49 protein-coding genes and 4 pseudogenes are annotated in these 57671 nt (G+C 51.1%); 32 read left to right on the top strand and 21 right to left on the bottom strand.

Features of this window, described 5'->3' with window-relative positions; genetic code table 11:
* Window positions 1-349 precede the first annotated feature (349 nt).
* Together lapB and DBY90_RS01475 are read right to left on the bottom strand one after the other, a co-directional pair.
* A complete protein-coding gene (gene lapB, locus DBY90_RS01480; RefSeq protein ID WP_039410768.1) occupies window positions 350-1519 on the bottom strand; it encodes a lipopolysaccharide assembly protein LapB in 1170 nt (389 codons plus the stop codon).
* A 12-nt stretch (window positions 1520-1531) separates the two neighbouring features.
* Complete coding sequence (locus DBY90_RS01475) at window positions 1532-1876, bottom strand: LapA family protein (protein ID WP_070491771.1); 345 nt, start codon at window positions 1874-1876, stop codon at window positions 1532-1534.
* 389 nt (window positions 1877-2265) lie between these two features.
* Here DBY90_RS01475 and ilvE point away from each other — a divergent pair, with 389 nt between their 5' ends.
* From ilvE to DBY90_RS01460, 3 genes are all read left to right on the top strand, one after another.
* Window positions 2266-3264, top strand: coding sequence for a branched-chain-amino-acid transaminase (ilvE, locus tag DBY90_RS01470; protein ID WP_070491772.1), 999 nt, complete (start codon window positions 2266-2268; stop codon window positions 3262-3264).
* 261 nt (window positions 3265-3525) lie between these two features.
* Window positions 3526-4404 (top strand): YoaK family protein, encoded by an 879-nt coding sequence (locus DBY90_RS01465; RefSeq protein WP_070491774.1) that lies wholly within the window; start codon window positions 3526-3528, stop codon window positions 4402-4404.
* Between the two features lie 258 nt (window positions 4405-4662).
* A complete protein-coding gene (locus tag DBY90_RS01460; RefSeq protein ID WP_049228496.1) occupies window positions 4663-5343 on the top strand; it encodes an OmpA family protein in 681 nt (226 codons plus the stop codon).
* Between the two features lie 962 nt (window positions 5344-6305).
* Here DBY90_RS01460 and DBY90_RS01440 read toward each other — a convergent pair.
* Window positions 6306-7175, bottom strand: coding sequence for a lipid A biosynthesis lauroyl acyltransferase (locus tag DBY90_RS01440; protein WP_070491270.1), 870 nt, complete (start codon window positions 7173-7175; stop codon window positions 6306-6308).
* A gap of 129 nt (window positions 7176-7304) precedes the next feature.
* A complete protein-coding gene (gene ruvC, locus DBY90_RS01435) occupies window positions 7305-7853 on the bottom strand; it encodes a crossover junction endodeoxyribonuclease RuvC (protein WP_070491268.1) in 549 nt (182 codons plus the stop codon).
* A gap of 192 nt (window positions 7854-8045) precedes the next feature.
* On the opposite strand from ruvC, the gene DBY90_RS01430 reads away from it, so the two are divergent.
* Window positions 8046-8381: a porin family protein gene (locus tag DBY90_RS01430; protein WP_070491266.1), complete on the top strand. Its 336-nt coding sequence runs from the start codon at window positions 8046-8048 to the stop codon at window positions 8379-8381.
* A 79-nt stretch (window positions 8382-8460) separates the two neighbouring features.
* On the opposite strand, the gene rfaQ is transcribed toward DBY90_RS01430, so the two are convergent.
* Window positions 8461-9546, bottom strand: a complete 1086-nt coding sequence (gene rfaQ / locus DBY90_RS01425) for a putative lipopolysaccharide heptosyltransferase III (protein WP_070491264.1) — start codon at window positions 9544-9546, stop codon at window positions 8461-8463.
* 209 nt (window positions 9547-9755) lie between these two features.
* On the opposite strand from rfaQ, the gene DBY90_RS01420 reads away from it, so the two are divergent.
* From DBY90_RS01420 to DBY90_RS01410, 3 genes are all read left to right on the top strand, one after another.
* Entirely contained in the window at window positions 9756-10628 is an 873-nt protein-coding gene (locus tag DBY90_RS01420) for a prephenate dehydrogenase (protein WP_070491261.1), read from the top strand.
* Between the two features lie 162 nt (window positions 10629-10790).
* Window positions 10791-12704, top strand: a complete 1914-nt coding sequence (gene dxs, locus DBY90_RS01415) for a 1-deoxy-D-xylulose-5-phosphate synthase (RefSeq protein WP_070491259.1) — start codon at window positions 10791-10793, stop codon at window positions 12702-12704.
* A gap of 311 nt (window positions 12705-13015) precedes the next feature.
* Window positions 13016-13846 carry a carbon-nitrogen hydrolase family protein gene (locus DBY90_RS01410; RefSeq protein ID WP_070492598.1) on the top strand — a complete coding sequence of 277 codons (831 nt, stop codon included), beginning with the start codon at window positions 13016-13018 and terminating at the stop codon, window positions 13844-13846.
* A gap of 142 nt (window positions 13847-13988) precedes the next feature.
* On the opposite strand, the gene DBY90_RS01405 is transcribed toward DBY90_RS01410, so the two are convergent.
* The gene (locus DBY90_RS01405; RefSeq protein ID WP_070492597.1) at window positions 13989-14429 is read right to left on the bottom strand and encodes a TIGR01244 family sulfur transferase; all 441 of its coding nucleotides are present in this window, start codon (window positions 14427-14429) and stop codon (window positions 13989-13991) included.
* Between the two features lie 64 nt (window positions 14430-14493).
* Window positions 14494-16257, bottom strand: coding sequence for a M61 family metallopeptidase (locus tag DBY90_RS01400; RefSeq protein WP_070492596.1), 1764 nt, complete (start codon window positions 16255-16257; stop codon window positions 14494-14496).
* A gap of 329 nt (window positions 16258-16586) precedes the next feature.
* Here DBY90_RS01400 and ccoN point away from each other — a divergent pair, with 329 nt between their 5' ends.
* From ccoN to ccoP, 4 genes are read left to right on the top strand one after another with little or no spacing between them, the layout of a single operon-like run.
* Window positions 16587-18020 (top strand): cytochrome-c oxidase, cbb3-type subunit I, encoded by a 1434-nt coding sequence (ccoN, locus tag DBY90_RS01395; protein ID WP_186805879.1) that lies wholly within the window; start codon window positions 16587-16589, stop codon window positions 18018-18020.
* A gap of 23 nt (window positions 18021-18043) precedes the next feature.
* Complete coding sequence (ccoO, locus tag DBY90_RS01390) at window positions 18044-18655, top strand: cytochrome-c oxidase, cbb3-type subunit II (protein WP_003741675.1); 612 nt, start codon at window positions 18044-18046, stop codon at window positions 18653-18655.
* Between the two features lie 4 nt (window positions 18656-18659).
* Window positions 18660-18827, top strand: coding sequence for a cbb3-type cytochrome oxidase subunit 3 (locus tag DBY90_RS01385; RefSeq protein ID WP_003741673.1), 168 nt, complete (start codon window positions 18660-18662; stop codon window positions 18825-18827).
* Between the two features lie 30 nt (window positions 18828-18857).
* The gene (gene ccoP / locus DBY90_RS01380; protein WP_083286746.1) at window positions 18858-20222 is read left to right on the top strand and encodes a cytochrome-c oxidase, cbb3-type subunit III; all 1365 of its coding nucleotides are present in this window, start codon (window positions 18858-18860) and stop codon (window positions 20220-20222) included.
* Window positions 20223-20398: 176 nt separating this feature from the next.
* Here the strand turns inward: ccoP and DBY90_RS01375 are convergent, their stop codons facing one another.
* A complete protein-coding gene (locus tag DBY90_RS01375) occupies window positions 20399-21499 on the bottom strand; it encodes an anhydro-N-acetylmuramic acid kinase (RefSeq protein WP_070492595.1) in 1101 nt (366 codons plus the stop codon).
* A gap of 172 nt (window positions 21500-21671) precedes the next feature.
* Between DBY90_RS01375 and DBY90_RS01370 the strand changes: the two genes are divergently transcribed.
* Window positions 21672-23246 (top strand): inorganic phosphate transporter, encoded by a 1575-nt coding sequence (locus tag DBY90_RS01370; protein ID WP_070492594.1) that lies wholly within the window; start codon window positions 21672-21674, stop codon window positions 23244-23246.
* Window positions 23247-23798: 552 nt separating this feature from the next.
* A pseudogene (locus tag DBY90_RS01360) lies at window positions 23799-24805 on the top strand (IS5 family transposase).
* 462 nt (window positions 24806-25267) lie between these two features.
* Here DBY90_RS01360 and DBY90_RS01345 read toward each other — a convergent pair.
* On the bottom strand, window positions 25268-25837 hold the full coding sequence (locus tag DBY90_RS01345) for a hypothetical protein (protein ID WP_003741664.1): 570 nt from the start codon (window positions 25835-25837) through the stop codon (window positions 25268-25270).
* A 154-nt stretch (window positions 25838-25991) separates the two neighbouring features.
* On the opposite strand from DBY90_RS01345, the gene DBY90_RS01340 reads away from it, so the two are divergent.
* The 11 genes from DBY90_RS01340 (at window position 25992) to DBY90_RS01290 (ending at window position 35180) form a co-directional block, all read left to right on the top strand.
* Entirely contained in the window at window positions 25992-26849 is an 858-nt protein-coding gene (locus DBY90_RS01340; protein ID WP_049228631.1) for a ParB/RepB/Spo0J family partition protein, read from the top strand.
* Between the two features lie 266 nt (window positions 26850-27115).
* Window positions 27116-27469 (top strand): ATP synthase subunit I, encoded by a 354-nt coding sequence (locus DBY90_RS01335; protein WP_003741662.1) that lies wholly within the window; start codon window positions 27116-27118, stop codon window positions 27467-27469.
* Complete coding sequence (atpB, locus tag DBY90_RS01330) at window positions 27459-28325, top strand: F0F1 ATP synthase subunit A (protein WP_003741661.1); 867 nt, start codon at window positions 27459-27461, stop codon at window positions 28323-28325. The genes DBY90_RS01335 and atpB overlap by 11 nt, the downstream gene beginning before the upstream one ends.
* Window positions 28326-28386: 61 nt before the next feature.
* Window positions 28387-28623, top strand: a complete 237-nt coding sequence (gene atpE, locus DBY90_RS01325; RefSeq protein ID WP_002214801.1) for a F0F1 ATP synthase subunit C — start codon at window positions 28387-28389, stop codon at window positions 28621-28623.
* Between the two features lie 71 nt (window positions 28624-28694).
* Window positions 28695-29165, top strand: coding sequence for a F0F1 ATP synthase subunit B (locus DBY90_RS01320; RefSeq protein WP_019270018.1), 471 nt, complete (start codon window positions 28695-28697; stop codon window positions 29163-29165).
* Between the two features lie 4 nt (window positions 29166-29169).
* Window positions 29170-29703 carry a F0F1 ATP synthase subunit delta gene (locus DBY90_RS01315; RefSeq protein WP_003741657.1) on the top strand — a complete coding sequence of 178 codons (534 nt, stop codon included), beginning with the start codon at window positions 29170-29172 and terminating at the stop codon, window positions 29701-29703.
* Window positions 29704-29713: 10 nt separating this feature from the next.
* Complete coding sequence (gene atpA, locus DBY90_RS01310; protein WP_070492106.1) at window positions 29714-31261, top strand: F0F1 ATP synthase subunit alpha; 1548 nt, start codon at window positions 29714-29716, stop codon at window positions 31259-31261.
* A 24-nt stretch (window positions 31262-31285) separates the two neighbouring features.
* Complete coding sequence (gene atpG, locus DBY90_RS01305; protein WP_003741654.1) at window positions 31286-32161, top strand: F0F1 ATP synthase subunit gamma; 876 nt, start codon at window positions 31286-31288, stop codon at window positions 32159-32161.
* A gap of 38 nt (window positions 32162-32199) precedes the next feature.
* Entirely contained in the window at window positions 32200-33597 is a 1398-nt protein-coding gene (gene atpD / locus DBY90_RS01300) for a F0F1 ATP synthase subunit beta (protein WP_070492103.1), read from the top strand.
* Window positions 33598-33607: 10 nt separating this feature from the next.
* Window positions 33608-34033, top strand: coding sequence for a F0F1 ATP synthase subunit epsilon (locus DBY90_RS01295; protein ID WP_070492099.1), 426 nt, complete (start codon window positions 33608-33610; stop codon window positions 34031-34033).
* Between the two features lie 523 nt (window positions 34034-34556).
* Window positions 34557-35180 (top strand): nuclease-related domain-containing protein, encoded by a 624-nt coding sequence (locus DBY90_RS01290; RefSeq protein WP_107986417.1) that lies wholly within the window; start codon window positions 34557-34559, stop codon window positions 35178-35180.
* Between the two features lie 121 nt (window positions 35181-35301).
* Here the strand turns inward: DBY90_RS01290 and prmA are convergent, their stop codons facing one another.
* The 5 genes and pseudogenes from prmA to DBY90_RS01260 all read right to left on the bottom strand — a co-directional run bounded on the left by prmA (window position 35302) and on the right by DBY90_RS01260 (window position 39921).
* Entirely contained in the window at window positions 35302-36189 is an 888-nt protein-coding gene (gene prmA / locus DBY90_RS01285) for a 50S ribosomal protein L11 methyltransferase (protein WP_070492093.1), read from the bottom strand.
* A gap of 311 nt (window positions 36190-36500) precedes the next feature.
* Window positions 36501-37862 carry an acetyl-CoA carboxylase biotin carboxylase subunit gene (accC, locus tag DBY90_RS01280; RefSeq protein WP_070492089.1) on the bottom strand — a complete coding sequence of 454 codons (1362 nt, stop codon included), beginning with the start codon at window positions 37860-37862 and terminating at the stop codon, window positions 36501-36503.
* A 35-nt stretch (window positions 37863-37897) separates the two neighbouring features.
* Window positions 37898-38088, bottom strand: a pseudogene (locus DBY90_RS01275) (YqaE/Pmp3 family membrane protein).
* 70 nt (window positions 38089-38158) lie between these two features.
* Window positions 38159-38620 carry an acetyl-CoA carboxylase biotin carboxyl carrier protein gene (gene accB, locus DBY90_RS01270; RefSeq protein WP_049224360.1) on the bottom strand — a complete coding sequence of 154 codons (462 nt, stop codon included), beginning with the start codon at window positions 38618-38620 and terminating at the stop codon, window positions 38159-38161.
* Window positions 38621-39165: 545 nt separating this feature from the next.
* Entirely contained in the window at window positions 39166-39921 is a 756-nt protein-coding gene (locus tag DBY90_RS01260; protein ID WP_107986477.1) for a class I SAM-dependent methyltransferase, read from the bottom strand.
* A gap of 228 nt (window positions 39922-40149) precedes the next feature.
* Here DBY90_RS01260 and DBY90_RS01255 point away from each other — a divergent pair, with 228 nt between their 5' ends.
* Together DBY90_RS01255 and ppk1 are read left to right on the top strand one after the other, a co-directional pair.
* Window positions 40150-41826, top strand: a complete 1677-nt coding sequence (locus DBY90_RS01255) for a formate--tetrahydrofolate ligase (protein WP_070492083.1) — start codon at window positions 40150-40152, stop codon at window positions 41824-41826.
* Window positions 41827-42410: 584 nt separating this feature from the next.
* Complete coding sequence (gene ppk1 / locus DBY90_RS01250) at window positions 42411-44468, top strand: polyphosphate kinase 1 (RefSeq protein ID WP_070490919.1); 2058 nt, start codon at window positions 42411-42413, stop codon at window positions 44466-44468.
* Between the two features lie 467 nt (window positions 44469-44935).
* Here ppk1 and mgtE read toward each other — a convergent pair whose 3' ends face one another.
* Window positions 44936-46390 carry a magnesium transporter gene (mgtE, locus tag DBY90_RS01245; protein ID WP_070490921.1) on the bottom strand — a complete coding sequence of 485 codons (1455 nt, stop codon included), beginning with the start codon at window positions 46388-46390 and terminating at the stop codon, window positions 44936-44938.
* Between the two features lie 592 nt (window positions 46391-46982).
* Here mgtE and DBY90_RS01240 point away from each other — a divergent pair.
* From DBY90_RS01240 to DBY90_RS12560, 4 genes and pseudogenes are all read left to right on the top strand, one after another.
* Window positions 46983-48335: an SLC45 family MFS transporter gene (locus DBY90_RS01240; RefSeq protein ID WP_070490924.1), complete on the top strand. Its 1353-nt coding sequence runs from the start codon at window positions 46983-46985 to the stop codon at window positions 48333-48335.
* Between the two features lie 121 nt (window positions 48336-48456).
* Window positions 48457-50715, top strand: coding sequence for a glycoside hydrolase family 65 protein (locus tag DBY90_RS01235; protein ID WP_070490926.1), 2259 nt, complete (start codon window positions 48457-48459; stop codon window positions 50713-50715).
* A gap of 12 nt (window positions 50716-50727) precedes the next feature.
* Window positions 50728-51393: a beta-phosphoglucomutase gene (pgmB, locus tag DBY90_RS01230; RefSeq protein WP_070490929.1), complete on the top strand. Its 666-nt coding sequence runs from the start codon at window positions 50728-50730 to the stop codon at window positions 51391-51393.
* An 81-nt stretch (window positions 51394-51474) separates the two neighbouring features.
* Window positions 51475-51588, top strand: a pseudogene (locus DBY90_RS12560) (IS5/IS1182 family transposase); the annotation flags it as partial.
* Window positions 51589-51590: 2 nt separating this feature from the next.
* Here the strand turns inward: DBY90_RS12560 and DBY90_RS01225 are convergent.
* The 6 genes and pseudogenes from DBY90_RS01225 to DBY90_RS01200 all read right to left on the bottom strand — a co-directional run bounded on the left by DBY90_RS01225 (window position 51591) and on the right by DBY90_RS01200 (window position 55302).
* Window positions 51591-52022, bottom strand: a complete 432-nt coding sequence (locus DBY90_RS01225) for an EamA family transporter (RefSeq protein WP_016687139.1) — start codon at window positions 52020-52022, stop codon at window positions 51591-51593.
* Between the two features lie 53 nt (window positions 52023-52075).
* Window positions 52076-52183 (bottom strand): annotated as a pseudogene (locus DBY90_RS13525) (IS5/IS1182 family transposase); the annotation flags it as partial.
* Between the two features lie 184 nt (window positions 52184-52367).
* A complete protein-coding gene (locus tag DBY90_RS01220; RefSeq protein WP_070492437.1) occupies window positions 52368-53180 on the bottom strand; it encodes a fimb protein in 813 nt (270 codons plus the stop codon).
* A 295-nt stretch (window positions 53181-53475) separates the two neighbouring features.
* Window positions 53476-54096 (bottom strand): L-threonylcarbamoyladenylate synthase, encoded by a 621-nt coding sequence (locus DBY90_RS01210; RefSeq protein ID WP_070493237.1) that lies wholly within the window; start codon window positions 54094-54096, stop codon window positions 53476-53478.
* 237 nt (window positions 54097-54333) lie between these two features.
* Entirely contained in the window at window positions 54334-54693 is a 360-nt protein-coding gene (locus DBY90_RS01205; RefSeq protein WP_049228609.1) for a YbaN family protein, read from the bottom strand.
* A 21-nt stretch (window positions 54694-54714) separates the two neighbouring features.
* Window positions 54715-55302 (bottom strand): DUF1415 domain-containing protein, encoded by a 588-nt coding sequence (locus tag DBY90_RS01200; protein WP_070493296.1) that lies wholly within the window; start codon window positions 55300-55302, stop codon window positions 54715-54717.
* A 366-nt stretch (window positions 55303-55668) separates the two neighbouring features.
* On the opposite strand from DBY90_RS01200, the gene DBY90_RS01195 reads away from it, so the two are divergent.
* Window positions 55669-56805: a polyamine ABC transporter substrate-binding protein gene (locus DBY90_RS01195; protein ID WP_070493298.1), complete on the top strand. Its 1137-nt coding sequence runs from the start codon at window positions 55669-55671 to the stop codon at window positions 56803-56805.
* Window positions 56806-57224: 419 nt separating this feature from the next.
* The gene (locus tag DBY90_RS01185) at window positions 57225-57575 is read left to right on the top strand and encodes a helix-turn-helix domain-containing protein (protein WP_107986413.1); all 351 of its coding nucleotides are present in this window, start codon (window positions 57225-57227) and stop codon (window positions 57573-57575) included.
* Window positions 57576-57671: the final 96 nt, after the last annotated feature.

Below are 57671 nucleotides of genomic sequence, written 5' to 3'. Positions count from 1 at the left end.
TTTGTTGTTTTTTATACCGTTGAGTGAAATAAATCACCGTTTAGTTCTAATGAAAGTCTGCTAAAAATATTTCAGCAGACTTCTATATTTGTTGAGGTTGGATTTCTTGATTGAAGTGTATAAATTTTCACTATCTAGGTCTGTAATTTTGTATAACGAGTGGTAGTAATGATATTGCTTGAGGTACATAAGAGATGATTACTCGTGTGCAGAATTACAACTATAGGTTATTTTGTTTGGAGGTGTTAATAAGGAGCTGCTGGTAAGTAATTGGCAGTTGGTAGCAGGGTGAGAGAAGATGCTAAAAGGTCGTCTGAAACTTTTCAGACGACCTTTTTGTTGGTTTGGTTTACACCTCGATCTTATTGGGTGTGAAGGTTTCCCATTTGTTGCAGGCGGGGCAGTGCCAGAAGAAGACTTGGGATTTGAAGTGGCAGTTGCGGCAGCGGTACATGACGCTGCGTTGGAGTTGGCGGCCGATGACGGAGCGCATCATGTCGGCGTCGGCTTTCCACGCGGGATTCATGTCGCTGATTTTCAAGCCCAGCAGGCGGTACACGCCGTTGAGGTCGGGTTTTTGGCGCACGAGTTCGACGGCAAGTTGGGCGGCTTCGCTTTCGCCTTTGAGCAGCAGGGCTTTTTCGTAGATGACGTTGATAAGGTCTAAATCGGGGAAGGTCTGCATATAGCCGATAAGCCGGTTCAGTCCTTCTTCCTGTTTGCCTTGGGCGGCATAGGCTTCGTAGAGTTTCTCGCCGACCATGCTCAGATAGGCATGATTTTGCTGCTCGATGGCGCCGTATGCCTCGACAGCGGCGGGGAAATTGCCCTGTTTGGTTTCGATGTCGCCCAAAATCATATTGGCGCGGGCGCATTTTTTGTTGGCGTCCAAAGCTTTTTGGACGTTGTAACGGGCGGCGTCAAGATTGGATTTGAACAACGCGGTTTGGGCAAGTTCGCAATAAAACTGTGCAATTTCAAATTGGTAGGTTTGCTCGTCGTGGCTGAGGAGTTGCGCGGTTTCGATGGCTTTTTCCCAGTCGCGGTCTTGCTGGTAGATGCTGAGCAGGTGCTGACGGGCTTCGCGCGCCATGTTGCCTTCCTGCAAGCCGATGAAGATTTGTTCTGCGCGGTCAACCAAGCCTGCACTTTGATAGTTTTGCGCAAGTTCGAACAACACCCGTGCACGTTTTTCGTTGACGGTGTCGGGCGAGTCGAGCAGGGCTTGGTGCATATTGATGGCTTTGTCGTTTTCGCCACGCTGACGGTAGAGTTTGCCCAAGGTCAGGTTGAGGTCGTAAGACTGCGGCTGCTGGTCGATGACTTCCGCCAACTCGCGGGCGGCACGGCCGCTGTTTCGGTCAACCAATGCGTCCAGACTTTTGTAAAAGCCGGCGGGCACGCTTTTCGCCTGTTTCAACACGGTTTTCATGTCGATACGGGCGGCAAACCAGCCCATGGCAAAGAAGACGGGCAAAAGGGTAATGGGCAGTAGGATGACCCACAATTCGTTGTCCATGTGATTCCTTCTTTAAGGCTTGGGCGTTTGTACGGGTTGGTTGGCAGGGACAGTCGTTTGCGGCGCAGGTTGTTGCGGTACGGGGGTGACGAGGTCTTTTTCGCTCAAATGTGCGTGTTTTTTGACTTCGGCACGCAGGCGGTTGTTTTCGCTGCGCAGTGCCAAAAGTCTGCCGAACAGGGCAAACATGCCGAACACGATACCGATAACAAACGCGCCGAAGAGGACGACGATCAGCGGTAAGTCGGCTTTTTGACCGGGCAGATAGTGGAAGGCGACGCTGTCGGTATTGATGACGGCGAGCAGTAAAAACAATAATAAAATGATGACTTTGATAATGGTGTAAATCAGTTTCATGGATGTCTCCGGCGGTATGCCTGTCGGAAAATTTTGAAAAGGTCGTCTGAAAAATTCAGTAGGGCGGTCAATGTGGATTCCGTTTCCGAATCCGTTTGCCGCAGATGCGGCTTAGTTTAAACGATTTGGATTGTTTCGGATAGGATGTGCGGCAGTTTTCAGACGACCTCAGGCTTCATTATATATATGTAGTAAACGGTAGGCATGATTGCTGACAATTTGTATCCATACTTGGAATGGGGGTTTTCCGTATTTCGTTATCAGGCAAGGGCTTGTGCAGAAGCTGATTTCGAAACGGGCATTCGCACTTGTCAAAACCATCCGTACAGGCGTATCTTTCAACTTTTAATATCTAAACAGAACCAAACAGAATAAGAAAGGCAATCATCATGAGCAGACCTGTACCCGCCGTGTTCGGCAGCGTCTTCCACGCCCAAATGCCCGTTATCGTCTATAAGGACGGCAAATGGCAGCCGATCGAATGGCAAACTTCCTCAGACCTCACCCTCGCGCCCGGCGCGCATGCCCTGCATTACGGCAGCGAATGCTTTGAAGGCTTAAAAGCATTCCGTCAGGCAAACGGCAAAATCGTCTTGTTCCGTCCGACGGCAAACATCGCCCGTATGCAACAAAGCGCGGATATTTTGCACCTGCCGCGCCCCGAAACCGAAGCCTATTTAAATGCCCTGAGCGAATTGGTCAAACGCGCCGCCGATGAAATCCCCGATGCGCCTGCCGCGCTGTATCTGCGCCCGACGCTCATCGGTACCGACCCCGTTATCGGCAAAGCCGGTTCGCCGTCCGAAACCGCGCTGCTTTATATCCTCGCTTCTCCGGTCGGCGACTATTTCAAAGCCGGTTCGCCCGTGAAAATTTTGGTTGAAACCGAACACATCCGCTGCGCACCGCACATGGGCCGCGTCAAATGCGGCGGCAACTACGCCTCCGCCATGCCTTGGGTGCTGAAGGCGAAAGCCGAACACAGCGCAAACCAAGTCCTGTTCTGTCCGAACGGCGACGTACAGGAAACCGGTGCGTCCAACTTTATCCTGATTAAAGGCAACGAAATCATCACCAAGCCGTTGACCGACGAATTCCTCCACGGCGTAACCCGCGATTCCGTGCTGACCGTTGCCAAAGACTTGGGCTACACCGTCAGCGAACGCAATTTCACCGTGGACGAACTCAAAGCTGCAGTCGAAGAGGGCGCGGAAGCGATTCTGACCGGTACAGCCGCCGTTATCTCGCCCGTTACTTCTTTCGTTATCGATGGCAAAGAAATCGAAGTGAAAAGCCAAGAGCGCGGCTACGCTTTGCGCAAAGCCTTGACCGACATCCAATACGGTTTGGCAGAAGACAAACACGGCTGGTTGGTTGAAGTGTGCTGATTTGATTTTGTATTGATGTAATCGGTAGAAAGGTCGTCTGAAAAGGATAAAATGCTTTTCAGACGACCTTTTTTATGGTTAATGGAAATAGAAAAATTCCTGCCTGCCGTCATTTCTCATCAGTGGTAGGTACAACACCTAAATATTATAGATTTTTGATGGCGGGGTCGTCTGAACACACTGTTCGGATGATGGATTAATTTTAATCGGAAAGGTGTTTTTCTTGCCTTGCATCCATCATTGCAAAAGAGATAACGTTACATGGAAGAACCAAAAATACACCTACGACGCGATAAGCAGATTAGGGCGCATGACAAGCGGCGACATGCCCCGCCGTTTTGGCAGGCGGACAGGCCGTATCTGCACGAACACCATATTTCCGATGCGCGCTTCCGCAGGCTGGGCTACATCATGGCGATGTTAGCAGGTGCGATCAATGCGGGTGGTTTCTTTGCGTTCGCACGCTACACGTCACACGTTACCGGCTCGATGTCGCTGCTGGCGGACGCTGTGTATCTGCGCGAATGGATAACGGCGGCGGTAGCTTTGATCAGCGTGTTGTGTTTCATTGTCGGTGCGGTACATTCGGGCTGGGTGGTTTTGTGGACGCAGCAGAAGCGGTTTCGCGGCAGCTTCGGTTTTTCCATGTGGCTGGAAGCGGTTTATCTGCTGATATTCGGCTTGTTCGGACTGACGGCATCACAATGGAACATTGGAAGCGGGAATATGGTTTTCCCGTCTTTAGCGTTGTTTTTATTATGTTTCATCATGGGAATGCACAATACGGTGATGACGCTTTTATCTGGTGGCGCCATCCGTTCGACGCACATGACCGGCACGGCGACCGACTTGGGCATCGAGCTTTCGCGCGTGCTGTATTATTCGAAAAAACATCATCCGCGCCTGCCGCATGTGCGTGTCAATAAGCCGAAGATGTGGCTTTTGGGTGGAATGATGTGGTCGTTTTTGTTGGGTGGGGTGATTGGTGCGTGGGGCTATCATCAGATAGGCCACCATTTTGCCTTGCCGGTTGCGCTGGTGTTGTTTGTGTTGGGCGCGGGATCGGTCGGTTACGATGTGCGTTTGAGGCTGAAATATATGTTGATAAGGTATGTCCGCCGCCGTTATGGAAAAGAATAGGTGTTGCAAACGCCTTGAGGAACCAAACTTCATTACGGCAATCTTACTGAATACGCAGAATAGAAAACTGGAATGTCAGTTTGCGGTCAGTTAGGTAATATCGGGTTAAGCGAGATTTGCTGCTCCGCAATCTTGGCTATCATGCTGTTTCAATCTGTTTTGAAGGGTTTGCAGCCCGCCGAAACATCGTTGAAATACATCAAACCGCTTTCAGACGACCATCTGTGTTGGAGCGGTATTTTTTGAAAGGAAATCTCAATGAAATTCTTGAAACCTTTGACCGTTGCCGCGTTGGCCATTCCTTTGGCACTGACCGGCTGCGTAACCGACCCTGTAAGCGGACAACGCAACACCAGCAAAACCGCCATGTACGGCTTGGGTGGTGCGGCAGTGTGCGGCATCGTCGGCGCACTGACCCACGGCGGCAAAGGCGCGCGCAATTCCGCGTTGGCGTGTGGCGCGATTGGTGCGGGCGTCGGCGGCTACATGGACTATCAAGAGAAAAAACTGCGCGAAAACCTGAAAAACACCAATATCGAAGTGGAACGCCAAGGCAACCAAATCAAACTGGTCATGCCTGAAAACGTCACCTTCGCTACCGGTAGCGCGGCATTGAGCGATCACGCGCGCAACGCTCTGGCGACCGCCTCCGAAACGCTGGTGCAATACCCCGACACGACTTTGACGATTAACGGTCATACCGACAACACCGGCAACGATGCCATCAACGAGCCGCTGTCCCGCAACCGCGCGCTTGCTGTTGCCGACTACCTGCAATCGCGCGGCGTGAATGGCTCGCGTCTGACCACAGCAGGCTACGGCTCGCGCCACCCTATCGCGTCTAACGCCACTGTCGAAGGCCGCGCCCAAAACCGCCGCGTCGAGATTTTGATCAATCCCGACCAAAACGCCATCAAAGCGGCGCAACAGCAAATGTAAGCTATCCGTCTCAGGATAAAGTTTAAAGGTCGTCTGAAACCAAATCAGGTTTCAGACGACCTTTTCATATGAAGTAATGCGGGCCGAATGTCCGAATACCTCAAGGTATAGTGTATTAACTTTAAACCAGTACAGCGTTGCCTCGCCTTGCCTTGCCGTACTATCTGTACTGTCTATGGCTTCGTCGCCTTGTCCTGATTTAAATTTAATCCACTATAATTTGAGATAGGGGGCAATAAAATGCTGGAAACGCAGGAAACAAAAAAAGGAGGCAATCCCCCACAGGATTGCCCCAATACCTCAAATCAGAGATTTACGCTTCACAAACAATACAGGCTTTCGCCTGCGGCTTTACCTGCACGGCTCAACTCCGTGCGGGTAAACTTTTGTTCCGAGGGAGTGAGGCTCGGAACATCCGCTGCAAATCGAAGGATTTGCTGCTGGAAACCGGAGTATCGGATTTGCCGGTACGGCTGTAATTCGATGTAGCGAAATTTACTCGAAAAATTTGGGTTTGCCAAGTAGTTTATATTATTTTTATATGCTAAATTTATATTTATAATATTTCAAAAAATATAAATTATTTGAAATATAAAATCTTATATTTATATTTTTATTTAAAATAATCAATTTTTTTACATAAATTCAACATTATATTTTTATTGGGTTATTTGTTATAATTGATTCTTCCGAAATGTTATTTTATAACAGTTTGATTTTAAATGAAATTAAATTTAACATATTAACTAAAATTTCGTATTGCTTTTATGTTTTTTGAGTTTGGTTTGATTTTTTCGTGGTGTTTGGGGTTTGATGGGGCCGAATATCTAAGTTATCCAAAGAGTTAATGTGAGATATTCTCAATTTGAAATTTGTTACTATTGTTGCTAATTTTCGATTTAATAGAAATAATAAAAGCCCGTATATGACGGGCTTTGTTTTTTGATGTAACTGTATGTAATTCAATAAAATCCCTGTTCGCCTTCGGGACGGGTTTTGAAGCGTTTGTGCAGCCAGAAATATTGTTCGGGATTTTCCCTTGCCCGTGCTTCGATAAAGTCGTTCATGCGCTGGGTGTCGGCTACAACGTCGTCTGAAGGGAAGTTTTCCCATGCGGGATAGAAACGCAGCGTAACGGTGTTGTCGGCGTTGCGCGTGGGAATGGCGGGGATGACTTTGGCTTTCGTCATGCCGGCGATGCGGCTCAAGCCTGAAATTGTGGCGGTGGGAATGCCGAAAAAGTTGACGAAGATGGAGTCGTTGCGGCCGAAATCCTGGTCGGGCAGGTAAAGGAAGGGGGCGTTGCTTTTGCGCAGTTGCTTGATAATCGCGCGCAGGCCTTCGGTGCGGCCGATGAGGAAGACGTTGTTGTAGCGGTGGCGGCCTTTGAGGATTTGTTCGTCCAACGCTTTATTTTTTTGGTGCGAATACATGCTGGTCAGCGGCACGTCCTGATTGAGGGTGTAAACCGCCATTTCAAATGCGGTGAAGTGCGGATAAAGCAGGATGACTTTTTCGCCCGCCGCGAGCGCGTTATCGAGATGGTGTTTGTCTTGATAATGCACGAGTTTGCGCAGCCTGTCGGCAGGCGCGTACCAATACAGGCCGTATTCGAGCATCAGCTTCGCCATGTGCTGAAAATGGCGTTTGAGCACGGCTTTGCGTTGGTCTTCGCTCCATTCGGGAAAGCATTTTCTGAGGTTGGTCTCGCCGACTTTACGGCGCGGTTTGACGGCGTAATAGGCGAGGATGCCCACTGCGTCGGCGATTTTGTGTATAACTTTGAAGGGCAGAAGCTGGATGAGGTAGAGGAGGAAAAAGGCGGCTTTCATGTCGTCTGTCGCGGGATGGTGCGGGAAAAAGGGAATTATAACGGAAAGGTCTGTTTTTCAGTCAGAGAGTAGGAGTCTGAGTAAACTTGTTTTGGCGAAACCCGCTACGCTCGTTTTCAGACGACCTTTTCACCATTGGAAGCGTCCCCGTTTGACTTTCATTCCGTTGGGGTTCAACTGTGCGGCAAGTCCGTGGTTGCGCAGGGCATGGGTCAGGGCGACGGCGAGGCCGTCGGCGGCATCGGATTGGGGCGTGCCCGAAAGGGAGAGCATTTGCACGACCATGTGCTGTACTTGTTCTTTCGCTGCCTTGCCTTTGCCGACGACGGCCTGTTTGACTTGCAAGGCAGTGTATTCGGATACGGGCAAGCCATGCATGACCAATGCAGCCAATGCCGCGCCGCGCGCCTGTCCGAGCATGAGTGTGGAGGCAGGATTGACGTTGACGAATACCTGCTCCACGGCGGCCTGTTGCGGCTGGTAAGTTCGGACGATTTCATCGATATGGCGTACGATGACGGCGATGCGTTCCGACAGCGGCGCGTTCGGAGGAGTTTTGATGCAGCCGGATGCGATGTAGAAATGCTCGCGGCCGCGGACGTCGATGACGCCGAAGCCGGTTACGCGGCTGCCGGGGTCTATGCCTAGGATGCGGGTGGTTTGTGAAGCGGAAGTCATGATTATGCTGTTGAGGCGGGGAAACCGGGATTATAGTGAAATCAATATGAAACGGATATGGGTTGCAAGGTGTCTTTTCAGACGACGTTTTCACGATTTATGGTTTGTTTACGCAAGAGGGGCATATACTGGTTGGCCAAATTGGTTATCGCTATTCGGGTGTGTAAGAAATATTTGAAAGGAACGGAAAAGATGAAACCCTTGTATATTTTGGTTGCTGCATTGACGGCTTTGCCTGTGTTGGCGACGGCAGAAGTCCGCCTCTATGGCGAAATCAAAAGCGGCGTCGAAGCGTCGCGCATCAAATCGGGAGGCAGTTCGGTATCACATAGCGGTGTATATGATTCGGGCAGTTATGTCGGTTTGCGCGGCTCGCTACCCATAGTCGGTGGGAATAATGTGTTGTTTCAGGCAGAACAGGATACGCCGGTAGGTTCGCGCAGCCTGTCGCGCACGGTTTGGCATAGCCCTTCCCCCCATGCAGGCAATATGGGAGATGATGGGGCAGGGCAGTTTGGGAAATATTGAATTTTTTGTCGTTCGTGTCATGAAAAGGTCGTCTGAAAACGGATCTGGGAGTTTCAGACGACGACCTTTACCTTTTTGTTTAAGTTTCTTTGTTTAAACCTAGCTTTTCAGCGATTTTGTTCCACACGGCTTCCAGCGGAATGGCCTTGAGCAGGCGTGTGTTGTCGGATGTGTTGATGCTGTCGGGGTGGGGTAGGTCGCCGAAATCGCCTGCCCAAATAACCTCGGCATTGTCGGAATAGGGATGCCATCTGTCCAGCCATGAGGGGCCGAACAGGGCGATTTGCGGCTTGTCCAGCGCGGCGGCGATGTGCATGGGTGCCGAATCTACGCCTATGAAGAGTTTGCAGCCGTCGATGGCGGCAGCCAGTTCGCGCAGGTTGAGGTTGCCCGACAGTATCCATAGTTTCCCACCTTCGGGAATTTTGACGCGTTCTAAAACCGCATCGATCATTTGTTGTTCGGTTGCTGAGGGTGCGGCGGTTAAAACGACGTTTTGACCGTGGTTGAGCAGTAATTGGACAATGGCGGCGTTTTTGCCGTCTTCCCAGCATTTGAATTCCCAACGTGAGCCCGGATGGAACAACACATAATCTTCCCCATTCCAGCCTTGTTTTTTCAGCTTGCTTTGCAAATTCGAGCGGGCATCTTCGCCGATTGCCATCATCACTTTTGCCGGCTGCGTTTCCTCAGGGCGGATAAGCGGCGGCAAAACGTTCATATGGTATTCGGTAATGTGGCAGCCGCGTCCGGCTTCGGGGTTGAGGAAGTCGTGGCACCAACGCCAGAAAAAGCGGTCGCGTTTGATATGGCTGATGCCGACGCTGCATTGTGCGCAGAATTTGGCGAGTATTGCCGCACGCCATTGGTCGGACAGGTTGAACGCCCAGTCGTACCCGCGTTTTTTCAGGCGCGAGAACAGCTTTTTCTCTTCGGACAGCTGGGTTTTCAAGCCCTGCTTTTTCCAGGAGCGGTCTATGGTGAATATTTCGGCAATTTCGGGATTATCGCTGATGATGTCGGCGGTTTCCCGGTAAACCAGCATATCGATTTCGCAATCGGGAAAGCGGGTCTTTAGGGCGTGGACGACGGGCGTCGCCAACAGCACGTCGCCGTGGTGGCGCAGCTTGATGACTAAAATACGTTTCGGTTGGGCCAAGGACATAGTTTGCTTTCGGCGGATGGATTTCGGTCTGCCTATTGTAAAACGAAACGGCACAATGGCAACTGCCTTTTTATGGTCGGACGGATGGTGCGCGAGGCAGTATCGTTGCCGATATGCGTTTGCCTTTCGGATACGATAGAATGCGGACAATTAATCCCTAAAATAGCGGGCGTGCCGTTTTCAGACGACCTTTGTCCCGCGTACCTGCTATGAATACACTCAAACACATCGTCCTTATCGGTGTCGGGCTGATCGGCGGCTCGTTCGTGTTGGACTTGAAACGGCTCGGATTGGTCGATACGGTAACCGGCATTGATTTGGATCGCGACAACCTTGACCGTGCGCTTGAACGGCGCGTCATTGATCGCGCCTACACGCAAATCGACGCTTTGAGTATGCACGAAGCGGATTTGGCCGTTATCGCTACGCCTGTTTCCACATTTCCCGACATCTGCCGCACCGTCCGACCTTATTTGAACGCGCATACCGTGGTTACCGATGTGGGCAGTACCAAACAATCTGCCGTTCAGGCTTTCCGCAGCGTCCTGCCCGAACATTTGTCCCATTGCATCGCCGCACATCCGATTGCAGGCTCTGACAGGAGCGGCGCGCTTTCCGCACAGTTCGGATTGTTTCAGGACAGGAAGCTGGTGATCACGCCGCATGGGGAAGAAGATGAACAGGCCGCCGGCCTGGTTGAAAACTTGTGGCGGGCAGTCGGAGCGCAGACTTTCCGTATGAGCGCGGAAGAACACGATGCCGTTTTTGCCGCCGTTTCCCATATGCCGCATCTTGCCGCCTTTGCATACGTCCATCAAATCGCCGATCATCCCGATGGTCGGCGCTACCTCGAATTTGCTGCCACGGGTTTCCGTGATTTTACGCGCATCGCATCCAGTCATCCCGCCGTATGGACGGACATCTGCCTTGCCAACAAAAACAGCCTGTTGGATTTGATAGGCGGCCTGCGTACCCAGTTGTCCGAACTCGAACGCATCCTGTCCGAAGAAGACCGCGCCGCCCTTTACCGCTATTTTGCCGCTGCTAAACAAACCCGCGATGAATGGCTGGAACGGCAGTAGAATGATTTTAGGTTTGAAAGAGGCAGTTTCAGACGACCTTTATATAAATAGACAGTTAAATCAGGTCGTCTGAAAACAAAGCTTCGTCAAAACCCTTTATCCGAACAGGACAACTCTTGCTATAATTGTCCGATAGACACAATAAGCCCGCAAAGACACACCATGAGCCACACTCCGTTATTAGACACCATCCATCTGCCGCAGGATTTGCGCAGGCTGGATAAAAGCCTGCTGCCGCAGGTTGCCGCCGAATTGCGGGCATTCCTACTCGAATCCGTCGGACAAACCGGCGGTCATTTCGCCAGCAACTTGGGCGCGGTCGAGCTGACGGTGGCTTTGCACTACGTCTATCACACGCCTGAAGACCATTTGGTTTGGGACGTCGGCCATCAAAGTTATCCGCACAAAATCCTCACCGGCCGCAAAAACCAGATGCAAACCATGCGCCGCTACGGCGGCTTGGCGGGCTTCCCCAAGCGCAGCGAATCCGAATACGACGCTTTCGGCGTGGGTCATTCCTCCACCTCCATCGGCGCGGCTTTGGGCATGGCGGCGGCAGACAAGCTTTTGGGCAGCGACCGCCGCAGCGTAGCCATTATCGGCGACGGCGCGATGACGGCGGGTCAGGCGTTTGAAGCCTTGAACTGCGCAGGCGATATGGACGTGAACCTGCTGGTCATCCTCAACGACAACGAAATGTCGATTTCCCCCAACGTCGGCGCGCTGCCGAAATACCTTGCCAGCAACGTCGTGCGCGATATGCGCGGCGTGTTGAGCACCATCAAGGCGCAATCGAGCAAAGTTTTGGACAAGCTGCCCGGCGCGATGGAGCTTGCCCAAAAAGTCGAGCACAAAATCAAAACGCTGGCGGGCGAAGCCGAACACGCCAAGCAGTCGCTGTCTTTGTTTGAAAACTTCGGTTTCCGCTACACCGGCCCCGTGGACGGTCACAACGTCGAGCATCTGGTTGACGTATTGAGAGACTTGCGCGGCCGCAAAGGCCCGCAACTGCTGCACGTCATCACCAAAAAAGGCAACGGTTACAAACTCGCCGAAAACGACCCCGTCAAATACCACGCCGTCGCCAACCTGCCCAAAGACGTTTCAGACGACCCCAAACCCGCAACGTCGTCTGAAAAAGAAAACAAGCCCGCCGCCAAACCAACCTATACGCAGGTATTCGGCAAATGGCTGTGCGACCAGGCGGCGGCAGATTCCCGATTGGCAGCGATTACCCCCGCCATGCGCGAGGGCAGCGGATTGGTTGAATTCGAACAACAATTTCCCGACCGCTATTTCGACGTCGGCATCGCCGAGCAGCACGCCGTTACCTTTGCCGGCGGTTTGGCTTGCGAAGGCATGAAGCCCGTCGTCGCCATTTACTCCACCTTCCTCCAGCGCGGCTATGACCAACTGGTGCACGACATCGCCCTGCAAAACCTGCCCGTTTTGTTTGCCGTCGACCGCGCGGGCATCGTCGGCGCAGACGGTCCGACCCATGCCGGTTTGTACGATTTGAGCTTCTTGCGCTGCGTGCCGAACATGATTGTTGCCGCGCCGAGTGATGAAAACGAATGCCGCCTGCTGCTTTCAACCTGCTATCAGGCAAACGCCCCCGCTGCCGTCCGTTATCCGCGCGGCACGGGAACAGGCGCGCCCGTTTCAGACGACCTCGAAACCGTAGCCATCGGCAAAGGCATCATCCGCCGTCAAGGTGAGAAAACCGCATTCATCGCCTTCGGCAGCATGATCGCCCCCGCATTGACGGTTGCCGAAAAACTGAACGCCACCGTCGCCGATATGCGCTTCGTCAAACCGATAGACGAGGAACTCATCGTCCGCCTCGCCCAAAGCCACGACTACATCGTTACTGCCGAAGAAAACGCCGAACAAGGCGGCGCAGGCAGCGCGGTGTTGGAAGTGTTGGCGAAACACGGCATCTGCAAACCCGTTTTACTCTTGGGCGTTGCCGACACCGTAACCGAACACGGCGATCCGAAAAAACTTTTGGACGATTTGGGCTTGAGTGCAGACGCAATGGAAAAACGCATACGCGGATGGCTGCCGGCGGCTTGAACTGAAGCTGCGATGAACTAACGCCGCCCGTTGCAAGCAATGAATAAAGGTCGTCTGAAAACGGATTTTCAGACGACCTTTGCCATGTTTTCGATACGGTTTATTTATCGGCGTATTGCGTGTGGACGGAAATGACGGCTGATGATGTGTGCCGTATCAAAAACGAAGCGAACTGCCATATCAAATAGCAAGCCTATGCCGTTGTTTCAAATTACACAGAGAATAGTACAGGTATTTTCTTTGGACATACCGTGAATCTTTGTTCAGACGACCTGCCGGCAGGTCGTCTGAACACGCAGATAGGAACTGACATGCAAAAAAACATCCGCGCCGCTGCCGTACAAATGATTTCGTCCACCGACCCCGATGCCAACATCGACACCATGAAACGCCTCGTGCGCCAAGCAGCCGAACAAGGCGCGGATTGGGTGCTGTTGCCTGAATATTGGCCGCTGATGGGGCGCAAGGATACCGACAAACTGACTTTTGCTGAACCTTTAGTCGGTAGTAATTTTAGTGAAACTCGCTGCGCTCGTTTTCAGACGACCTTGAGCGAGACAGCGGCGGAGTGCGGCGTAGTGCTGTTCGGCGGCACGGTTCCGCTGCAAAGCCCCGACAAAGGCAAGGTCATGAACACGATGTTGGTGTACGACTGCGACGGCACGCAAATCGGGCTGTACCACAAAATGCACCTGTTCGGTTTCTCAGGCTTGGGCGAACGCTATGCTGAGGCGGACACCATCAGCGCAGGCGGCGATGTACCGAAATTGACTGCCGACGGCGTGCCGCTTGCCGCCGGAGTGTGCTACGACTTGCGCTTTCCCGAGTTTTTCCGCGCCCAGCAGCCGTTTGACGTTTTGCTGCTGCCCGCCGCTTTTACTTACACAACAGGCAAAGCGCATTGGGAATTGCTGCTGCGCACCCGCGCGGTGGAAAACCAATGCTACGTCATCGCTTCGGCGCAAGGCGGAGAACACGAAAGCGGCAGGCGCACGTTCGGCCATAGTATGATTATCGACCCGTGGGGCGAAATCTTGGGTGTATTGCCCGAAGGCGAGGGCATTGTCATTGCCGATTTGGACGCTACAAGGCTGCAAAGCGTGCGCACCAGACTGCCTGCTTTGAAGCACAGGTTGTTGTGAAGATGATTAAAACGTGATTCAAGCTTGTAGAACAGGCATGAATGTGTTTGATGGAACAGTAAAAAAGGTCGTCTGAAAACGGTTTCCATTCGTTGAAACGGTTTTTCAGACGACCTTTGCCTTTGGGTAAACGGATAGCGTGTTACGCCAGACCGTTTTGTTGCGCGTCTTGCAGGCGGGCTTCGAAGTTGCTCAGGTTGACGCCTGCTTGTTGTGCGGCAGCGACGACGTCGGCGACGCTTGCGCCGTTTTGCACCTGATGATAGCCCCAGAGCAGGGAGCAGCGGGTGCCGGTGCGGCAGTAGGCGAGGACGGGTTGGGGAACGCTTTTGAGCAGGTTTTGGAAGGCAGCAACATCGGCGGCGTTGATGGCGGGCGCGACGACGGGCTGATGGTGGTGTTCACAGATGCCCGCGGCTTCAAGCCAGCCTTCGACTTGTTTGAATGTAACTTGGTTTTCTTCTTCGCCGTCGGGACGGTTGCAGATGACGGTTTGGATGCCGAGTTTGGCGGCTTCTTGTACGTCTGCTTCGGTCAGTTGCGGGGCGATGTAGAGGTTGTCGGCAAGTTTTTGGATAGACATGGGTTTTCCTTTCTGTAAGTGGTTTTCAGACGACCTCAATCTGGTATTTGAGGTCGTCTGAAAATCAGGCTCGGTCATTATAAAGCCAGTTTTCAAATAATTCGCGGTCGGTGATGTAGAGGACGGCGGTGTCGGCTTCGGCGGCTTGGACGGTAATGTCGGCGACGTACAGGATGCCGGTGCGGAAGTAGTGGAGGCGGGCGGTGGTGCCGATGGGGAGCTGCGCCCACTGTGCGGCAAGGTCGGTGCAGGCGTAGCCGTCGATGGCGATGATTTTGTCCTGCGGGCAGAGGGCGGCGTTTTCTGCGCTGCCGCCGTTGAAGACGTGGGTCAGGGTGGCGTGGTCGCTGCTTTGTTTGAACCTTGCGCCGAAGTCGGACGCGGGAGCGGGCGTTTCGGTTGGCGGTTCGGACAGGAATGCGCCGCCGTGGCTGCGCGGCTGTGCCTGCCATTGCAGTCCGATGCCTATGGTGGCGAGGAGTTCGGCAAGGGGTAGGTCGGCGGTGGTGTAGAGGGTCGTCTGAAAAAAGTCTTCGAGGTCTAGACCGGTAAACGCTTGGCAACGGGCTTGCCATTGTTTTTCGGGGATGCCTTGTCGGGTGTCCAGCCAATCGCGGTAGTGTTGCTGCATGACGCTGTCGAGGGTGTGTCGCCCGCTGCTTTTACTGCGGATGGCGAGGTCGAGGCAGAGGGCAGCGAGCGCGCCTTTTTGGTAGTAGCTGACGATGGCGTTGGGGCTGTTTTCGTCTTGTTTGTAGAATTTGTTCCAAGCAGTGAAGCTGGATTCGGCTAGGCTTTGTTTCAGACGACCTTTGGTTTGCTGCACGCGGGTGATGCTTTGGGCGAGCAGGCGCAGGTAGGCTTCGGGGGCGATGGTGCGGCTGCGGGCGAGGAAGAGATCGTCGTAGTAGGAGGTGATGCCTTCAAACGCCCAGAGTTGCTCGGTGTAGTTTTCGCGGTCGAGGTCGTAGGGGGCGAAGACGGCGGGTTTGATGGATTTGACGTTCCAGGCGTGGAAGTATTCGTGTGAGAACAGTCCGAGCAGTTGGGTGTAGGCGTCATTGGCGTCGGTCATGCCGTGCGGCGGCAGACTGTGGCGGTCGGCGAGCAGAGCGGTGCTACTGATGTGTTCAAGTCCGCCGTAGATGTTGTCGCCGACGTGGAGCAGAAAGAGGTAATGCGTGAACGGGGCAGGGGAGGGGAACATTGCCAGTTCGGTTTCGCAGATTTTGCGGATGTCTGACACGAGGCGGTTGCGGTCGAAATCGGGATAGTGGCCGCTTAAGGCGATGCGGTGCGGTATGCCGCCGGCTTCGAAATCGAGAAATTCGATGTTGCCCAGTTCGACAGGGTGGTCGATTAAGTCGTGGTAGGAGGTCGTCTGAAAACTGTGGATGTCGGTTTGGGGTAGGGTGGTGGCAATCCGCCATGTTTTCGGCAGAATGGGGAATTCGATTTGGTGCGCGCTGTTTTCTTGTCCGTTTACCTGTAAAAAGAGGCATGCGCCGTCAAAGAACCCGCGTTCGGCAGTCAAAAACGAGCCGCGGACAGACAAGTCGTAGGCGTAAACGGTGTAGTAAATTTCCCACTCGCCGGACTGCGGGGCAGTGCGCCATCGGTTTTTTTTGACTTGGGTCAGATGGGTATATTCGCCATTGCAAAAGGCGTGGATGGTGGTGATGTGGCGTGAGAAATCGCGTATCAGATAGCTGCCGGGAACCCAGTTCGGAAGGCTGATTTCTGTTTCTAAATCATGTTCTTGTCGGAAGGTTAGGCGGATGTGCCACTCGTGGGCGAGCGGGTTGGGGGTGATTTTGTAATTAATCATGACTATTGGTACATTTGTTAAATTTTATGAATATGGAAGTCAAGTTATGCAATTTAATTTATATCAATAAAGCCTCATTCAAAAGGGAGGCTTGAAAAAATAAAGTAGTACTATTAGGAGGGTTTTTAAATAAAATTATGATTATAAAGTAAAAAATATAAAAAATCGATGGTGTGGCCATATGGTGTGAAATGTAATTCCGCTTGGCTAGGCTTGTCTTATATGTTAAATTTAGAAAAATTTAAACTTAGCCCTTATTGCGTTTTTTCAAAATGCATACGGCAAAGTGAGATAAAAAATTTTTATTCCCATAATTCATGGAGACTCTCATGGACACACAAACTTATAACTACAAAGTGGTGCGCCAGTTCGCCATCATGACCGTAGTTTGGGGCATTGTGGGCATGTTGGTCGGCGTCATTGTCGCCGCCCAATTGTTTGCCCCCGCCCTCGATTTATCAGATGTCGGCCCCTGGTTCCACTTCGGCCGTCTGCGTCCGTTGCACACTAACGCAGTAATTTTTGCGTTCGGCGGTTGCGGTCTGATGGGTACATCATACTACGTTGTTCAACGTACCTGTAATGCACGTCTGTTTGGCGGTTGGCTGCCGGCATTTACCTTCTGGGGTTGGCAGGCGGTTATCGTTAGCGCAGTCGTCAGCCTGCCTTTGGGTTATACCCAAGCTAAAGAGTATGCTGAATTGGAATGGCCTATCGACATCCTGATCGCTTTGGTTTGGATTGCTTACGCCATCGTATTCTTCGGTACGATTGCCAAACGTAAAATCAAACACATCTACGTTGCCAACTGGTTCTACGGCGGCTTCATCTTGGCTGTCGCACTGTTGCACATCGTCAATAACATCAGCATCCCTGCCGGTCTGATGAAATCTTACCCTGTGTACGCCGGTGCGATCGATGCGATGGTTCAATGGTGGTACGGTCATAACGCGGTGGGCTTTTTCCTGACTGCGGGCTTCTTGGGTATGATGTACTACTTCGTACCGAAACAAGCAGGCCGTCCGGTTTATTCTTACCGCCTGTCCGTCGTCCACTTCTGGGCTTTGATTTTTACCTATATGTGGGCAGGTTCCCACCACTTGCACTATACCGCTCTGCCTGACTGGACCCAGTCTTTGGGTATGGTGTTGTCCCTGATTCTGTTCGCACCTTCTTGGGGCGGTATGATCAACGGTATCATGACCTTGTCCGGCGCATGGGACAAACTGCGTACCGACCCTATCTTGAAATTCTTGATCGTTTCTCTGTCCTTCTACGGTATGTCTACCTTCGAAGGTCCGATGATGTCCATCAAAACCGTCAATGCTTTGAGCCACTACACTGACTGGACTGTCGCACACGTTCATGCCGGCGCTTTGGGCTGGGTAGGCTTTGTGACCATTGGTTCCGTGTACTACATGATTCCGCGTCTGTTCGGTAAAAATGAAATGTACAGCACCAAATTGGTAGAAGCACACTTCTGGATTGCGACCATCGGCGTGGTTCTGTATATCGCCGCCATGTGGATTGCCGGTGTATTGCAAGGTCTGATGTGGGGTTCTCTGAACGCTGACGGTACTTTGACTTATTCGTTTGTAGAGTCAGTTAAACGCACCATGCCTTACTACATGATTCGTTTCACCGGCGGCCTGCTGTACCTGAGCGGTATGTGTATCATGGCATACAACGTTTACCGTACAGCCATCAGTGGCAAAGCGGTTGATGCCGAGATTCCCGCGGTGTCTCAAACCCAGCACCACTAAAAACATAAGAAAAGGCTACCAAAATGAAATTACAACAATTAGCTGAAGAAAAAGTCGGCGTCCTGATTGTATTTACCCTGCTTGTAGTCAGCGTAGGTCTGTTGATTGAAGCCGTGCCGCTGTTCTTCTCCAAGGCTGTAACCCAGCCTATTGAAGGTGTGAAACCTTATAACGCTTTGCAAGTGGCTGGTCGCGACATCTATATCCGCGAGGGTTGTTACAACTGTCACTCTCAAATGATTCGTCCGTTCCGTGCAGAAACCGAACGTTACGGTCACTACTCCGTTGCCGGTGAGTCTGTTTATGACCATCCGTTCCAATGGGGTTCCAAACGTACCGGTCCGGATTTGGCTCGTGTGGGCGGTCGCTATTCCGACGAATGGCACCGCATCCACCTGCTGAATCCGCGCGACGTTGTGCCGGAGTCCAATATGCCTGCTTTCCCATGGCTTGCCCGCAACAAAGTTGATGCCGAAGCAACCGTAGCGCATATGAAAGCCCTGCGTAAAGTCGGTACGCCTTACAGCGATGAAGAGATTGCCAAAGCTCCTGAAGCTTTGGCAGACAAATCAGAGCTGGATGCGGTGATTGCATACCTGCAAGGCTTAGGCTTGGCATTGAAAAACGTAAGGTAACATCATGGACGCAAACTGGGCTCGCTCGCTCTTCACTGTTTGGGTTTTTATCAGCTTCATCTTAGTGCTTTATATTGTTTTTAATCGACGTAATAAAAAGAACTACGATGATGCTGCCAACAGTATTTTCGAAAATGATGATAAAGAGTCGTCTGAAAAAGACGGGCGATAACAGTTTAGTCCGTGATCACGGAGCAAAAGAATGAACACAACATCCCAATTTACCAGCAATTTCTGGAATATATACATTGCAGTTATTGTCGTGCTTAGCTTTATCGGTTTGGCATGGCTGCTGCTTTCCCAAAACGTTGTGAAACGTCCGAAAAAGGGCGAAGAAGTCAAAACGACAGGCCATGAATGGGACGGTATTGAAGAATACAACAACCCGTTGCCGCGTTGGTGGTTTTGGCTGTATGTCTGCACTTGGTTGTTCGGTATCGGCTACCTGATTATGTATCCGGGTTTAGGCGATTATAAAGGTCAGTGGAAATGGAGCAGCAAGGGACAATACGAGAAAGAAATGGCTAAAGCCGATCAAGAGTACGGCAAAGTTTATGCCAAATTTGCCAAAATGCCGATTGAGCAAGTGGCAAAAGATCCTGAAGCACGCGCCATCGGTCAAAACCTCTTCAATACCTACTGTATCCAATGTCACGGTTCTGATGCCAAAGGTTCTAAAGGCTTCCCGAATTTGACCGACACCGACTGGCTGTGGGGCGGCGAACCTGAGAAAATCCATGAGACCATTGAAAAAGGCCGTACGGCACAAATGGCTGCATGGGGTCCTGCACTGGGTGAAGAACGCGTAAAAGATGTGGCAAACTATGTCATGTCCTTGTCCAAACCTAAGGACCAATACGATGAAGAGCGTGCAGAACGCGGTAAAGCATTGTTCAGCGGTCCTCCGGCAAACTGCTTTACCTGTCACGGCGATAAAGGTCAAGGTATCCAAGGACTGGGTCCGAACCTGACCGATGACGTATGGTTGTGGGGCGGTACTCAAAAATCGATTATCGAAACCATCACCAACGGCCGACACAGTCAAATGCCGGCTTGGGGTCGTTTCTTGGATAAAGACAAACTCCACATCATGACTGCGTATGTATGGGGTCTGTCCAACAAAGACGGCAAAGCGCCTGTGAAAAAAGCCGAACCTGCTCCCGCACCGGCACCTGCTTCTGCTGCCGCTTCATCCGCTGCCGCTTCATCTGCGTCCGCACCTGCACAAGCTGAAAAAGCAGCTTCAGCAGCTGATGCAAAGGCGGCCACTCCTGCCGAAGCCAAGCCGGTAGAAAAAGCAGACGCTTCTTCTGCCAAAGTAGACGGTAAAGCTGTTTTTGAAGCCAACTGTAAAGCGTGCCACGGCGGTAACATCCCGGGCGCTCCGGTTGTCGGTAAAAAAGACGATTGGGCTCCGCGTATCAAACAAGGTAAAGATACCCTGCACAAACACGCGATTGAAGGCTTCAATTCCATGCCGGCAAAAGGCGGTAACTCAAGTCTGAGCGATGACGAAGTCAAAGCTGCGGTTGACTATATGGCCAACCAATCCGGCGCTAAATTCTAAATCGTAGAAATTAAAACGCACCTTTTAATAAGGTGCGTTTTTTTATGATTAAACCATATGTTGTTGTAGCGGTTTAATTTCTTTCTTTATTTCATTTCAAATGTAGATAGAGAAGGGCGATTTTCTTATGGTTGCCATGGGATAGTAAAGTACCTAATAAAATTAGAGAGACATATTTAAGGATAATATCCTGCACCCAAAATACAGGATTTTTCTGCCCCTGTCGCATGGTGTGGACTGCTTGGAATTTTATTCATCCAACAGGCGGCAAGCCAACCGAAGGCAGCGGCTTCGACCCATTGCGGATCAAGGTTGAGTGCTGCTGTACTATGTAATTTCGTGGTAGAGGAAAAAAGTTGGTGCAAATCTTCCATTAAAACGGGATTGCGGATACCTCCTCCACAAACATAAAGATTGCAAACATCAGGAGCGGCCGAGATGGTCGCATCATAAATCGTTTGGGCAGTAAACTTTAGTAAAGTTCGCAAAATATCTTCCGGTTTTTCACCACCTTTCAGACGACCTTTCAACCAATCCAATGAAAATAATTCACGTCCGGTACTTTTGGGATATGGAGAGGAAAAATATGGGTGGTCAAGCAGACGGGTTAGTAGATCGGGTAAAACGGTTCCTGTTGCCGCAATTAAGCCGTCTTTGTCATAAGGACGTTGCCAAACAGCTTGCATCCATGCATCGGACAGCATATTGCCCGGGCCAGTGTCAAAGCCGAATGCCGGAGAAGAATTTGGTAGGACGCTGATGTTGGAAATACCGCCGATATTCAAAACAACGCGTGTCTCAGAGTCGCTTTGGAATAAAGCTTGATGGAATGCGGGAACAAGAGGGGCGCCTTGTCCGCCTGCCGCTAAATCCCTGCTGCGGAAATCGCCGATGGTAAAGATGCCGGTCAGATGTGCCAAAAGCGGTAGATCGGCAAGTTGTATGCTGTATCCTGCTTCAGGGGCATGGCGGACAGTCTGTCCGTGGCAGCCAATGGCGGCAATATCGTGGGCTTGTAGGTTGGTTTGTTTTAGCAGTAAAGAAACCGTATCTGCGTAAAGGCGGCTTAGTTTTTGAGATAGCAGCATACTGCGGTGCAGTTCATTGTTGCCGATATTTTGCAAATCCAGCAAATCATGCCTAAGGTCGTCTGAATAGGGGATAAATGCGTGGGAGACAGCTTCCAGCCATCGACTGCCTTCCATGCGGATTAAAACTGCGTCCGCACCATCCATGCTGGTGCCGGACATAATGCCGATATAGTTTCGGATATTCATAAAATTATGATTTTGAAGTAGGCAAAAAGAAACATTGTAACGCTGTTTTAGGTTTTATTCGGATTCAGGAGTGGAGGAGATAAAGAAATATTTCAAGAAAGATTGTAAAAAGGTTACAATTAGACAGAGATTCCGAATCTGCCAACTTTCGTATTTCCAAAGGAAAACTTCCATGGCTCAAACTCAACCGAGTGCGAACTTGAAGCTTATTAACGCCGCTTTTGCCGCTATGCTGGTAGGCATGGTCGGCTATTTTATTTATTGGGGTCTGGGGTATACCCATTACAACAATCCTATACTTTTCATCATTGCTACGATGTTCGGCGTATTTATGGCATTTAACGTCGGTGGCAACGATATTGCCAACTCGTTCGGAACCAGTGTCGGATCCGGTACGCTGACCATTCCGCAGGCACTTTTGATTGCCGCTATATTCGAAGTCAGTGGAGCCGTTATCGCGGGCGGTGAGGTTACAGATACTATTCGTAAAGGTATCGTAGATTTAAACGGGTTGGATTTGCAACCCATGCAATTCGTCTTCATTATGATGTCCGCGCTTTTGGCAGCGGCATTATGGCTTTTGTTTGCTTCTCGTAAGGGGCTGCCGGTGTCGACTACCCACGCCATTATTGGTGGTATTGTCGGTAGTGCTTTGTGTATGGCGTTTATGCACAAAATTGATGCGGGTACGCTTATCCAATGGGGCAAGCTTGGAGAGATTGCCCTTTCATGGGTACTGTCGCCAATGCTGGGCGGATTGGTTTCCTACCTCGTTTTCTCCCGTATTAAGAAAAATGTATTAGATTACAACGATTGGGCAGAAGGAACCCTCAAAACCATCAAACAGGAAAAGAAAGCATACAAAGAGCAACATCGTCTTTTCTTTGAAGCTCTGAACGAAACTGAAAAAGTCGAATATGCTACCAAAGTAGCACACGATGCGCAGATTTACGATGAACCTGATTTCGAACCTTCCGAATTACAGTCCGACTATTATCGCGGGTTATATGAATTAGATAATCGTAAAAACGATATTGATTCCTATAAAGCACTTCATTCTTGGGTCCCCTTTATCGGCTCGATAGGCGGTATGATGATTGCAGCGATGCTGATTTTCAAAGGATTGAACAATCTGCATTTGGGCATGAGTAATGTCAACAGTTTTCTGATTATCTTTATGGTCGGTGCGGCAATTTGGATGGCGACGTTTGTATTTGCCAAAAGCATTAAGCGCAAAGATCTTGATAAATCTACTTTTCAAATATTTTCTTGGATGCAGGTCTTCACTGCCTGTGGTTTTGCATTCAGCCATGGAGCGAACGATATTGCCAACGCCATCGGGCCGTTTGCCGCCATTATGGATGCATTGCGTACCAACAGTATTACCGCGCAAAACGCTGTCCCGCCTATCGCTATGCTGACCTTCGGCATCGCACTGATTGTCGGATTATGGTTTGTCGGTAAAGAGGTTATCAAAACCGTCGGAACCAGCTTGGCGGAAATGCACCCTGCTTCCGGTTTTGCTGCCGAACTTTCCGCTGCAGCCGTCGTTATGGCAGCATCCCTCATGGGTTTGCCCGTATCGAGTACCCATATTTTAGTTGGCGCGGTTTTAGGTATCGGTTTGGTTAATCGCAATGCCAACTGGAAACTGATGAAACCGATTGGTTTGGCTTGGGTGATTACATTGCCCGCAGCTGCAGTGTTGTCCGTGATCTCTTATTTGGTGTTGCAGGCGGTTTTCTAACTGTCTCAAAAGTAGAAAGATCGTCTGAAAAATAATTTCAGTTTTAAACCGGTCTCCAAATATTGGATGCTCATAAAAACTTATTCAGACGCCTTGTGTAAGCTGAGTTCTGCGTGCGATAGAACTCAGCTTTTTCAATGTCAAACTGCACCGCTCCTGGTTGTAGTAGTCCATACAATCATCTATCTACTTCATCAATCGTGTCACTTTTTTCGGTTCCAACCCAATATTGTGGCAATGCGCCTTTGTCCGTAGTGCCCTTTATGCTGTTCATAGATTTCGGCGATAGGGCTTCATCGGGGTCGGGTCGGTCTTGATGGTGGTAGTAAAAGCTGCTTTTGGGCAGGTTTGCGATGTGCAGCAGGTATTTGAGCGGGTGTTGCGCCCTCAGTGTTTGGACGGTTTGGCTTTGTCCTTTTCGGTCTGCTTTTGGCTGAGGGCTTTTAACTTCTTTAGGTAGGCAACCTTTGCGCGCATATAACTAGATTGAGACCTTTGCAAAATCCCCCCAAAATCCCCTAAATTCCCACCAAGACATTTAGGGGATTTCTCATGAGTACCTTCTTCCGGCAAACCGCCCAAGCCATGATCGCCAAACACATCGACCGCTTCCCACTATTGAAATTAGATCAAGTGATTGATTGGCAGCCGATCGAACAGTACCTGAATCGTCAAAGAACCCGTTACCTTCGAGACCACCGCGGCCGTCCCGCCTATCCACTGCTGTCCATGTTCAAAGCCGTCCTGCTCGGCCAATGGCACAGCCTCTCCGATCCCGAGCTCGAACACAGCCTCATCACCCGCATCGATTTCAACCTGTTTTGCCGTTTTGACGAACTGAGCATCCCCGATTACAGTACCTTATGCCGCTACCGCAACTGGCTGGCGCAAGACAACACCCTGTCCGAATTGCTGGAACTGATTAACCGCCAACTGACCGAAAAAGGCTTAAAAGTAGAGAAAGCATCCGCCGCCGTCATTGACGCCACCATTATTCAAACCGCCGGCAGCAAACAGCGTCAGGTCATAGAAGTCGATGAAGAAGGACAAGTCAGCGGCCAAACCACACCGAGTAAAGATAAAGATGCCCGTTGGACAAAGAAAAACGGCCTCTACAAACTCAGTTACAAACAACATACCCGTACCGATGAGGAAGGTTATATCGAGAAACTGCACATCACTCCCGCCAATACCCATGAGTGCAACCACCTGTCGCCTTTGTTGGAAGGCATTGCCGAAGGTACGGCCGTCTATGCCGACAAAGGCTACGACAGTGAGGAAAACCGGCAACATCTGAAAGAGCATCGGTTGCCGGACGGCATTATGCGCAAAGCCCACCGCAACCGTCCGCTGACGGGGGGCAGACGAAGCGCAACCGATATTTGTCGAAGACCCGTTATGTGGTCGAACAAAGCTTTGGTACGCTGCACCGTAAATTCCGCTACGCCCGGGCAGCCTATTTCGGGCTGATTAAAGTGAGTGCGCAAAGCCATCTGAAGGCGATGTGTTTGAACCTGTTGAAAGCGGCCAACAGGCTAAGTGTGCCTGTTTGCGCCTAAAAGGTGGCCCGGATGCCTGATTATGGGGCGTCTGGGGAGGATTAAGGGGGCATTTGGGTAAAATCAGAAGGTATTGGGGGAGGAAAATAGCCGAAAACCTGTTTTGGGGTTGCGGTTGTCGGGGGAAGGGCTTTTTTGCAAAGGTCTCCGGTCTGTGTTTTTCGTAGTCGGGCTTGTCTGTGATGAAGGGGTTTTTGCGATGGCGGGGCATGATTTTGGATTAGAGGTGTTCGAGTGCGCCGATGCCGCCTTCCTGATAGGCTGTTACCCAACGCAGCAGGTGGGTTCGTGAGATGTCGTAGTGGTTTGCGCTACGCTGTTGGCTGCGGATGTGCAGGTAGTGGGGGTGTAACCTAGTATTTGAAGTGTAATGTATATTTGGTCATAAAAAACTGCACCTTGGTAGTTGGAGGGGATGTGTCCAACTTTTGGGGTGCAGTTTTGGGTCAGATGACACTTTCTTTATCTTGCTTGCTCCATGGAGGTTATTAATGCCTCAAAATTCTGCATCAGAGTTGCCTTATCCAACCAGCCCGCCAGCGTAAACAGATTCAGTAAAATTCCTGAGATTACGACAAACCAGCAGAAGGATAAAAAATAGCCTTTAAGTACTGCCCAAACTTTGACCTGTCCTATTCTCATCAAGCCGACAGCCTGCGCCCAAAATGCCCAGGTCTTCCAAACCATCAGAAGCGGTGCATTTTCCGGCATATAAAATACCAACAGAGTAGGAATCATCAAAGCCTCCGATGCCAAGATGAATCCCCATAAAGGCAGGCGCGGCGCGCCGTTTCTACTCAAAACATAACGCATCACACGGCTCAAAATCAGCCACCTTATGACGGTAACCAACACGGCAAAGATGACAGCGGCAGTGCTGACGCCGAGCAAGAGCGACATATCTGCCGCATTGATCATGCCCAACAGCAGCAAAATCGCCAAAATAACGGGCAGTGTATAGAAATAATCAGCAGGATTCTTATAGCGCAGATGCAAAATATCCCACATATCGATAAGAAAAGAATAAAGCATTGACTGACGAGTGGTTCGATAAAAAATAGAAGGCTGGATTTTAGCTGAAAATATACGGTCTGATAAATACAGACGATGTGATATGAATTGTCGCCAGCTGCGAATATCCGCTAGAATACGCGCTTTATGGAAGGTCGTCTGAAAAGGATTCAATATGGCAAAAGCAAAAGGCGGTTTGGGCCGCGGTTTAGATTCCCTGATTTCCAACGGCGTGGACAACAGCAGTAGCGACCGCCTGACTACCGTCGCCATCAACGACATCCAGCCCGGCCGCTATCAGGCGCGGGTTCAGATGGACGACGAAGCCTTGCAGGAGCTGGCGGATTCGATTAAAGCGCAAGGCGTTATCCAGCCGGTCATCGTGCGCGAACACGGCCTTTCTCAATACGAACTGATCGCCGGCGAACGCCGCTGGCGCGCATCCCAGCTCGCCGGACTGACCGAGATTCCGGTCGTCATCAAAACCATCAGCGACGAAACTGCGCTGGCAATGGGTTTGATTGAAAACCTGCAACGCGAAAACTTAAACCCGATTGAAGAAGCGCAAGGTTTGAAACGCCTTGCCGACGAGTTCGGGCTGACTCACGAAACCATCGCCAAGGCAGTCGGCAAAAGCCGCAGCGCGATTTCCAACAGCCTGCGCCTGTTAAGCCTGCCCGAGCCTGTTCAAGATATGCTCTACCATCGCCATCTTGAGATGGGACATGCCCGCGCCCTGCTGACTCTGCCTGTGGTCGAGCAGCTCGAATTGGCGCAAAAAGCGGTGAAAAACGGTTGGTCGGTACGCGAAGTCGAACGCCGCAGTCAAGTCGCCCATCAGGCAAAACAGGAAATCAAAAAAACCATCAGCCCCGATATACGTCGTCTGAATGACGTGTTGACCGAAAGACTGGGCGTTAACGCGGAAGTCAAAACCACCAATAACAAAAAAGGCAAAATCGTTCTCCACTTCGATACGCCGGAAACATTTGAGTATCTGCTGAAACAGTTGGGCATTGATTATCAGATGTAAATTAGGTTGTGCAGAAAATTTAGAATTAAGGTCATCTGAAAACTTATTCTCCAGTTTTCAGATGACTTTTTTATTGAAATAAAATTACTGGGCAATGGCTGTAATTTAATGTAATTTGTGATATGATTGAAAATTGTAGCGTATAAGTTAGGAATGTTGTAGGAGTTATTATTTCACAAAGATTAACTATCCCTTGACGTGTATAGGCTTCTTCATTATATTGTAGTATCGCTGCTTGGCCATTTCGTTATAGCTTCTAAATTTTCATGAATCAGATTTTAGTTTATCAAGTTGTTGTTTTATTAATTATTTCTGTATTAAGTGCTGTTTTTGCAGGTGTAAATGGATTTTGGTCTTCTGTCGTAGGTGGAGTTTGTTATTTAGTCCCGTCTTCTATTGCAGTTTTACTTTTAAAACTTTCCAAGCGCAACCCTTTGTATCATGGTAAAGCGTTCATTATTGGGGAAGTTTTAAAAGTAGTGCTGTCGCTGGTGATGATGTTTGCCGTATTCATGGTTTGGCATCAGTCTTTAATATTCTTTCCGTTCTTGTTCGGATTGCTCGGTGTCAGTCATTTGGTTTTTTTAGTATTGTTGAGAGTGAAGCATTATGGCAGGTGAAACAATGACCGCTGCCGACTACATCAAGCACCATTTACAAAGCTTGACCAGTCTGTCGGATGTTGCCCAAGGCCAAGGCCTGAAAAATATTGCCGATTTTTCGTTTATCAATCTTGATGCGATTTTCTTTGCTGTTTTGTTAGGTGTATTAGGAAGCTTCCTGCTTTGGCGTGGCGCTAAGAAGGCGACGGCTGGCGTGCCGGGACGTTTTCAGGCTGCCGTAGAGATTTTGTTCGAGTTTGTGGATAATATGTGCAAAAGTATTATTCACAATGAACAATCTCGAAAAGCCATTGCTCCATTAGGTTTGACGCTGTTTGTATGGATTTTCCTAATGAATGCTATGGATATGCTGCCGGTGGATTTGTTGCCCTGGTTGTGGCAAAACGCTACCGGTAACCATCATGCATTGTTACGTATTGTGCCGACCGCGGATTTGAATACTACGTTGGCGTTAGCTATTGGAGTCTTATTAATTTGTATTTATTACAATATCAAAATCAAAGGTGTTCGTGGTTGGATTCATGAGTTGTTCAGTGCTCCGTTCGGCGCCAAACTTGCTCCTGCCAACTTTCTTTTGAATCTGGTCGAATTCCTCTCTAAAACAGTTTCTCACGGTATGCGGTTGTTCGGTAATATGTATGCTGGTGAACTTGTATTCCTTTTGATTGCTTTGCTGGGTGGTGCTTGGGCGACATCTGGAAGCGTTGAAGTGCTGGATCCGATTCTGTTTGGTTTTCACATTCTTGCCGGATTGGCATGGGCGATTTTCCATATTTTGGTGATTACCCTGCAGGCATTTATCTTTATGGCCTTGGCGTTTGTCTATATTGGACAAGCTCATGATGCCCACTAAATTTTCTAGGTAGTTTTATCTTTATTTGTGGTTTAACCTTTGTTTTCTTAAGGAGTTTAAAATGGGTTTGATTGCTATTGCATGTGGTTTGATTGTTGCATTGGGTGCATTGGGTGCCTCCATCGGTATCGCAATGGTAGGTTCTAAGTATTTGGAATCTTCTGCGCGCCAGCCTGAATTGATTGGTCCACTGCAAACTAAATTGTTCCTGATTGCTGGCCTGATTGATGCTGCATTCCTGATCGGTGTGGCTATCGCGCTGTTGTTCGCCTTCGTTAACCCGTTTGCAGGTGCATAATCAAACGGTGTGATCCGTCTAGGTACAGACTTTGGTCTGTTTGATTAACACTAGTACGAAGGTTAACTAACGTGAATATTAATGCAACCTTATTCGCTCAAATCATCGTCTTTTTCGGTTTGGTTTGGTTTACCATGAAATTTGTGTGGCCGCCAATCGCAAAAGCACTGGATGAGCGTGCCGCAAAAATTGCCGAAGGCTTGGCTGCAGCCGAGCGCGGTAAGAGCGATTTTGAACAGGCAGAGAAGAAAGTTGCAGAACTCTTGGCTGAAGGGCGTAACCAAGTTTCCGAAATGGTAGCTAACGCCGAAAAACGTGCCGCCAAAATCGTAGAAGAAGCGAAAGAACAAGCTTCTGTCGAGGCGGTGCGGATTACAGCACAAGCTAAAGCCGATGCGCAGCAAGAAATGAATCGTGCACGCGAAGTTTTGCGTGAACAAGTTGCTGCGTTGGCGGTTAAAGGTGCCGAGTCTATTTTGCGCAGTGAAGTGGATACTTCCAAACATGCGCAGTTGCTCAGTGCTTTAAAACAGGAGCTGTAATCTTATGGCTGAGTTCGCAACGATTGCCAGACCTTATGCGAAAGCATTATTCAATCTGGCGCAGGAAAAAAACCAAATTGAGTCTTGGTTGGGCGGACTGGAAGAATTAGCCGCGGTTGTTCAAAATGAGAAAGTCATTTCTTTGATTGAGCGACCTGAAACAAATACTTCTGAAAAGGTGAATGTACTTGCCGAACTCGTTGAGTTAAAAAGTGATGAATTGAAAAATTTCATTACTGTTTTGGCAGAGCAAAAACGTTTGCCTGTATTGCCTGAAGTCTATGCTCAATATCAAGCTTTAACCTTGTCATTCAATCATACTAAGTCCGCTGTAATTTATAGTGCTTATCCATTGACTGAAGATCAACTGGCTGAGTTGGCTGAAATATTGAAAAAACGCTTTGACAGTAAGTTGCAAATTACAACTGAAGTTGCGCCTGAATTAATTGGCGGTGTCAAAGTTGAAGTGGGTGACCAGGTCTTGGATTTGTCGGTGCAGGGTAAATTGAATGCCCTGTATGCGACTATGACAAATTAGGAGAGTTTTCATGCAGCTTAATCCTGCTGAAATTAGCGATTTGATTAAAGCTAAAATTGAAAATCTGTCTGGAAATACAGAAGTGCGTACCCGTGGTACCGTTATTTCTGTAACAGACGGTATTGTTCGTATTCATGGCTTGTCAGACGCAATGCAAGGTGAGATGATCGAATTCCCGGGTAACACTTTCGGTTTGGCGATGAACTTGGAGCGTGACTCCGTCGGCGCCGTAGTGTTGGGTGAATACGAACATATTAAAGAAGGCGACACAGTTACTTGTACCGGTCGTATTTTGGAAGTACCTGTCGGTCGTGAATTGGTTGGTCGCGTTGTAGATGCGCTGGGTCGCCCGATTGATGGCAAAGGTCCGATCAATACATCTTCTACTGCACCTATCGAAAAAATTGCACCAGGTGTGATTGCTCGTAAATCAGTTGACCAACCGATGCAAACCGGTTTGAAGGCTATTGACTCAATGGTTCCGATTGGTCGCGGTCAACGTGAGCTGATTATTGGTGACCGTCAAACAGGTAAAACAGCCGTAGCATTGGATGCTATTGTTAACCAAAAAGGTACGGGCGTTATTTGTATTTATGTTGCAATCGGTCAAAAAGCATCTTCCATTGCTAACGTAGTACGCAAATTGGAAGAGCATGGTGCAATGGAGCACACGATTGTGGTTGCTGCGACCGCTTCTGAAGCTGCGGCTCTGCAATATATCGCACCTTATGCAGGTTGTACTATGGGCGAGTTCTTCCGCGACCGCGGTGAAGACGCATTGATTGTATATGATGACTTGTCCAAACAAGCTGTTGCTTACCGTCAAATTTCCCTGTTGCTGCGCCGTCCTCCTGGTCGCGAAGCATATCCTGGCGACGTTTTTTATCTGCACTCCCGCTTGCTGGAACGTGCTGCCCGTGTAAATGAACACGAAGTTGAAAAACTGACTAATGGCGAAGTGAAAGGCAAAACAGGTTCTTTGACTGCATTGCCTATTATCGAAACGCAAGCCGGTGACGTATCTGCGTTCGTACCGACAAACGTGATTTCGATTACCGACGGTCAAATTTTCTTGGAAACCGACTTGTTTAACGCTGGTATCCGTCCCGCGATTAATGCCGGTATTTCCGTATCACGTGTAGGCGGTGCGGCACAAACCAAAGTAATTAAAAAACTGGGTGGCGGTATCCGTTTGGCACTCGCCCAATATCGTGAGTTGGCAGCCTTCTCGCAATTTGCTTCAGATTTGGATGAAGCTACACGCAAACAGCTGCAACACGGTGAAGTGGTTACTGAATTGATGAAACAAAAACAATTCAGCACTTTGGATACAGCCGAAATGGCTTTGACTTTGTGGGCCATCAATAATGGTTCTTACGAAGATGTACCAGTACCCAAGGCATTGGCTTTCGAAGCGGAATTTTTGAGCTTTGTACGCACTCAGCATCCTGGTGTTTTAGAAGCAATCAACGCATCAGGTGCGATGTCCGATGAAAGTGAAAAAACATTGACTGAAGCCATGAATTCTTTCAAATCTTCTTATGCTTACCAAGCCTAAGAACTGAAATGAAAGGAGTCTGAAATGGCAGTCGGAAAAGAGATTCTCACCAAAATCCGTAGTGTTCAAAATACCCAAAAGATCACTAAAGCGATGCAAATGGTGTCAACCTCTAAAATGCGGAAGACTCAGGAACGGATGCGCTTAGCGCGTCCGTATGCCGAAAAAGTGCGGACAGTTATGAGTCATTTGGCGCAAACCCATGAAGATCATGGTATTAAATTATTGGCACCTCACCGTGAAACACATCGGGTGGGTTTCATTTTAATCACCTCTGATAAAGGTCTTTGCGGTGGTTTGAACGCGAATGTTTTGAAGAAATTTTTAGCGCAAGTCCAAGAATACCAAGAGCAAGGCATTGAAGTTGATGTTGTCTGTTTAGGTAGTAAAGGCTTAGCCACTTGTCAAAACATCGGTTTGAACGTTATTGCCAGTGCGATTAATTTGGGGGATACCCCAAAAATGGAATTGCTGCTTGGGCCATTGACTGAAATCTTCCAACGTTACGAGAAGCATGAGTTAGATAAAATACATTTGGTATATTCGCGTTTTGTTAATACCATGCGTCAAGAACCACGGTTGGAGGTTCTGCTGCCGATCGGCGAAAATGTGATAGAAGACGAGAATAACTATTCTTCATTCAGTTGGGAATATCGTTATGAACCAAGTCCTATCGCTGTGTTGGAATATCTGGTTCGCCGCTATTTAGAGTCTGTGGTTTATCAAGCATTGAGTGACAATATGGCATCAGAGCAAGCTGCGCGTATGGTGGCGATGAAAGCGGCCACCGACAATGCAGGCAATGCCATTAAAGAGTTGCGTTTGGTATATAACAAATCGCGTCAAGCTGCGATTACCACGGAATTGTCAGAAATTGTAGCAGGTGCAGCGGCAGTTTAATGTCGTCTGAAACCTGAACAGGAAATTAGGATACGATAATGAGCCAAGGCAAAATCGTACAAATTATTGGTGCGGTAGTTGACGTGGAGTTTCCGCGCGATGCCATTCCGCATGTTTACGACGCCCTGAAATTGGATGCAAACGGCCTGACTTTGGAAGTGCAACAGCTTCTGGGTGACGGCGTGGTTCGTACTATTGCAATGGGTAGTTCGGACGGTCTGAAACGCGGCATGACTGTGTGCAATACAGATGCGCCGATTACTGTGCCGGTAGGTAAAGGTACTTTGGGACGTATTGTCGATGTGTTGGGTACACCTGTTGATGAAGCAGGTCCGATTGATACCGACAAACACCGTGCCATCCATCAGACAGCTCCGAAATTCGATGAGTTGTCTGCTACTACCGAGCTGCTGGAAACAGGCATTAAAGTGATTGACTTGCTGTGTCCGTTTGCCAAAGGCGGTAAAGTAGGTCTGTTCGGTGGTGCCGGCGTAGGCAAAACCGTAAACATGATGGAATTGATTAACAACATCGCCAAAGCACATAGCGGTCTGTCCGTGTTCGCCGGTGTGGGGGAACGTACCCGTGAAGGTAACGACTTCTATCACGAGATGAAAGATTCCAACGTATTGGACAAAGTGGCGATGGTTTACGGTCAGATGAACGAACCTCCAGGTAACCGTCTGCGTGTAGCCTTGACCGGTTTGACTATGGCCGAATACTTCCGCGATGAAAAAGACGAAAGCGGCAAAGGTCGCGACGTATTGTTCTTCGTGGACAACATTTACCGTTACACTCTGGCTGGTACAGAAGTATCCGCATTGTTGGGCCGTATGCCTTCAGCAGTAGGTTACCAACCGACATTGGCTGAAGAAATGGGTCGTCTGCAAGAGCGTATTACCTCTACCCAAACAGGCTCCATTACTTCTATCCAAGCCGTATATGTACCTGCGGATGACTTGACTGACCCGTCTCCTGCAACAACATTTGCCCACTTGGACGCTACCGTCGTATTGAGTCGTGATATTGCATCTTTGGGTATTTACCCTGCAGTTGACCCGCTTGATTCCACTTCACGCCAACTGGATCCGATGGTATTGGGTCAAGAGCACTATGACGTAGCCCGCGGCGTACAATCTACTCTGCAAAAATACAAAGAATTGCGCGATATTATCGCCATTCTGGGTATGGACGAATTGTCAGACGAAGATAAACTGACCGTAATGCGTGCGCGTAAGATCCAGCGCTTCCTGTCGCAACCGTTCCACGTTGCCGAAGTATTTACCGGCTCTCCCGGCAAATATGTATCGCTGCGTGACACCATTGCCGGCTTTAAAGCTATCTTGAACGGTGAATACGACCATCTGCCTGAACAAGCTTTCTACATGGTAGGCGGTATCGAAGAAGCGGTCGAGAAAGCGAAAACCTTAAACTAAGGAGGTCGGCATGAGCGTCATGCGAGTTGAAGTGGTAAGTAGCGAGCAGAACATCTATTCAGGCGAAGCCAGTTTTGTAGTGGTTCCGACTGTTCAAGGTGAGCTCGGTATTTATCCGCGACACGAGCCGATTATGAGTTTGGTACGTCCCGGTGCATTGCGTTTGACCGTGCCCGGTGAAGCCGAAGAAGTGCTTGTTGCCGTTTCCGGCGGTGTGCTGGAAGTGCAGCCCAACCAACTTACTGTGTTGGCGGATGTTGCCGTACGCAGTTCCGAGATGGATCGCGAGCGCGCCGAAGCTGCCAAAAAAGCGGCGGAAACCGGCATTTCTCAAGCTAAAGACGATAAGTCGTTGGCTGAAGCGCACAAGGCTTTGGCCGCAGCGATTGCCCAACTCAAAACCTTGGATTATCTTCGTTCGCACAAAAACAAATAAGCAGATTTGCTTTACAAAAAGCACGGTTGAGTACCGTGCTTTTTATTTTTTTATTTTTTTCATGATGGATGGTTTTGAGAAGAACGGAATCTTTAGGTAACGAATGCTATAGAAAAGTTTTAAATGATTCCTTTGTTGCGCATAATTTTGCTTTTCTGAGTCAGCGATAAAGGTTGTTTACTGAATACGGTTTTTATAGGATAAAGCAAATCTTTTGGTAAGGATTATCGTATTTAAAAGTGGTGTTAATGTCGTCTGAATGTATTTAAGACGACTTTTTTGTTTTTAAGGACACCTATTTGCCTATTCTAATAATGAATAAAGTTTGGCTATTTGGGAAGATTGCCATTATATCTGAAATTAAAAAACAACAAATTTTAGAGACAAAAGGTTTTTATTTTGCATAAGCGGTATTTTTATTGTAAAAAGTGCCATTTGGGTTATAATTTTAAAATACATTATCATAAATTGATGTGTAACCTATTACGAAAAAATAAATATTTTATATTGCGGATAATTTGTCATGAACTTTGATTTCATATTTGGGGATGGTGTATCAGGTATGGCGGGATATAGCCTGATACTGATTTTGGCTGCGCTTGCCAGTAAGCAAGATTTAGTAAAACGGTTTATCAGTCGTTTTGCCGTTAATGTGCGTGCTCAATGCTACTTGGATGAAAATTCATATCATGTTTTCCGCCATCTTGATATACGTATTTCAGGAACGCATGAACAGATTGATTATGTTTACGTTTCACGATTCGGTATTTTTATCGTATCGACGCCGAATTATCAAGGCCGTATTTGGGGGGATAACGGGGACGGGATGTGGACGCAGAAATTCCATAGAACCAAGATGCTTTTCCCTAATCCTTTGGCACAGAACCAACGTTATATTCAAGCATTGGTGCGGCAGCTTGATTTAAGCCCGCGCTTGTTTTATTCGGTTGTCGTATTCGCCGGAAGTTGCCAATTTCAAACCATGATGCCGGATAATGTCATTGAATCTGCTGAATTCAATGAATACATTGCTCAATACTGTGAAGTCGTTTTGAATGACGACAAGGTTGCGGAGATCAAAGAAATTTTAGAGAGCAATGAATTTGATAACGTGTTTGGTCAAAATGGTTCTCGATCACACGCTTAATGAAGTAGGCCAAAAAATTTGTAGGTAATGCAGCAGTTTTTTGAAATTATCGGTTGAACACAAAAGGTCGTCTGAAACCTGAATCGGTTTTCAGACGACCTTTTGTTTGAACGTATCGCTATCAGCGTTTGACGCCGCTGAGCCTTGCCCAGCCTTCGTCGATTTCGGCAGGTTCGATGTCGAACCATTGACTGTAAATGCCGCTGAGTTCTTCGATTTGTTCGTCCAGCAAACCGGACAACACGATGCGGCCGCTTTGTTTGGTGCGGGCGGCGAGCATTTCGCCGAGCATGCGCAGGGGGTTGGCGAGGATGTTGGCGACGACGATGTCGAATTGTCCTTGCGGCAGGCCGTCGGGCAGGTAGAACTGTGCATCAACGTTGTTTTGTGCGGCGTTGTCCTTGCTGGCGCGGATAGCCTGTTCGTCAATATCGACGCCGACGGCAGAACCTGCGCCGAGCTTGAGGGCGGCGATGGTCAGGATGCCTGAGCCGCAGCCGTAGTCGAGGACGCTTTCGCCGCCTTTGAGTTGTGTGTCCAGCCATTTGAGGCAGAGGCGTGTGGTCGGGTGGCTGCCGGTACCGAAGGCGAGACCGGGGTCGAGTTGGAGGTTGACGGCGTTGCTGTTGGGCGCTTCGTGCCAAGAGGGGGTAATCCACAGGCGTTCGGAAATTTGGATGGGGTCGAACTGCGCTTGGGTCAGGCGTACCCAGTCTTGGTCGGCGAGGATTTCGCTGGTGTATGCCAAGTCTTTCAGTCCGCATTCTTGGCTGGCGGCTTGAATCATGGCTGCGGCATCGTCGTGCTCGCCGAACAGGGCGATGACTTTGCTTTGCTGCCAGATTTGTTCGGTCGGCATGCCGGGTTCGCCGAAGATGGCTTGTTCGTTTTCGGTGCCTGCGTAGGCGTCTTCGATGGCGGCGGAGAGTGCGCCGTGTTCCATCAGTGCGTCGGCGAGGCGTTCGGCGACGGCGTCGTTGACGTTGATGGTGATTTGTTGATAGGACATGGTGGGCTTTCTCGGTGGGGTCGTCTGAAATTAGGAAGTGGTAGGCAAATACGCGATTTTGGTTGTTTGCGGTATGTTTGGACTATGGGCGTAACAACGGGCTGTTTGCTTTAAATTGAATCGGTTTTCTACCTGAACACGGATTGCGTCTTGTACGGAAACGGCAGCAGACAGGCGGATAATGATATTTTAAGCTCTATTGAGCATCGCTGATGTATGCCTAATGCTGAGGTTTCAACCTCTTTGAAAAAAGGTCGCCTGAAAGCCATACGGTTTTTCAGACGACCTTCGACTATCCAAGCGGGACGGTTTTATTTGTCCTGTTTGGCTTTGCGCTCTTCCAGCCAGTGTTCCAGATAGTGGATGCTGACGCCGCCTTTTTCAAAACCGGGGTCGCTGAACAAATCGCGGTGCAGCGGGGTATTGGTTTTGATGCCGGTTACGGCAAGCTCGGCGAGGGCGACGCGCATTTTTGCCATTGCCTGCTCGCGGGTTTTGCCGACAACGCAGACTTTACCGATCAGGCTGTCGTAGTACGGCGGGATGCGGTAGCCTTGGTAAATATGGCTGTCCACGCGGATGCCGAAGCCGCCGGGCAGGTGGCAGCTTTCAATCAGACCGGGGCTTGGGATAAAGTTGTACGGGTCTTCGGCATTGATGCGGCACTCGAAAGCATGGCCTTCGATTTGGATGTCTTTTTGCTTGTATTGCAAAGGCAGGCCGCCGGCAATGCGGATTTGTTCCTGTACGATGTCCACGCCGGTAATCAGCTCGGTTACGGGGTGCTCGACTTGGACGCGGGTGTTCATTTCGATAAAGAAGAATTCGCCGTTTTCATACAGAAATTCAAACGTACCTGCGCCACGGTAGCCGATGCGTTTGCAGGCGTCGGTACAGGCTTTGCCGATTTTTTCGCGGGCTTTTTCGTCGATGAAGGGAGCGGGAGCTTCTTCGATGACTTTTTGGTGGCGGCGCTGCATGGAGCAATCGCGCTCGGCAAGGTAGATGGCGTTGCCGTGTTCGTCGGCAAGCACTTGGATTTCAACGTGGCGCGGGCGTTGCAGGTAGCGTTCCATATAGACCATCGGGTTGCCGAACGCCGCACCTGCTTCGGCTTTGGTCATTTCGACGGATTTGATGAGGTCTTCTTTTTTCTCGACCACGCGCATACCGCGTCCGCCGCCACCGCCCGATGCTTTGATAATCACGGGATAACCGACTTTGTCGGCGGTTTTGAGGATTTCGGCGGGATCGTCGGACAGGGCGCCGTCCGAACCCGGAACGCAAGGCACGCCCGCTTCAATCATCGCGTGTTTGGCGGAAACCTTGTCGCCCATCAAGCGGATGGTTTCGGCTTTGGGACCGATGAAGATGAAGCCGGATTGTTCGACCTGTTCGGCAAAATTGGCGTTTTCGGCAAGGAAGCCGTAGCCCGGGTGGATGGCATCCGCGCCGGTAACTTCTGCGGCGGCGATGATGGCGGGAATATTGAGATAGCTTTGTGCGGAAGCGGCAGGGCCGATGCACACGGATTCGTCGGCAAGTTTGACGTGCAGACTGTCTTTGTCGGCTTCGGAATGCACGGCGACGGTGGCGATGCCCATTTCACGGCAGGCTCGCAGGACGCGCAGCGCGATTTCGCCTCGGTTGGCGATTAATACTTTTTTCAGCATGATGACCTTTCCTGTGGTTTCAGACGACCTGCTTGTTACCTTTTGCCCAACGCATTGCGGATTTTTTCATCGGTCTTGTATTGGCTCAACGCGTACACCGCCCACATGGCAGCAGGAATCCAGCCGATTAAGGTGAATTGGAGAATCAGACAGATGATGCCCGCAATCGGACGGCCGATGGTGAAGAATACGGCGAAGGGCAGGAAGTGGCTAACAGCAGGCGCATGGTGGAAATCCTGAGTTGGAAAGCATTTCAGACGACCTCTCCGCAATCCGGAAGGTCGTCTGAAAACGGATTATTCGATGATGAAGAGCGGCTCGCCAAATTCCACAGGCGTACCGTTTTCCACCAGAATTTCTTTAACCGTGCCGGATTTCTCGGCTTCGATTTCATTCATCAACTTCATCGCTTCGATGATACACAGCGTATCGCCGGCTTTGACTTGCTGGCCGACTTCGACGAAGGCGGCGGCATTCGGGCCGGGCGCGCGGTAGAACGTACCGACCATAGGCGATTTTTGCGCGTTAGACAGGTCGCGGGCGGCAGGCGCTGCGGGAGCGGGGGCTGCTGCGGCAGCAGGAGCGGCGGCGGGTGCAGGAGCAGGCGCGGCTACATGGGCGGGCGCTGCATAAACGGGAGCCGGAGCGGCGGTGGCGCGGGTGATGCGGACTTTTTCCTCGCCTTCGGTAACTTCGATTTCGGCGATACCTGATTCTTCTACTAAATCAATCAGTTTTTTTAACTTGCGCAAATCCATTTTCGTTCCTTTACGATACGGCCAAAATGTTGTGAAGCGGCCGTGTTTGTTGCGGGATATTTCAGAAAACAACCGGCCTGCGGCAACGGCGCAAGCCGGACGGTATTGGGTTGCATAAAGGGCATTCGCAGGAGCAGAAACCCCGTAAATGAATTTGACTATTTTCCCGAACTTGCCGACAAATGTCTAGCAAAATCTCGAAAAAAGGCGGTTTTTGAACAAAACGGGCAAATTCGGAAAATTCGTCCGAATGCGTATTTTTTCAACGAGTGTTTATTCTAATTTGTTGGTTTATGAAGGGAAAAGGTCGTCTGAAAATTCAGGTGGGGATGCCGATAAACCATTTTGCCCGTTTTCAGACGACCTTTTGATATGAATGGGGATTTAAGGGCGAGAATTTCTTATGGAGGGGAATAACTGACTGGCCTTCTGGCTTTTGGCTTATGCGGAAATGAATGGCGACAGTTTGTGCTGTAAGAGATTTATGGTTGCGGTGGTAAAAGGTCGTCTGAAAACTGATTTTCAGACGACCTTTGCATTTTGAATTATTCCCCGTCTTTAACCAGATGATCGGGCAAGTACACATCGAAGCGGGTGCTTTTGCCTGTGTATTGGTAGGCGGGTTTTTCGCTGTTGAGAAACTCGCCGAGGCGCGGGCGTTTGACGACGACACGTTTTTTGGCGATGGCGCGGGCGGTGGCAAGCAGCTCGGCTTCTTCTTGGGCGGCACCGACGACGCTGTGGAAATACGCCATTTCCTTTTTGACGGCGGCGGACTTTTGGCGTTCGGGGTACATGGGGTCGAGATAGACAATGTCGGGGCGCGATTGTGCGGCGAGTTCGCGCATCAATTCGACGGCGTTGCCATAATGGAAAGTCATGCGGCGGGCGATGTCTTGAATTTCAGGCTCTTGCAGCGCGCGTTCGAGGCCGTCGGCAAGCAGGCAGGCAACGGCGGGATGCTGCTCGAAAGTGTGGACGTTCAAACCGAGCGAGGCGAGGACGAAACTGTCGCGCCCGAGTCCGCCGGTGCCGTCCCAGACGGTCGGTTTGGTTGTGTGGTTGACCGCTTTGGCAATCAGCTCGCCGCCGCCTTTGGTGCGCCGGTATTGGGCTGCGCCGCCGCCGAAGTCGACGCGGACGCGCCCCTTTTCCCCCGCGCGGCACAAGCTGACGCCCTCCGCATCGGCAAGCAGGTATTCGCCGTTGTCGGGTGGGCAGGGCAGGGCAGGGAGGTCGAATTTCTGCGCCAAACGGCGGGCGTGTTCGGTGGCGGCGTCGGAGAAATAGACGGCAGGTATGGTATGGGTGTGCAAATCTTTTGGGACAGACATTTTTCAGACGACCTTTGATTATGAATTGTCAACAATATGAACTGTATTTTTATTGAACTATCGAATTTTTCACTGCGATTCATTCTCAGATAACGCTATAATATGCCTAAAATTCTTTTGAATCCATCAGCGTTTGTCTTTCCGATGGGCTTTCAGACGACCCTCCTCTTTTTCTCCATTCAGTAAAGGAAAATCATGAGCTTCAAAACCGATGCCGAAATCGCCCAATCCTCCACCATGCGTCCGATTGGCGAAATTGCCGCCAAGCTGGGTTTGAACGTTGACAATATCGAACCCTACGGCCATTACAAAGCCAAAATCAATCCTGCCGAAGCGTTCAAACTGCCGCAAAAACAAGGCCGTCTGATTTTGGTTACTGCCATCAACCCGACTCCGGCAGGCGAAGGCAAAACCACCGTTACCATCGGTTTGGCGGACGCGTTGCGCCACATCGGCAAAGACGCCGTTATCGCCCTGCGCGAACCTTCTTTGGGACCTGTGTTCGGCGTCAAAGGCGGCGCGGCGGGCGGCGGCTATGCCCAAGTTTTGCCGATGGAAGACATCAACCTGCACTTCACCGGCGACTTCCACGCCATCGGCGCGGCGAACAACCTTTTAGCCGCCATGCTCGACAACCATATCTACCAAGGCAACGAGTTGAACATCGACCCCAAACGCGTCCTGTGGCGGCGCGTGGTCGATATGAACGACCGCCAGTTGCGCAACATCATCGACGGCATGGGCAAACCCGTTGACGGCGTGATTCGTCCCGACGGCTTCGACATCACCGTCGCCTCCGAAGTCATGGCGGTATTCTGTCTCGCCAAAGACATCAGCGATTTGAAAGAGCGTTTGGGCAACATCCTCGTCGCCTACGCCAAAGACGGCAACCCCGTTTACGCCAAAGATTTGAAAGCACACGGCGCGATGGCGGCATTGCTCAAAGACGCCATCAAGCCCAATTTGGTACAAACCATCGAAGGCACGCCCGCCTTCGTACACGGCGGCCCGTTCGCCAACATCGCCCACGGCTGCAACTCCGTTACCGCCACCCGTCTGGCGAAACACCTTGCCGACTACGCCGTAACCGAAGCAGGCTTCGGCGCGGATTTGGGTGCGGAAAAATTCTGCGACATCAAATGCCGCCTTGCCGGTTTGAAACCCGACGCAGCCGTCGTCGTCGCCACCGTCCGCGCCTTGAAATACAACGGCGGCGTAGAACGTGCCAACCTCGGCGAAGAAAACCTCGAAGCCCTGGCAAAAGGTCTGCCCAACCTGCTGAAACACATTTCCAACCTGAAAAACGTATTCGGCCTGCCCGTCGTCGTCGCCATCAACCGCTTCGTGTCCGACTCCGATGCCGAGTTGGCAATGATTGAAAAAGCCTGCGCCGAACACGGCGTCGAAGTTTCCCTGACCGAAGTGTGGGGCAAAGGCGGCGCGGGCGGCGCAGATTTGGCACGCAAAGTCGTCAACGCCATCGACAACCAACCCAATAACTTCCGCTTCGCCTACGATGTCGAGTTGAGCATCAAAGAAAAAATCCGCGCCATCGCCCAAAAAGTGTACGGCGCAGAAGACGTCGATTTCAGCGCGGAAGCCGCCGCCGAAATCGCCTCGCTGGAAAAACTGGGCTTGGACAAAATGCCCGTCTGCATGGCGAAAACTCAATATTCCCTCAGCGACAACGCCAAACTCTTGGGCTGCCCCGAAGGCTTCCGCATCACCGTGCGCGGCATCACCGTCTCCGCCGGCGCAGGCTTCATCGTCTCCCTGTGCGGCAACATGATGAAAATGCCCGGCCTGCCCAAAGTCCCCGCCGCCGAAAAAATCGACGTGGACGCAGACGGCGTGATTCACGGCTTGTTCTGATTTGAATCGGATGTGAAGTAAACGGCAAAGGTCGTCTGAAAACGGGTTTCAGACGACCTTATATTATTTTGAAGCGATTTAAACTCAACCGCGACAACCCGTAGCGTGGGCTTCGCCCGCGAATCTTCCTCTGATGGAAAGGTCGTCTGAATGTGGAAATCAACAGCGTTGTTTACACTTTCGGCTTTTGCTTGAAGACCCGTTTGAGCAGCTATCCGGCATTGTCAAGAATGTCGATAGACACGGGAAACCCGCTTTGTTCTTGATAATGGCGGATAGCTGTTTAAAAATCATTCAAGCAAAAATAAAAGTTGTCCGCCGTAGAAAAAGTGTAAACAACGCGACGATTTCCTACATCTGAAACAATAAAGCAAACTCGCACATTCGTTTTCAGACGACTCTTTCTATGGTTTTTCATCTTAGCCCTGCTTTTGTAAATGCGTTTATTTTTATAGTGAATCTACCTTTTCAGACGACCTCCCGCCCTATCAGCCATCCGCCCATCCCGCACTACTGCCCCACCCGTCCGAAACGCGCTATACTCCCAAATTAACTATCCGCCCAACCCGCTTCAGGAGAACACCATGCCCGAACAAAACCGCATCCTTTGCCGCGAACTGAGCCTGCTCGCTTTCAATCGCCGCGTTTTGGCGCAGGCGCAGGATGAAAACGTGCCGCTTTTGGAACGTCTGCGGTTTTTATGTATCGTGTCTTCCAACCTCGACGAATTTTTCGAGGTACGCATGGCGTGGCTCAAACGCGCGCAAAAAATGAATCCGCACGAGCGTTTGGACAACGGCACCACGCCGTCTGAAACCATCGCCGCCGTCTCCGCCGAAGCACAAGCATTGATACAGGAACAATACCGCCTGTTCAACGAAGTCTTGCAGCCCGAATTGAGCAAACAAGGCATCCATTTCTACCGCCGCCGCAACTGGACGCAAGGGCAGCAAAAATGGATTGAGCAGTATTTCGACGCCGAACTGTTGCCCATCCTCACCCCCATCGGACTCGACCCGTCGCACCCCTTCCCGCGCCCCTTAAACAAATCGCTCAACTTCGCTGTCGAGCTTGAAGGTACCGACGCATTCGGCCGCCCCTCCGGCATGGCGATTGTGCAAGCCCCGCGCATCCTGCCGCGAGTCGTCCCCCTGCCCGCCGAATTGTGCGACGGCGGCAGCGGCTTCGTTTTCCTCTCCTCCATCCTGCACGCCCACGTCGGCAAACTCTTCCCAGGCATGACGGTCAAAGGCTGCCACCAGTTCCGCCTCACCCGCGACAGCGACCTGACCGTCGATGAAGAAGACCTCAAAAACCTGCGCGCCGCCATTCAAAACGAATTGCACGACCGCGAATACGGCGACGGCGTGCGCCTCGAAGTCGCCGACACCTGCCCGCCCCACATCCACGACTTCCTGCTCGCTCAGTTCAAACTCACCCCCGCCGAGCTTTACCAAGTCAAAGGCCCGGTCAACCTCGTGCGCCTTAATGCCGTACCCGATTTGGTTGACCGTCCCGACCTCAAGTTTCCCGCACGCGGGGCAGGTCGTCTGAAAGCATTGCGCAAGAACGGCTCCATTTTCAAACTGGCGAAACAATCGCCCATCCTGCTGCACCATCCGTATCAGTCCTTCGACCCCGTCGTCCACATGATACGCGAAGCCGCCGCCGACCCCGCCGTCCTCGCCGTCAAAATGACCATCTACCGCACCGGCAGCAATTCCGAACTCGTCCGCGCCCTGATGAAAGCCGCCCTTGCCGGCAAACAAGTCACCGTCGTCGTCGAACTCATGGCGCGTTTTGACGAAGCCAACAACGTCAACTGGGCGCAACAGCTTGAAAACGCAGGCGCGCACGTCGTTTATGGCGTATTCGGCTACAAAATCCACGCCAAAATGGCACTCGTCATCCGCCGCGAAAACGGCGCGCTCAAACGCTACGCCCACCTCGGTACCGGCAACTACCACCAAGGCACATCGCGCATCTACACCGACTTCGGCATCATCACCGCCGACGACCAAATCACCGCCGACGTGAACACCCTCTTTATGGAAATCACAGGCTTGGGCAAACCGGGTCGTCTGAACAAGCTCTACCAAAGCCCGTTCACACTGCACAAAATGGTCATCGACCGCATCGAGCGCGAAATCCAACACGCCAAAGCAGGCAAGCCCGCCCGCATCCGCGCCAAAATGAATTCGCTGATTGAGCCGAGCGTCATCGACGCCCTCTACCGCGCCAGCAGCGCAGGCGTACAAATCGACCTCATCGTACGCGGCATGTGTACCCTGCGCCCCGGTGTCAAAGGACTGTCCGAAAACATCCGCGTCCGCTCCATTATCGGCAGACAGCTCGAACACTCGCGCGTGTACTGCTTCCACAACAACGGCACGGACGACACCTTCATCTCCAGCGCCGACTGGATGGGGCGCAACTTCTTCCGCCGCATCGAAGTTGCCACCCCCATCACCACGCCCGAACTCAAAGCCCGCGTCATCCACGAAGGCATCGAAATGGCGCTGCAAGACAACACCCGCGCCTGGCTGATGCAGCCCGACGGCAGCTACATCCGCGCCCAACCTGAAAACGGAGAACCCGCCTTCAGCCTGCAAGAAAGATTGTGGGAAATGTACGGGCATTAACGCTTAAACAACACAAAAGGTCGTCTGAAAGATTGATTTCAGACGGCTTTTTGTATATTGATTTGGTTATTGCACAATAGGTCGTCTGAAAACACAGTTTCGTCAAAATGCAGACTGATTTTGTATTTCAGACGACCTTTTATCTTTGTAACCTGTTTTTAGATGACGTGAGAGTAATAGTGGGGTAGGGCAGCGTAGCGTGGGCTTCGCCCGCGAAAAAAACAACGCTATTTATCGCCCGATTCGGGAACCAAACAGTCGATTCTGTGGGCAGAGCCTACGCTACGATCCGCAGCAGGCATTGCAACGCAATACCTGCCGTCGTTGTGGATTTGCCTGGCAGAGAAAGTGTTGATTATCTCGGATTTACGCTATTCCACCATAAAAATTTAAAAAGGTCGTCTGAAACCCATAAACACATGGTTTTAGAAGACCTTTTATCTTTTCAATCCGTTTTTCAGACGACTTTACAGTAAGAATATCGTTGCCAGCCCCAAGAAAATCAGAAAACCGCCGGAATCCGTTACCGCCGTAATCAGTACCGAGCTGCCCAGCGCAGGGTCGCGGCCGTATTTTTCCATGATGACGGGGATGAGTACGCCGACCGAGGCGGCGAGCAAGAGGTTCAGCGTCATCGCGGCGATCATGACCAAGCCGATGCCGATGCTGCCGTACAGCAGCCATGACACCACGCCCATGACCGTTCCCCAGATGATGCCGTTGACCAAGGCGACGCCGACTTCTTTTTTCAACAAACGTCCCGCCTGCATCCCTGTCAACTGCCCCATCGCCATCGCGCGGACAATCATGGTGATGGTTTGATTGCCGGAGTTGCCGCCGATACCGGCGACGATGGGCATCAGCGCGGCGAGTGCGACGATTTTCTCGATACTGCCTTCAAACGCGCCGATAACGCGGCTGGCGAGAAAGGCAGTGCAGAGGTTGACGGCAAGCCACATCCAGCGGTTTTTCACCGAATCCCAGACAGGCGCAAACAAATCTTCCTCTTCCTGCAAACCCGCCATGTTCAACATATCCGCTTCCGATTCTTCGCGGATAACGTCCACCATCTCGTCGATGGTAATCCTGCCGATGAGCTTTTTGTTTTCATCGACGACGGGCGCGGTAACCAAGTCATAACGTTCGAACGCCTGCGCCGCCTCTTCCACGTCGTCTTCAGGACGGAAGCGCACGACTTCGGTCGCCATCACGTCCGCCACCAAGTCTTCAGGATCGGCAACCAAAAGTTTGCGGATGGGCAGCACGCCTTGCAGGATGTCGTTTTCATCGACCACGAAAATCTTGTCGGTATGGTCGGGCAGGCTCTCGAAGCGGCGCAGGTAACGCAGTACCACTTCGCAGGCAACGTCGGCGCGGATGCTGACCAACTCGAAGTCCATAATCGCACCGACTTGGTTGTCTTCATACGACATCGCCGCCTTGACTTGGGCGCGCTCTTCCTCATCACGCGTCTGCAAGGCTTCATAAACCACTTGGTGCGGCAAATCGTCCGCCAGCTCCGCCAGCTCGTCCGCGTCTAAATCATCAACCGCCGCCAACAGCTCGTCTTTGTCCATCGACTCGATCAGCGTTTCACGCACCGCGTCGGATACTTCCAGCAACACTTCGCCGTCGTCTTCAGGCGTCACCAACAACCAAACGACATTACGCTCGCGCGGCGGCAACGACTCCAACACCGCCGCCACGTCGGCAGGGTGCAGCTCGTTCAAAAGGACGGTCAGCTCGGTAAATTTGTCACGCAACGCCTCGTCTTCAATCGGCACACCTTCCTCAATTTGCGGGAAGGCGGGCGAAAGAATTTCGCACAGCGCGTGGATACGGTCAAAATCGGCGGAAACGCGCTCTACGTCGCTTTCGATACCGTCGTTTTCAAGGTTCGGAGGGGTTTGTTCGATGCTCATAAATGCTCCGCCCGCCGGATGCGGGAGGGCATTTCGGCGGGATGGTTATCGTGTATTTCGGGATAAACCGGAAGGGAAGTTCAGTAAAAACGAACTGGGAAGGTCCATAATAAAAGCCTGCTGATTCAGGCGTCGTGTTGGAAACGGAGCGTATTTTACCGCTTTTCGGAGCGGTTTACTATTTTTAACTGAAAAGGTCGTCTGAAAAAACGTAACTGTTTTTTCAGACGACCTGTATGTATCTCCGGTCTGTAAAGTGTAAATAAGCAAATTTACAGGGATATTTGATGTAAGGCAGGTTTGAGGTATGCAGCGGTTGTTTGGCTTTTAGGTGTATGGTTAGAATGGCACAGAATTTACGCACACATACTTCTGTAACATCATCCGATACGTTTTTAAAATATTTTTCAGGCGACATCTCCGATTGATTTTCGGATGCCGACACTATCGAAAATATAGTGGATTGGCTTTAAAGCGGGGCGACGCCGCACCGGTTTGAATGTGGTCTGCCAAAATGAACAAACGGGACGGTTTCAGGTCAATATTCAAACGAATTTACTACTTTCTTTACAAAAAACGAAAGGACTACCTCATGTCGGACAATACGCAAACAACACGGCAGGGCTTGCCCTCGCTGCCGAAAAGCACGATTTGGATGCTCAGTTTCGGCTTTCTCGGCGTTCAGACGGCCTTTACCCTGCAAAGCTCGCAGATGAGCCGCATCTTCCAGACGCTCGGCGCCGATCCGCACAGCCTCGGCTGGTTCTTTATCCTGCCGCCATTGGCGGGGATGCTGGTGCAGCCGATTGTCGGTCATTACTCCGACCGCACTTGGAATCCGCGCTTGGGTGGCCGCCGTCTGCCGTATCTGCTTTACGGCACGCTGATTGCGGTCATCGTGATGATTCTGATGCCGAATTCGGGCAGCTTCGGTTTCGGCTATGCGTCGCTGGCGGCTTTGTCGTTTGGCGCGCTGATGATTGCGCTGTTGGACGTGTCGTCGAATATGGCGATGCAGCCGTTTAAGATGATGGTCGGCGACATGGTCAACGAGGAGCAGAAGGGCTACGCCTACGGGATTCAGAGTTTCTTGGCGAATACGGGTGCGGTTGTGGCGGCGATTTTGCCGTTTGTGTTCGCGTATATCGGTTTGGCGAACACTGCCGAGAAAGGCGTCGTGCCGCAGACCGTGGTCGTGGCGTTTTATGTGGGTGCGGCGTTGCTGGTGATTACCAGCGCGTTCACGATTTTTAAAGTGAAGGAATACGATCCGGAAACCTACGCCCGCTACCACGGCATCGACGTGGCGGCGAATCAGGAAAAAACTAATTGGCTCGAACTCTTGAAAACCGCGCCTAAGGCATTTTGGACGGTAACTTTGGTGCAGTTTTTCTGCTGGTTCGCCTTCCAATATATGTGGACTTATTCCGCAGGCGCGATTGCGGAAAACGTCTGGCACACGACCGATGCGTCTTCCGTAGGCTATCAGGAGGCGGGCAACTGGTACGGTGTATTGGCGGCGGTGCAGTCGGTTGCAGCGGTGATTTGTTCGTTTGTATTGGCGAAAATCCCCAACCAATACCATAAGGCGGGTTATTTCAGCTGCCTGGCTTTGGGCGCGCTCGGCTTTTTCTCCGTATTCTTCATCAGCAACCAATACGCGCTGGTGTTGTCTTACATCTTAATCGGCATCGCTTGGGCGGGCATCATCACTTATCCGCTGACGATTGTAACCAACGCCTTGTCGGGCAAACACATGGGCACTTATTTGGGCTTGTTTAACGGCTCCATCTGTATGCCCCAAATCGTCGCTTCGCTGTTGAGCTTCATATTGTTCCCGATGATGGGCGGTTTGCAGGCCAATATGTTCTTGGTAGGGGGCGTCGTCCTGCTGCTGGGCGCGTTTTCCGTGTTCCTGATTAAAGAAACACACGGCGGCGCATAATTTTCTTCATTTATCGGCAGGAGGGTCGTCTGAAACTTCTGCCGACGCTTTATCCGATTGAATAAGACGAACCGTATTTCAAAACGGTTTGCCATAAAACCATCAAAACAGGAGCTTTACGATGTACACAAGAATCATGGAAATCAGCCCTTGGACGCTGCGTTCGGCAAAACTGGAAAAAGAACACAAACGGCTGCAAGAGAGCCTGACCAGCTTGGGCAACGGCTATATGGGTATGCGCGGCAGCTTTGAGGAAACCTACTCTGCCGACAGCCACTTGGGTACCTACATCGCCGGCGTGTGGTTCCCCGACAAAACCCGCGTCGGCTGGTGGAAAAACGGCTACCCCAAATATTTCGGCAAAGCCATCAACGCGCTCAATTTCAGCAAAGTCAAAATCTTTGTCGACGGGCAGGAAGTGGACTTGGCGAAAAACGACGTTGCCGACTTCTCCGTCGAACTCGATATGCAGCACGGCGTGTTGCGCCGCTCGTTCACCGTATTCGGCGTGCGTTTCGATGTGTGCAAATTCCTGTCCGTCGCACAAAAAGAGCTGGCGGTCATCCGCTGGGAAGCCGTATCCGTTGACGGCAAAACCCACCAAGTCCGCATCGATTCCATTATCGACGCCGACGTGAAAAACGAAGACTCCAACTACGAAGAAAAATTCTGGCAGGTATTGGACAAAGGCGTTTCAGACGACCGCTCCTACATTGCCACCCAAACCGTCGCCAACCCTTTCGGCGTGGAACAATTCATTGTCAACGCCGAGCAAACCTTCGCCGGCAGCTTCAAAGCCCTCGGCGGCAGCCAAACCGACTGGCAGGTCTCCAATTCTTTTGAAGCCGAAGTCGGCGGTACGCCCGAAACCTTTGAAAAACGCGTGATTGTTACCACCAGCCGCGATTATCAGGGCTTGGAAGCGGTGAAAGCCGCCGGCCGCGCCTTGTCTGAAAAAGTCGCAGGCGTTGCATTTGAAACCTTGCTGGATGCGCACAAAGCAGGCTGGTTGCACCGTTGGGAAATCGCCGACGTGGTCATCGAAGGCAGCGACGAAGCGCAGCAGGGCATCCGCTTCAACCTGTTCCAACTGTTCTCCACCTACTACGGCGAAGACGCGCGCCTGAATATCGGCCCGAAAGGCTTTACCGGCGAAAAATACGGCGGCGCAACCTATTGGGACACCGAAGCCTATGCCGTACCGCTCTATCTTGCACTGGCTGAACCCGAAGTTACCCGCAACCTGCTGCAATACCGCCGCAACCAACTGCCGCAGGCGCAGCACAACGCGCGCGAACAGGGCTTGGCGGGCGCACTTTATCCGATGGTGACGTTTACGGGCATCGAGTGCCACAACGAATGGGAAATCACCTTCGAGGAAATCCACCGCAACGGCGCGATTCCTTACGCCATCTACAACTACACCAACTACACCGGCGACGAAAGCTATCTTGCCAAAGAAGGCTTGGAAGTCTTGGTCGAAGTGTCCCGCTTCTGGGCGGACCGCGTCCACTTCTCCAAACGCAACGGCAAATACATGATTCACGGCGTAACCGGCCCGAACGAATACGAAAACAACATCAACAACAACTGGTACACCAACACCCTCGCCGCATGGGTATTGGACTACACCCGCGAAGCCCTGGCGAAATACCCGCGTCCGGACTTGAACGTGAGTGCCGCCGAGTTGGAAAAATGGGCGGACATCAGCGCGAATATGTACCGTCCGCATGACGAAGAACTCGGCGTGTTCGTACAACACGACGGCTTCCTCGACAAAGACATCCGCCCCGTGTCCGCGCTTTCGCCCGACGATTTGCCGCTCAACCAGAAATGGTCGTGGGACAAAATCCTGCGTTCGCCCTTCATCAAACAGGCGGACGTGTTGCAAGGTATCTACTTCTTCGGCGACCGTTTCAATATCGACGAAAAACGCCGCAACTTCGACTTCTACGAACCGATGACCGTGCACGAAAGCTCGCTGTCGCCGTGTATCCACGCCATCCTCGCCGCCGAACTGGGCAAAGAAGAAAAAGCCGTGGAAATGTACCAGCGCACCGCCCGCCTGGACTTGGACAACTACAACAACGACACCGAAGACGGCCTGCACATCACCTCCATGACCGGCTCGTGGCTCGCCATCGTCCAAGGTTTCGCCCAAATGAAAACCTGGGGCGGCAAACTCAGCTTCGCACCGTTCCTGCCGAGTGCGTGGACAGGCTACGCCTTCCACATCAACTACCGCGACCGTCTGATTAAAGTCGCCGTCGGCAAAGAAAACGTCGTCTTCACCCTGCTCAAAGGCGAGCCGCTCGATTTGCAGGTGTACGGCAAAGACATCACGCTCAACGGCAGCCACACCGTTGCGTTGGAAAAATAAGGAGGGCGCAAAATGACTTTTACCGCAGTCCTGTTTGACCTCGACGGCGTCATCACCGACACCGCCGAATACCACTACCGCGCATGGAAAAAGCTCGCCGAAGAACTGGGCATCAGCATCGACCGCAAGTTTAACGAGCAGCTCAAAGGCGTGTCGCGCGACGATTCGCTCAAACGCATCCTCGCGCACGGCGGCAAAACCGTCGGCGAAGCCGAGTTCGCCGAACTGACCCGCCGCAAAAACGACAACTACTTGGAGATGATTCAGGCAGTCAAACCCGAAGACGTGTACCCCGGCATTTTGCCGCTGCTGGAAGCATTGAAAGCAAACGGCAAAAAAATCGCCCTCGCGTCCGCCAGCAAAAACGGCCCGTTCCTTCTCGAACGCATGGGGCTGACCCACTTCTTCGACGCCGTCGCCGACCCTGCCGCCGTCGCACATTCCAAACCCGCCCCCGACATCTTCCTCGCCGCCGCCGAGGGCGTGGGCGCGGACATCCGCCACTGTATCGGCATCGAAGACGCCGCCGCCGGCGTCGCCGCCATCAAAGCCTCCGGCGCCTTGCCCATCGGCGTGGGCAAAGCCGAAGACTTGGGCAGCGACATCGCGCTGGTGTCCGGTACCGCCGAGCTGACCTACGCCTACCTGCAAAACGTGTGGGAACAGTCGGGCAGGTAAAGCGCGTCAGGTAAAGTGTTAAGGAAGTAAAAAGGTCGTCTGAAAACCAGAATTTTGGTTTTCAGACGACCTTTCTCATTGGAAAAATATAGTGGATTAAATTTAAATCAGGACAAGGCGACGAAGCCGCAGACAGTACAGATAGTACGGCAAGGCGAGGCAACGCCGTACTGGTTTAAATTTAATCCACTATATTTCTAGCGTTTCAAAGCCAGCGTCAATACGCCCGCCGTAACCAGTCCAAGCCCTATCCATTCCTGAGTGCTGGGGCGCTCGTCCAGAAAGACCACTGCCATCAGCGCGACCAATACCAAGCTGAATTTATCGACGGGGGCGACTTGCGAGGCGTTGCCCAGTTGCAGGGCTTTGAAGTAGGCGAGCCAGGATGCGCCGGTGGCGAGGCCGGAGAGAATCAGGAAAGTCCAGTTTCTTCCTGTGAACCCGTTCACGCCCTGCCATTTGCCGGTATAGGTCAGGAATAAAACCAGCGCGGCGAGGATGACCAGCGTGCGGATGAAGGTGGCAAAATCCGAATCGATGCCCTGCAAGCCCATTTTGGCGAAAATCGCCGTCAATGAGGCAAATCCTGCGGAAGCTAATGCCCAAAAAAGCCATGCGTTGCCGCTCATGTTTTTCCTTTCTGAATCAAAATTCGACCTTATGGGGGATGGGAGAGATACTATAGTGGATTAAATTTAAACCAGTACGGCGTTGCCTCGCCTTGCCGTAATATTTGTACTGTCTGCGGCTTCGTCGCCTTGTCCTGATTTAAATTTAATCCACTATATTGAGCGTCCCCATATTATACCCATCTGATGATGCGGATGTGTTCCATCATACCACCGGATAGGGTGGCTTTAAACGGAAAAGGCCGAATCCCTGTTTTCGGGTTCGGCCATTTTGACGGTGAGGGATGGTCTGAAATTTTATCGGCGGTATTGGGCGGAATCTGTTTTCAGACGACCTATTGTCTGTCAGATAACTTTTTCTTTAAATTCGGGCTTTTTGTCGATAAAGCCGTCAATCGGCGCATAGCCTAGGAAGTCGGCGTTTTCATCCATGACGACAATCCAGTTTTTGATTTTACCGCTGGTAAGCGGCAGGAAAAACAGAGGTTTGCCGGTTTGTTTGACGGAAGCGGTTTTGAGGATGTCCGCTTCACTCATGTTGCGTGCGATGGCAAGTTGTACCAAGGGTTTCATCGCACTGCGGATTTTCGCGCGTTCGGCAGGGCTGTCGGGCTGCCACCAATTCGGGCGCATACTGGGTTCTATACCTTTAAGCGAAAGGCTGAGGCTTTCGTTGGCTTCTTCGATGGATGCAGGATCGCGCAGGGCAACGCGTTCGATACCGAACCACGGCAGTTGACGCATTTCTTCGGGGGCTTTTGCTAAATCCGCTTCGTCGATTTCAGCGGCGGTAACAATGTTGATGCGGTCTTTTTCAAAGGCTGCAACGACAGGGCGCGCTAAGGAAACACTGTGCAAGCCGTAAATCAGCGCGGCGAGCTGGATGATACCGACCAAAGAAAAATCGGTAATGCGTTCGCGCAGTTTTTTCTTTGGGCTGGCGAGAATCAGTGTCAGCAGAGGGCCGCAGACAATATCGACCGAGACGACGAGTGTGTACAAATTCAATCCGCCCGTCAGTTCTGAATAGGGGTAGGGATACCAGACAGCGAAGACCAAAAGTGCCGCGAGGCCTGCAAGAATAAGGCTGACGACAAGATGCCAGCCTGCGTTTTTGAGGGCAAAACGCCAACGGGAGGGAGTTTGGGTATTTTTCATTTGTTGTTTCCGTAATGTAATTATTGAGGGAATTATTTTTGAAGGTCGTTATTATATCTGAATATGACCGGCAACATAGAGTTTCATGGTGCAAAACGTGAGAGATGTGGTGTGGCAGCAAAAGAATTGGAATAAAAAGGTCGTCTGAAAACGGATTTGGGTTTTCAGACGACCTTTTATAGTGGATTAAATTTAAATCAGGACAAGGCGACGAAGCCGCAGACAGTACAGATAGTACGGCAAGGCGAGGCAACGCCGTACTGGTTTAAAGTTAATCCACTATAGTTTTTTAGGCTTACAGACCGAATAGGGCGATGTCGCCTTTGCCTTGGCGGATGAGTTCTGTGCCGTCGGTCATGTCGATGACGGTGGTCGGCTCGGTACCGCACCAGCCGCCGTCAATCACCAAATCGACGGCGTGCTCGAGGCGGTCGCGGATTTCGTAAGGGTCGGTCAGCGGCTCGTCGTCTTCGGGCAGCATCAGGGTGCAACTGAGCAGCGGCTCGCCCAATTCCTGCAACAGGCTCAAGGCGATATTGTTGTCGGGAACGCGCAGGCCGATGGTTTTGCGTTTCGGGTGCAGCGTGCGGTTGGGGACTTCTTTGGTCGCTTGCAGGATGAAGGTGTAGCTGCCCGGGGTGGCGGCTTTGAGCTGGCGGAATTGGGCGTTGTCGACTTTGGCGTAAGTGCCCAATTCGCTCAAATCGGCGCACATCAGGGTCAGGTGGTGTTTCAAGTCGATTTTGCGGATGGCGAGGATGCGTTCCATCGCGGCTTTGTCGCCGAGTTTGCAGCCGAGCGCGTAGCAGGAGTCGGTAGGATACACGACAACCCCGCCGCTGCGTACGATGTCGGCGGCTTGTTTGATTAGGCGTTCCTGCGGGTTGTCGGGGTGGATGGCGAAGAATTGTGCCATGACGGCTTTCCTTTTGGCAGTTTGTGTTGCCGATATTTTAAAACCGATGCTTTGAAATGACAAAAGGTCGTCTGAAAATACGGTTTCGGAACAGAAGCCGCGTTTTCAGACGACCTTGTATAGTGGATTAACTTTAAACCAGTACGGCGTTGCCTCGCCTTGCCGTACTATCTGTACTGTCTGCGGCTTCGTCGCCTTGTCCTGATTTTTGTTAATCCACTATATTTGAGGTGCGACTCAGGGTTCGGGGCGCAGCCACATCCAGACAGCGACGCAGCCGCAGCCCAATGTGGACGCCGCGCCTATCCACCATTGCTCGGGGAAGCGCCAAAACATGAAGATGCAGGATAGGCCCATCATGCTGATGGCGAAGATTTTGGCTTTGCGCGGGACGGCGCCGTTGTTTTCCCAGTTTTGCACCATGGGGCCGAAATAGCGGTGTTGGTGCAGCCAGCGGTGGAAGCGGGGCGAGGCTTTTGCCCAGCAGGCGGCAGCAAGGATGATGAAGGGAGTGGTGGGCATAATCGGCAGAAAAATGCCGATGATGCCTAAGAGAAAGGAAACTGCGCCGCAAAAGATGAGTAAGTAGCGAATCATTTTGTTGTTTTGTTGAAGGTTTTATTCGGATTCTTTGATTTTGCCGTGATTAAACGGGCAGCGTGGGATGTCGAGCTTGTCCCAGCCTTCGTGTCCCATTTTTTCGAGCAGGGCGATGTTGCGCTCGAAAATGGCGGAGGCATCGGGAAAGGCTTGTGCGGCTTTGGCGATGCTGTCTTCGCGGATGAGGTGCAGGGTGGGGTAGGGTGAGCGGTTGGTGTAGTTGCCGATGTCGTCTGAATCTGTGCCTTCAAATTGGAAATCGGGATGAAACGGGGCGATTTGGACGATACCTTCCAAACTGTTGTCCACAACGGCGGCATCGGCGATGTCTAGCATTTGGTTGAAGGTGTCGAAGTCGGGGAAAAGGGTCGGGTGGACAAGCAGGGTGGTTTCCAGCTCGTCGGCAGGCGTGTCGCCCAAAAGCTGCAATTCGCGGTCTAGGTCTTCAAGGAAACCGTCCAGATGACGGGCTTGGCTGACGCTGATGCGCACGAGGTTTTTGACGTGCGGCGCTTTGGCGAAGGGGCAGAGGTTGAGCCCGATGACGGCTTTTTCTAGCCATTGGCGGGTGTGGTCGGTTACGGTGGCGGCGTCGAGGGTAGTCATGCGGGGATTCGGATTTAATTTAATTAAAAATAATTCTCAAAAAGTATAGCAAATAACATGGGTTTTAGGCAAAGGGCATGGGTGTGCGGATAGGGAAAATTTATGTGTGGTCAGTATGTAACAGGTCGTCTGAATATTTTTTTGTTTATGAAGAAAACCATAGCTGAAAACAACGAAAAAAAGAAGAAATTTTCCCGTCTAACCTATTGCGCCGACAGGGATTTTGCCGTTTAATGCGAACCTGCTGAATCAAGGGCCTGAGGCATATGCCGGCCGCCCCCACAGTTAACCTTTTGTATGTGGACAGTTCGTATAAACCACTGCCACCGCTGCAATGTTTTCCTCTTTCGCAAAAGGACTGTATCCATGAAAAAAACTTCAATGGCGGCGGCACTCATCGGCCTCGTCTTGACTGCGTGCAGCGGCGGACAACAAACCGCCGCAGAATCTTCCGCTCCCTCTTCCCATACTGCGTCCGACAAGCTCAATATTTATAACTGGTCGGACTACGTCGACCCCGCCACGCTCAACGCGTTTGAAAAAAATACGCGCATCCACGTCCGCTACGACTATTACGACAGTAACGAAGCCCTAGAAGCCAAGCTCTTAACCGGCAAATCCGGTTACGACCTCGTAGCCCCGTCCATTGCCAATGTTGGACGCCAAATCAAAGCCGGTGCGTATCAAAAAATCGACAAAAGCCAAATCCCGAACTACGCCAACATCGATGCCGACCTGCTTGCCATGATGGCAAAAGTCGATCCGGGCAACCAATACGCCGTCCCTTATTTCTGGGGCATCAACACGCTTGCCATCAACAAAAAACTGGTTCAAAAAGCTTTAGGAACAGAGCAGCTGCCCGAAAACGAATGGGATTTGGTGTTCAATCCCGAATACACCAAAAAGCTGAAATCCTGCGGCATCAGCTATTTTGACAGCGCCATCGAACAAATCCCGCTCGCGCTGCATTATTTGGGCAAAGACCCGAATACCGAAAACCCCGACGACATCAAAGCCGCCGTCAATATGATGAAAAAAGTGCGTCCCGACATCAAACGCTTCACTTCGTCAGGCTATATTGACGATATGGCGGCGGGTAACCTTTGCGTTTCAGTCGGTTATGGCGGCGATTTGAACATCGCCAAAACACGCGCGCAAGAAGCGAAGAACGGCGTCGAAATCGAAGTTTTAGCACCAAAAAGCGGCGTCGGCATCTGGGTGGATTCCCTGATGATTCCGCGCGATGCCCAAAACACCGCCAATGCGCATAAATACATCAACCACACGCTCGATCCCGAAGTTGCGGCGCAAAACGGCAATTTCGTTACCTACGCCCCTGCCAGCCGCCCTGCACGCGCATTGATGGACGAGAAATATACCGGCGATGCGTCTATCTTCCCGACCAAGGAATTGATGGATAAAAGCTTTATCGTATCGCCCAAATCAACCGATGCAAGCCGCCTGAGCGTCCGTCTGTGGCAATCGCTGAAAGCGGGCAAATAGCAGTTTGATGCGTTGGAACACTAAAGGTCGTCTGAAAATCAAATTTGGTTTTCAGACGACCTTTTTACCGTACGATAGGGCGGGTTTTGGTTTGTCGTGTTGCAATATCGGATTGTTAAGGATTTAGGTAAACTCAAATAGAATATGACTATGCTTAACCCGATGCTGTCATTTTTATAGTGGATTAACTTTAAACCAGTACGGCGTTGCCTCACCTTGGCTCAAAGAGAACGATTCTTTAAGGTGCTGAAGCACCAAGTGAATCGGTTCCGTACTATCTGTACTGTCTACGGCTTCGTCGCCTTGTCCTGATTTTTGTTAATCCACTATAGAAAAGGTCGTCTGAAAACGCCAAATCGGGTTTGAACTGCACCCCAAAAGTTGGACATCCCCTCCAACTCACAAGGTGCAGTTTTTTTATGAGCAAATATACATTACACTTCAAATACCAAGCCGTACTCCACTACCTGCACATACGCAGCCAACAGCGTACCGCAGATCATTACGGCATTTCCCGAACCCACCTGCGACGGTGGATACGCGCCTATCAAGAAGGCGGCATCGGCGCACTCGAACATCCCCAATCCAAAACCATGACCGACCACCGCAAAAACCCCTTTATCGCCGACAAACCCGACCACGAAAAAACACAGGCAGAGCTTATCGAAGAGTTGTGCTATATGCGCGCAAAGGTTGCCTATCTAAAGGAGTTAAAAGCCCTCAGCCAAAAGCGGACCGCAAAGGACAAAGCCAAACCGTCCAAACACTGAGGGCGCAACACCCGCTCAAATACCTGCTGCACATCGCAAACCTGCCCAAAAGCAGCTTTTACTACCACCACCAAGACCGGCCTGACCCCGACGCAG

Origin of the sequence: Neisseria mucosa (genome assembly GCF_003044445.1) — a bacterium.
In the GTDB taxonomy this organism is placed as follows: domain Bacteria; phylum Pseudomonadota; class Gammaproteobacteria; order Burkholderiales; family Neisseriaceae; genus Neisseria; species Neisseria mucosa_A.
The sequence above is the reverse complement of the archived record's forward strand: the minus strand, read 5'-3'. Positions and strand labels throughout refer to the sequence as shown.

Coding starts and splice junctions, on each gene's coding strand:
- accB (WP_049224360.1), bottom strand. CDS start 38,620: ATGGATTTGCGCAAGTTAAAAAAACTGATTGATTTAGTAGAAGAATCA.
- DBY90_RS01475 (WP_070491771.1), bottom strand. CDS start 1,876: ATGAAACTGATTTACACCATTATCAAAGTCATCATTTTATTATTGTTT.
- DBY90_RS01405 (WP_070492597.1), bottom strand. CDS start 14,429: ATGTCTATCCAAAAACTTGCCGACAACCTCTACATCGCCCCGCAACTG.
- DBY90_RS01255 (WP_070492083.1), top strand. CDS start 40,150: ATGAGCTTCAAAACCGATGCCGAAATCGCCCAATCCTCCACCATGCGT.
- atpD (WP_070492103.1), top strand. CDS start 32,200: ATGAGCCAAGGCAAAATCGTACAAATTATTGGTGCGGTAGTTGACGTG.
- DBY90_RS01345 (WP_003741664.1), bottom strand. CDS start 25,837: ATGCTTTATTCTTTTCTTATCGATATGTGGGATATTTTGCATCTGCGC.
- DBY90_RS01430 (WP_070491266.1), top strand. CDS start 8,046: ATGAAACCCTTGTATATTTTGGTTGCTGCATTGACGGCTTTGCCTGTG.
- ccoP (WP_083286746.1), top strand. CDS start 18,858: ATGAACACAACATCCCAATTTACCAGCAATTTCTGGAATATATACATT.
- ilvE (WP_070491772.1), top strand. CDS start 2,266: ATGAGCAGACCTGTACCCGCCGTGTTCGGCAGCGTCTTCCACGCCCAA.
- DBY90_RS01440 (WP_070491270.1), bottom strand. CDS start 7,175: ATGAAAGCCGCCTTTTTCCTCCTCTACCTCATCCAGCTTCTGCCCTTC.
- DBY90_RS01225 (WP_016687139.1), bottom strand. CDS start 52,022: ATGAGCGGCAACGCATGGCTTTTTTGGGCATTAGCTTCCGCAGGATTT.
- DBY90_RS01385 (WP_003741673.1), top strand. CDS start 18,660: ATGGACGCAAACTGGGCTCGCTCGCTCTTCACTGTTTGGGTTTTTATC.
- DBY90_RS01200 (WP_070493296.1), bottom strand. CDS start 55,302: ATGACTACCCTCGACGCCGCCACCGTAACCGACCACACCCGCCAATGG.
- lapB (WP_039410768.1), bottom strand. CDS start 1,519: ATGGACAACGAATTGTGGGTCATCCTACTGCCCATTACCCTTTTGCCC.
- DBY90_RS01370 (WP_070492594.1), top strand. CDS start 21,672: ATGGCTCAAACTCAACCGAGTGCGAACTTGAAGCTTATTAACGCCGCT.
- ruvC (WP_070491268.1), bottom strand. CDS start 7,853: ATGACTTCCGCTTCACAAACCACCCGCATCCTAGGCATAGACCCCGGC.
- DBY90_RS01420 (WP_070491261.1), top strand. CDS start 9,756: ATGAATACACTCAAACACATCGTCCTTATCGGTGTCGGGCTGATCGGC.
- atpA (WP_070492106.1), top strand. CDS start 29,714: ATGCAGCTTAATCCTGCTGAAATTAGCGATTTGATTAAAGCTAAAATT.
- DBY90_RS01410 (WP_070492598.1), top strand. CDS start 13,016: ATGCAAAAAAACATCCGCGCCGCTGCCGTACAAATGATTTCGTCCACC.
- DBY90_RS01340 (WP_049228631.1), top strand. CDS start 25,992: ATGGCAAAAGCAAAAGGCGGTTTGGGCCGCGGTTTAGATTCCCTGATT.
- DBY90_RS01195 (WP_070493298.1), top strand. CDS start 55,669: ATGAAAAAAACTTCAATGGCGGCGGCACTCATCGGCCTCGTCTTGACT.
- ppk1 (WP_070490919.1), top strand. CDS start 42,411: ATGCCCGAACAAAACCGCATCCTTTGCCGCGAACTGAGCCTGCTCGCT.
- DBY90_RS01315 (WP_003741657.1), top strand. CDS start 29,170: ATGGCTGAGTTCGCAACGATTGCCAGACCTTATGCGAAAGCATTATTC.
- ccoN (WP_186805879.1), top strand. CDS start 16,587: ATGGACACACAAACTTATAACTACAAAGTGGTGCGCCAGTTCGCCATC.
- prmA (WP_070492093.1), bottom strand. CDS start 36,189: ATGTCCTATCAACAAATCACCATCAACGTCAACGACGCCGTCGCCGAA.
- DBY90_RS01235 (WP_070490926.1), top strand. CDS start 48,457: ATGTACACAAGAATCATGGAAATCAGCCCTTGGACGCTGCGTTCGGCA.
- ccoO (WP_003741675.1), top strand. CDS start 18,044: ATGAAATTACAACAATTAGCTGAAGAAAAAGTCGGCGTCCTGATTGTA.
- DBY90_RS01400 (WP_070492596.1), bottom strand. CDS start 16,257: ATGATTAATTACAAAATCACCCCCAACCCGCTCGCCCACGAGTGGCAC.
- atpG (WP_003741654.1), top strand. CDS start 31,286: ATGGCAGTCGGAAAAGAGATTCTCACCAAAATCCGTAGTGTTCAAAAT.
- DBY90_RS01220 (WP_070492437.1), bottom strand. CDS start 53,180: ATGAAAAATACCCAAACTCCCTCCCGTTGGCGTTTTGCCCTCAAAAAC.
- rfaQ (WP_070491264.1), bottom strand. CDS start 9,546: ATGTCCTTGGCCCAACCGAAACGTATTTTAGTCATCAAGCTGCGCCAC.
- accC (WP_070492089.1), bottom strand. CDS start 37,862: ATGCTGAAAAAAGTATTAATCGCCAACCGAGGCGAAATCGCGCTGCGC.
- DBY90_RS01205 (WP_049228609.1), bottom strand. CDS start 54,693: ATGATTCGCTACTTACTCATCTTTTGCGGCGCAGTTTCCTTTCTCTTA.
- DBY90_RS01185 (WP_107986413.1), top strand. CDS start 57,225: ATGAGCAAATATACATTACACTTCAAATACCAAGCCGTACTCCACTAC.
- DBY90_RS01465 (WP_070491774.1), top strand. CDS start 3,526: ATGGAAGAACCAAAAATACACCTACGACGCGATAAGCAGATTAGGGCG.
- atpB (WP_003741661.1), top strand. CDS start 27,459: ATGGCAGGTGAAACAATGACCGCTGCCGACTACATCAAGCACCATTTA.
- DBY90_RS01240 (WP_070490924.1), top strand. CDS start 46,983: ATGTCGGACAATACGCAAACAACACGGCAGGGCTTGCCCTCGCTGCCG.
- atpE (WP_002214801.1), top strand. CDS start 28,387: ATGGGTTTGATTGCTATTGCATGTGGTTTGATTGTTGCATTGGGTGCA.
- DBY90_RS01290 (WP_107986417.1), top strand. CDS start 34,557: ATGAACTTTGATTTCATATTTGGGGATGGTGTATCAGGTATGGCGGGA.
- mgtE (WP_070490921.1), bottom strand. CDS start 46,390: ATGAGCATCGAACAAACCCCTCCGAACCTTGAAAACGACGGTATCGAA.
- DBY90_RS01375 (WP_070492595.1), bottom strand. CDS start 21,499: ATGAATATCCGAAACTATATCGGCATTATGTCCGGCACCAGCATGGAT.
- pgmB (WP_070490929.1), top strand. CDS start 50,728: ATGACTTTTACCGCAGTCCTGTTTGACCTCGACGGCGTCATCACCGAC.
- DBY90_RS01335 (WP_003741662.1), top strand. CDS start 27,116: ATGAATCAGATTTTAGTTTATCAAGTTGTTGTTTTATTAATTATTTCT.
- DBY90_RS01210 (WP_070493237.1), bottom strand. CDS start 54,096: ATGGCACAATTCTTCGCCATCCACCCCGACAACCCGCAGGAACGCCTA.
- DBY90_RS01295 (WP_070492099.1), top strand. CDS start 33,608: ATGAGCGTCATGCGAGTTGAAGTGGTAAGTAGCGAGCAGAACATCTAT.
- DBY90_RS01460 (WP_049228496.1), top strand. CDS start 4,663: ATGAAATTCTTGAAACCTTTGACCGTTGCCGCGTTGGCCATTCCTTTG.
- dxs (WP_070491259.1), top strand. CDS start 10,791: ATGAGCCACACTCCGTTATTAGACACCATCCATCTGCCGCAGGATTTG.